Source organism: Solitalea koreensis (assembly GCF_900182575.1).
GTDB classification, from domain to species: Bacteria; Bacteroidota; Bacteroidia; order Sphingobacteriales; family Sphingobacteriaceae; genus Solitalea; species Solitalea koreensis.
Window position 1 is genome coordinate 115,344 of record NZ_FXSZ01000004.1, and the last position, 57,671, is coordinate 173,014.

General features: G+C 38.6%; 50 protein-coding genes (2 of these 50 cut by a window edge). 25 read left to right on the top strand and 25 right to left on the bottom strand.

Translation table 11 applies throughout. The features are described from left to right. From FN756_RS07800 to recJ, 3 genes are all read right to left on the bottom strand, one after another. A protein-coding gene (locus tag FN756_RS07800) for a GH3 auxin-responsive promoter family protein (RefSeq protein ID WP_142603029.1) crosses the window boundary here: on the bottom strand, positions 1-1,213 show its 5' portion. It extends 308 nt beyond the left edge of the window; the window shows 1,213 of its 1,521 coding nt (coding positions 1-1,213); the start codon lies at positions 1,211-1,213; the stop codon falls past the left edge of the window. A gap of 39 nt (positions 1,214-1,252) precedes the next feature. After that, complete coding sequence (gene lptB, locus FN756_RS07805) at positions 1,253-1,990, bottom strand: LPS export ABC transporter ATP-binding protein (protein ID WP_142603031.1); 738 nt, start codon at positions 1,988-1,990, stop codon at positions 1,253-1,255. Between the two features lie 124 nt (positions 1,991-2,114). Beyond that, complete coding sequence (gene recJ / locus FN756_RS07810; RefSeq protein ID WP_142603032.1) at positions 2,115-3,809, bottom strand: single-stranded-DNA-specific exonuclease RecJ; 1,695 nt, start codon at positions 3,807-3,809, stop codon at positions 2,115-2,117. Between the two features lie 141 nt (positions 3,810-3,950). Here recJ and pheS point away from each other — a divergent pair, with 141 nt between their 5' ends. Both pheS and FN756_RS07820 read left to right on the top strand, forming a co-directional pair. After that, positions 3,951-4,988, top strand: a complete 1,038-nt coding sequence (gene pheS / locus FN756_RS07815) for a phenylalanine--tRNA ligase subunit alpha (RefSeq protein WP_142603034.1) — start codon at positions 3,951-3,953, stop codon at positions 4,986-4,988. A gap of 6 nt (positions 4,989-4,994) precedes the next feature. Beyond that, entirely contained in the window at positions 4,995-5,585 is a 591-nt protein-coding gene (locus tag FN756_RS07820) for a TetR/AcrR family transcriptional regulator (RefSeq protein WP_142603036.1), read from the top strand. A gap of 582 nt (positions 5,586-6,167) precedes the next feature. Here the strand turns inward: FN756_RS07820 and FN756_RS07825 are convergent. The 3 genes from FN756_RS07825 to FN756_RS07835 all read right to left on the bottom strand — a co-directional run bounded on the left by FN756_RS07825 (position 6,168) and on the right by FN756_RS07835 (position 8,275). After that, positions 6,168-6,488, bottom strand: a complete 321-nt coding sequence (locus FN756_RS07825; RefSeq protein ID WP_142603038.1) for a DMT family transporter — start codon at positions 6,486-6,488, stop codon at positions 6,168-6,170. Between the two features lie 48 nt (positions 6,489-6,536). After that, positions 6,537-7,718: a BT_3928 family protein gene (locus FN756_RS07830; RefSeq protein WP_317131198.1), complete on the bottom strand. Its 1,182-nt coding sequence runs from the start codon at positions 7,716-7,718 to the stop codon at positions 6,537-6,539. Positions 7,719-7,786: 68 nt separating this feature from the next. Continuing rightward, positions 7,787-8,275 (bottom strand): DUF1599 domain-containing protein, encoded by a 489-nt coding sequence (locus tag FN756_RS07835; protein ID WP_142603039.1) that lies wholly within the window; start codon positions 8,273-8,275, stop codon positions 7,787-7,789. A gap of 155 nt (positions 8,276-8,430) precedes the next feature. Here FN756_RS07835 and folP point away from each other — a divergent pair, with 155 nt between their 5' ends. The 9 genes from folP (at position 8,431) to FN756_RS07875 (ending at position 17,173) form a co-directional block, all read left to right on the top strand. Continuing rightward, positions 8,431-9,282, top strand: a complete 852-nt coding sequence (folP, locus tag FN756_RS07840; RefSeq protein ID WP_142603041.1) for a dihydropteroate synthase — start codon at positions 8,431-8,433, stop codon at positions 9,280-9,282. Between the two features lie 131 nt (positions 9,283-9,413). Then, positions 9,414-10,208 (top strand): diadenylate cyclase CdaA, encoded by a 795-nt coding sequence (gene cdaA, locus FN756_RS07845; RefSeq protein ID WP_142603043.1) that lies wholly within the window; start codon positions 9,414-9,416, stop codon positions 10,206-10,208. A 202-nt stretch (positions 10,209-10,410) separates the two neighbouring features. Further along, on the top strand, positions 10,411-12,273 hold the full coding sequence (locus tag FN756_RS07850; protein ID WP_142603045.1) for a carbamoyltransferase family protein: 1,863 nt from the start codon (positions 10,411-10,413) through the stop codon (positions 12,271-12,273). Positions 12,274-12,290: 17 nt separating this feature from the next. Then, complete coding sequence (locus tag FN756_RS07855) at positions 12,291-13,421, top strand: hypothetical protein (RefSeq protein ID WP_142603046.1); 1,131 nt, start codon at positions 12,291-12,293, stop codon at positions 13,419-13,421. Positions 13,422-13,425: 4 nt separating this feature from the next. Continuing rightward, the gene (locus FN756_RS14465; protein ID WP_185955224.1) at positions 13,426-13,575 is read left to right on the top strand and encodes a DUF5989 family protein; all 150 of its coding nucleotides are present in this window, start codon (positions 13,426-13,428) and stop codon (positions 13,573-13,575) included. Positions 13,576-13,579: 4 nt separating this feature from the next. Next, on the top strand, positions 13,580-13,945 hold the full coding sequence (locus FN756_RS07860; RefSeq protein ID WP_142603048.1) for an SxtJ family membrane protein: 366 nt from the start codon (positions 13,580-13,582) through the stop codon (positions 13,943-13,945). Positions 13,946-14,167: 222 nt separating this feature from the next. Then, complete coding sequence (trhO, locus tag FN756_RS07865; protein WP_142603050.1) at positions 14,168-15,124, top strand: oxygen-dependent tRNA uridine(34) hydroxylase TrhO; 957 nt, start codon at positions 14,168-14,170, stop codon at positions 15,122-15,124. Between the two features lie 209 nt (positions 15,125-15,333). Then, complete coding sequence (locus FN756_RS07870; protein WP_142603052.1) at positions 15,334-16,260, top strand: alkaline phosphatase; 927 nt, start codon at positions 15,334-15,336, stop codon at positions 16,258-16,260. Then, a complete protein-coding gene (locus FN756_RS07875) occupies positions 16,238-17,173 on the top strand; it encodes a YihY/virulence factor BrkB family protein (protein WP_142603054.1) in 936 nt (311 codons plus the stop codon). Before FN756_RS07870 ends, FN756_RS07875 begins: the two co-directional genes overlap by 23 nt. Here FN756_RS07875 and FN756_RS07880 read toward each other — a convergent pair whose 3' ends face one another. Further along, positions 17,174-17,890: a pyridoxine 5'-phosphate synthase gene (locus FN756_RS07880; protein ID WP_142603056.1), complete on the bottom strand. Its 717-nt coding sequence runs from the start codon at positions 17,888-17,890 to the stop codon at positions 17,174-17,176. A 1-nt stretch (position 17,891) separates the two neighbouring features. Beyond that, positions 17,892-19,367 (bottom strand): helix-turn-helix domain-containing protein, encoded by a 1,476-nt coding sequence (locus tag FN756_RS07885; protein ID WP_142603058.1) that lies wholly within the window; start codon positions 19,365-19,367, stop codon positions 17,892-17,894. Positions 19,368-19,514: 147 nt separating this feature from the next. Here FN756_RS07885 and aceB point away from each other — a divergent pair, with 147 nt between their 5' ends. Together aceB and aceA are read left to right on the top strand one after the other, a co-directional pair. Beyond that, positions 19,515-21,128 (top strand): malate synthase A, encoded by a 1,614-nt coding sequence (gene aceB, locus FN756_RS07890; RefSeq protein ID WP_142603060.1) that lies wholly within the window; start codon positions 19,515-19,517, stop codon positions 21,126-21,128. A gap of 117 nt (positions 21,129-21,245) precedes the next feature. Continuing rightward, positions 21,246-22,529 (top strand): isocitrate lyase, encoded by a 1,284-nt coding sequence (gene aceA / locus FN756_RS07895; protein WP_142603062.1) that lies wholly within the window; start codon positions 21,246-21,248, stop codon positions 22,527-22,529. Between the two features lie 121 nt (positions 22,530-22,650). Here aceA and FN756_RS07900 read toward each other — a convergent pair whose 3' ends face one another. Together FN756_RS07900 and ahcY are read right to left on the bottom strand one after the other, a co-directional pair. Then, entirely contained in the window at positions 22,651-22,911 is a 261-nt protein-coding gene (locus tag FN756_RS07900) for a DUF1456 family protein (RefSeq protein ID WP_142603064.1), read from the bottom strand. Positions 22,912-23,095: 184 nt separating this feature from the next. Next, positions 23,096-24,403: an adenosylhomocysteinase gene (gene ahcY / locus FN756_RS07905; RefSeq protein ID WP_142603066.1), complete on the bottom strand. Its 1,308-nt coding sequence runs from the start codon at positions 24,401-24,403 to the stop codon at positions 23,096-23,098. A 251-nt stretch (positions 24,404-24,654) separates the two neighbouring features. Here ahcY and FN756_RS07910 point away from each other — a divergent pair, with 251 nt between their 5' ends. Beyond that, positions 24,655-25,065 carry a BrxA/BrxB family bacilliredoxin gene (locus FN756_RS07910; RefSeq protein WP_142603068.1) on the top strand — a complete coding sequence of 137 codons (411 nt, stop codon included), beginning with the start codon at positions 24,655-24,657 and terminating at the stop codon, positions 25,063-25,065. Positions 25,066-25,179: 114 nt separating this feature from the next. Here FN756_RS07910 and FN756_RS07915 read toward each other — a convergent pair whose 3' ends face one another. The 4 genes from FN756_RS07915 to FN756_RS07930 form a co-directional block, all read right to left on the bottom strand. Next, positions 25,180-25,776 (bottom strand): YceI family protein, encoded by a 597-nt coding sequence (locus FN756_RS07915; protein ID WP_142603070.1) that lies wholly within the window; start codon positions 25,774-25,776, stop codon positions 25,180-25,182. Between the two features lie 224 nt (positions 25,777-26,000). Further along, positions 26,001-26,615: a YceI family protein gene (locus tag FN756_RS07920; protein ID WP_142603072.1), complete on the bottom strand. Its 615-nt coding sequence runs from the start codon at positions 26,613-26,615 to the stop codon at positions 26,001-26,003. 393 nt (positions 26,616-27,008) lie between these two features. Further along, complete coding sequence (locus FN756_RS07925; RefSeq protein WP_142603074.1) at positions 27,009-27,974, bottom strand: NAD-dependent epimerase/dehydratase family protein; 966 nt, start codon at positions 27,972-27,974, stop codon at positions 27,009-27,011. Positions 27,975-28,154: 180 nt separating this feature from the next. Next, the gene (locus FN756_RS07930) at positions 28,155-30,479 is read right to left on the bottom strand and encodes a lamin tail domain-containing protein (RefSeq protein WP_142603076.1); all 2,325 of its coding nucleotides are present in this window, start codon (positions 30,477-30,479) and stop codon (positions 28,155-28,157) included. A gap of 57 nt (positions 30,480-30,536) precedes the next feature. Between FN756_RS07930 and FN756_RS07935 the strand changes: the two genes are divergently transcribed. Beyond that, positions 30,537-31,526, top strand: coding sequence for an aspartate-semialdehyde dehydrogenase (locus FN756_RS07935; RefSeq protein WP_142603077.1), 990 nt, complete (start codon positions 30,537-30,539; stop codon positions 31,524-31,526). 88 nt (positions 31,527-31,614) lie between these two features. Here FN756_RS07935 and FN756_RS07940 read toward each other — a convergent pair whose 3' ends face one another. The 5 genes from FN756_RS07940 to FN756_RS07960 form a co-directional block, all read right to left on the bottom strand. After that, positions 31,615-32,025, bottom strand: coding sequence for a hypothetical protein (locus FN756_RS07940; protein WP_142603079.1), 411 nt, complete (start codon positions 32,023-32,025; stop codon positions 31,615-31,617). A gap of 178 nt (positions 32,026-32,203) precedes the next feature. Further along, entirely contained in the window at positions 32,204-32,671 is a 468-nt protein-coding gene (locus tag FN756_RS07945; RefSeq protein WP_185955225.1) for a DinB family protein, read from the bottom strand. A 20-nt stretch (positions 32,672-32,691) separates the two neighbouring features. Beyond that, complete coding sequence (locus FN756_RS07950; protein ID WP_142603083.1) at positions 32,692-33,222, bottom strand: GNAT family N-acetyltransferase; 531 nt, start codon at positions 33,220-33,222, stop codon at positions 32,692-32,694. A gap of 21 nt (positions 33,223-33,243) precedes the next feature. Then, a complete protein-coding gene (locus FN756_RS07955; protein WP_142603085.1) occupies positions 33,244-34,362 on the bottom strand; it encodes a glycoside hydrolase family 18 protein in 1,119 nt (372 codons plus the stop codon). A 53-nt stretch (positions 34,363-34,415) separates the two neighbouring features. After that, on the bottom strand, positions 34,416-34,934 hold the full coding sequence (locus FN756_RS07960; RefSeq protein ID WP_142603087.1) for a GNAT family N-acetyltransferase: 519 nt from the start codon (positions 34,932-34,934) through the stop codon (positions 34,416-34,418). Between the two features lie 196 nt (positions 34,935-35,130). On the opposite strand from FN756_RS07960, the gene FN756_RS07965 reads away from it, so the two are divergent. The 5 genes from FN756_RS07965 (at position 35,131) to FN756_RS07985 (ending at position 43,836) form a co-directional block, all read left to right on the top strand. Next, a complete protein-coding gene (locus tag FN756_RS07965; RefSeq protein WP_142603089.1) occupies positions 35,131-36,078 on the top strand; it encodes a hypothetical protein in 948 nt (315 codons plus the stop codon). A 72-nt stretch (positions 36,079-36,150) separates the two neighbouring features. Beyond that, positions 36,151-38,067, top strand: coding sequence for a DNA primase (gene dnaG / locus FN756_RS07970; RefSeq protein WP_142603091.1), 1,917 nt, complete (start codon positions 36,151-36,153; stop codon positions 38,065-38,067). Positions 38,068-38,699: 632 nt separating this feature from the next. Continuing rightward, on the top strand, positions 38,700-41,993 hold the full coding sequence (gene secA, locus FN756_RS07975) for a preprotein translocase subunit SecA (RefSeq protein WP_142603093.1): 3,294 nt from the start codon (positions 38,700-38,702) through the stop codon (positions 41,991-41,993). Positions 41,994-42,029: 36 nt separating this feature from the next. Further along, positions 42,030-42,635 (top strand): SPOR domain-containing protein, encoded by a 606-nt coding sequence (locus FN756_RS07980; RefSeq protein WP_142603095.1) that lies wholly within the window; start codon positions 42,030-42,032, stop codon positions 42,633-42,635. Between the two features lie 16 nt (positions 42,636-42,651). Beyond that, a complete protein-coding gene (locus tag FN756_RS07985) occupies positions 42,652-43,836 on the top strand; it encodes a M20 metallopeptidase family protein (protein WP_142603097.1) in 1,185 nt (394 codons plus the stop codon). A 212-nt stretch (positions 43,837-44,048) separates the two neighbouring features. Here the strand turns inward: FN756_RS07985 and FN756_RS07990 are convergent, their stop codons facing one another. Both FN756_RS07990 and FN756_RS07995 read right to left on the bottom strand, forming a co-directional pair. Then, entirely contained in the window at positions 44,049-46,514 is a 2,466-nt protein-coding gene (locus FN756_RS07990) for a DUF5686 and carboxypeptidase regulatory-like domain-containing protein (protein ID WP_142603098.1), read from the bottom strand. A 46-nt stretch (positions 46,515-46,560) separates the two neighbouring features. Continuing rightward, entirely contained in the window at positions 46,561-47,076 is a 516-nt protein-coding gene (locus tag FN756_RS07995; protein ID WP_142603100.1) for a DUF4199 domain-containing protein, read from the bottom strand. A gap of 160 nt (positions 47,077-47,236) precedes the next feature. Between FN756_RS07995 and FN756_RS08000 the strand changes: the two genes are divergently transcribed. Beyond that, a complete protein-coding gene (locus tag FN756_RS08000) occupies positions 47,237-47,809 on the top strand; it encodes a YceI family protein (protein ID WP_142603102.1) in 573 nt (190 codons plus the stop codon). 188 nt (positions 47,810-47,997) lie between these two features. On the opposite strand, the gene FN756_RS08005 is transcribed toward FN756_RS08000, so the two are convergent. Continuing rightward, on the bottom strand, positions 47,998-48,831 hold the full coding sequence (locus FN756_RS08005) for a slipin family protein (RefSeq protein WP_142603104.1): 834 nt from the start codon (positions 48,829-48,831) through the stop codon (positions 47,998-48,000). A 13-nt stretch (positions 48,832-48,844) separates the two neighbouring features. After that, entirely contained in the window at positions 48,845-50,161 is a 1,317-nt protein-coding gene (locus tag FN756_RS08010; protein WP_142603106.1) for an NfeD family protein, read from the bottom strand. Between the two features lie 209 nt (positions 50,162-50,370). Here FN756_RS08010 and kbl point away from each other — a divergent pair, with 209 nt between their 5' ends. Together kbl and FN756_RS08020 are read left to right on the top strand one after the other, a co-directional pair. Next, positions 50,371-51,558, top strand: coding sequence for a glycine C-acetyltransferase (gene kbl / locus FN756_RS08015; protein ID WP_142603108.1), 1,188 nt, complete (start codon positions 50,371-50,373; stop codon positions 51,556-51,558). 111 nt (positions 51,559-51,669) lie between these two features. Then, positions 51,670-52,443, top strand: coding sequence for an MBL fold metallo-hydrolase (locus FN756_RS08020; RefSeq protein ID WP_142603110.1), 774 nt, complete (start codon positions 51,670-51,672; stop codon positions 52,441-52,443). A gap of 74 nt (positions 52,444-52,517) precedes the next feature. Here FN756_RS08020 and FN756_RS08025 read toward each other — a convergent pair whose 3' ends face one another. Continuing rightward, positions 52,518-53,216, bottom strand: coding sequence for a DUF4412 domain-containing protein (locus FN756_RS08025; RefSeq protein WP_142603112.1), 699 nt, complete (start codon positions 53,214-53,216; stop codon positions 52,518-52,520). Between the two features lie 289 nt (positions 53,217-53,505). Between FN756_RS08025 and gcvP the strand changes: the two genes are divergently transcribed. After that, a complete protein-coding gene (gene gcvP / locus FN756_RS08030) occupies positions 53,506-56,394 on the top strand; it encodes an aminomethyl-transferring glycine dehydrogenase (RefSeq protein WP_142603114.1) in 2,889 nt (962 codons plus the stop codon). A 151-nt stretch (positions 56,395-56,545) separates the two neighbouring features. On the opposite strand, the gene FN756_RS08035 is transcribed toward gcvP, so the two are convergent. Continuing rightward, positions 56,546-57,190, bottom strand: a complete 645-nt coding sequence (locus FN756_RS08035; RefSeq protein WP_142603116.1) for a 4'-phosphopantetheinyl transferase family protein — start codon at positions 57,188-57,190, stop codon at positions 56,546-56,548. Positions 57,191-57,429: 239 nt separating this feature from the next. Between FN756_RS08035 and dcd the strand changes: the two genes are divergently transcribed. Next, a protein-coding gene (gene dcd / locus FN756_RS08040) for a dCTP deaminase (protein WP_142603118.1) crosses the window boundary here: on the top strand, positions 57,430-57,671 show its 5' end (the start). Its footprint extends 295 nt past the window's final position; only the first 242 of its 537 coding nucleotides appear in the window; its start codon is at positions 57,430-57,432; the stop codon falls past the right edge of the window.

The window sequence follows — 57,671 nt, forward strand, 5'->3', positions numbered from 1 at the left end:
TTGGCGCTGCTGTGTATTCTTTAATAACCGCATTGGTATGGCGGCAAGCAGCCGAGAGCGCTTGTTCTGCATTTTCAATGATTAGCTCTTCGCCAAAGGCATTGATAAAATGCTTGGTTCTACCTGTAATTTGAATTCTGAATGGGTTCAAATTGGTAAATTTCACGGTATCGCCAATCATGTACCTCCATAAACCACCGTTGGTTGAAATAATGATCGCATAGTTTTTATTAAGTTCAACTTCCGAAAGATCAAGCGTACGCGCATAAGGGTTGCCATAATCTTCCATTGGTAAAAACTCATAGTAAATGCCGTAATCAAGCATCAACAGCATTTCATTTTTGTCGCTTTGATCTTGAATGCCGAAAAAACCTTCAGAAGCGTTGTAAGTCTCCAAATAATACATGTCATTTGAAGGGATGAGCTTTTTAAACTGTTCACGATATGGGTTGAAGTTGACAGCCCCGTGTATGTAGAGCTCAAGATTCGGCCAAACTTCTAACAGATGATCTTTACCTGTAATTTCCAAAATCCGTTTAGCCAGAATTAGCGTCCAGGTTGGAACGCCGGTAATATTGGTTACATCTTCAGCGATGGTGGCATGCGCCATCATTTCGATTTTAGCTTCCCATTCATCCATTAAAGCAATGGAAATATCAGGCGTACGATAAAATTCAGCCCAAAAGGGAAGGTTTTGTATAAGAACAGCCGAAAGGTCACCGTAATAAGATTCGTCATTCAATTGGTTTACCTGATGACTACCGCCCATTACAAGACTCTTACCCGTGAAAATTTTAGCATCAGGTTGGTTATTGCAGTAAATGGCCAGCATATCCTTGCCGCCTTTGAAATGACATTCTTCAAGTGATTCTTCACTTACCGGAATAAACTTGCTTTTATCGCTGGTCGTGCCACTTGATTTGGCAAACCAAGTTACATTACTCGGCCAAAGTATGTTCTTTTCGCCCATCATCATACGTTCAATATGCCCTTTGGTCGAATCGTAGTTTTGAATGGGAAATCGTTGTTTAAACGTAGCCGAATTCTCAATAGAGCGAAAGTTATTACGTTTGCCCCATTCGGTATCTTTGGCAGTAGTGACCAGATTCATCAACCATTCTTCTTGCACCTCAAAAGGATATTTCATGAAAAGTTCGATCTGATGGATACGTTTTTTCATGATCCAGGAGGCAATGTTGTTGATGATGGTCATATAATGGTTAGGTTAAGATGCTTTCAATTTAAGAAAAAATTACTTCAGGTTTCGTCTTAAAACAAAGTTTTTGCCTAGGTACACCCTGCGTACCTGCTCATCGGCAGCTAGCTCTTCGGCAGTGCCTGATTTTAAAATTGAACCTTCGAACAATAAATAAGCTCTGTCGGTAATGGAAAGGGTTTCCTGTACGTTGTGGTCGGTAATCAAAATACCGATATTTTTTGTTTTCAGTTTAGCCACGATGGTTTGAATCTCTTCTACCGCAATCGGGTCAACTCCGGCAAAAGGTTCGTCCAAGAGAATAAATTTAGGGTCCACGGCCAGACATCGCGCAATTTCGGTACGACGGCGTTCTCCCCCCGAAAGTAGGTCTCCACGGTTTTTACGTACTTTTTGTAAGCTAAACTCATTGATCAAACTTTCAAGCTTATCATGACGTTCCTCTTTACCAAGATCAGTCATTTCAAGAATAGAAAGTATATTGTCTTCTACGCTTAATTTGCGAAATACTGAAGCCTCCTGGGCAAGGTATCCAATGCCTTTCTGTGCACGCTTGTACATAGCATCATGAGTAATTTCTTGATCATTGAGATACACATGGCCATCAGTTGGTTTGATTAGACCTGTGATCATGTAGAATGATGTAGTTTTACCCGCCCCGTTGGGTCCGAGCAAACCAACAATTTCACCTTGTTTTAAATCGAATGAAACATGGTTTACTACTGTACGTTTTTTGTACGTTTTAACCAGATTTTCTGCACGTAGTTCTAACATAAGCCCCTTCCTACCTCCCGAAGGGGAGGAGATAAAATGTTTAAATTAATAATGTTGACCGTTTAATTCTCCTAAGGGAGACAATGCCTTTTCCTGCTCCCCGCCAGAGGAGGGGTTAGGTAGGCTACTTTATATCTTTAACACTTAATTGAATGGTTGTTTTTCCATTCCAGGTGTTTTCTTCAATTGTATAACACATATCAAACGGAATTCCTTTTCTTATACGTTGATAATGTTCTCCAAGACCAAAGCCAATGCATTCAAAAGTATGGCCATCTGATTGTTGTACTGAAAATTTTAAATGATTGTTGCCTACAATTTGAGGATCGTATTTGCACCACACATTTCTACTGGCAAAAACAGGCTTCATGTTTTGAGGTCCGAAAGGAGCAAACTGTTTGATGATACGAATGAGTTTCGGGCTGATATCGCTTAACTTAATGAATTCGTCAATTTCAATTTGCTGACTCAATGAGCAGTCCTCAATCGTTGATGAAACAACTTGTTCAAAACGTTCAATGAATGCGTCCACATTGTCCAAACTAATGGTTAATCCGGCTGCATACTTGTGTCCTCCGAATTGTTCGAGCAAATCACTGCATGAGCTGATAGCCTGGTGAATATCAAATCCATTTACCGAACGGGCTGAACCCGTGGCCATGCCGTTTGATTCGGTTAGAACAATAGTAGGCCGGTAGTATTTTTCAATCAGGCGAGAGGCCACAATTCCGATAACGCCTTTATGCCATTTAGGGCTGAATAAAACGGTTGAGCGGCGACTGGACATTTCAGGGATGTTCTCCATCATGGCCATCGCTTCAGTGGTAATTGTACTGTCCACCTCTTTGCGTTCGGTGTTTTTTGAATTAACAATAAGCCCTTGTTCGGTAGCCAGTTCATCGGTGCTCGAAATAAGTAGATGAACAGCATGTTTTGCATCGTCAATTCGGCCGGCTGCATTAATTCGTGGTCCGATCTGGAATACAATATCGGTTACAGTAATGTCTTCTCGTGATGAGGATAGATCAATGAGTGCTTTAATACCTGCACAAGGATTTTCATTCAAGCGCTTTAATCCGAAGAAAGCCAGCGTTCGGTTTTCTCCTGTTATAGGTACAATATCTGAAGAAATACTTACAACTGTTAAGTCGAGGTATTGCTCCAAATCCTCAAAAGGCATGTTGTTTTTTTGAGAGAAAGCCTGGGCTAACTTAAAACCAATGCCGCAGCCCGAAAGTTCTTTGTAAGGGTATTCGCAATCGACACGTTTGGGGTCAAGTACAGCTGCTGCACGAGGAATTTCATCGCCTGGTAAATGGTGATCGCAAATGATAAAGTCGATGTTTTTTTCAAGGGCATAATCAACCTTATCGACCGATTTAATCCCGCAATCAAGTGCGATAATTAAGCTGAAACCATGTTCAGCAGCCCAGTCGATTCCTTGGGTAGAAATACCGTACCCTTCTTTATAACGATCAGGTATATAATAGTCTATCAGCGAGTGAATCTTGCGGAAATAGCTGAATACCAATGAAACTGAAGTAGTGCCGTCAACATCGTAATCGCCGTAAATGAGAATTTTCTCACGATTACGAATAGCTTGTTCAATTCTATGAATGGCTTTCTCCATGTCCTTCATCAAAAAAGGATCATGCAAATGATCTATGCTCGGGCGGAAAAATTTCCTTGCCTCTTCAAAATCAAAAATTCCGCGTTTGTAAAGTAATTTTGAAATAACGGGAGAAACATTCAACTCAGTTTCAAGCTGCTCAACCACCTGCGGGTCATAATCCGAATGTTCAATCCATCTTTTTTCCATAGAACCGGTAAAAATAGTAAGATAAACCTAATTCGGCTTAGTTTAGATTTATATTCTGCAAAAATTAGACTATTTAATTTTTTAGTCTGTTTCTTATCATTACAGTCATAAGCACTAATTTTAAAATTCTATCTTTGCGCTATGCAGTCGAAAATTGAAGGTTATATAGCAGAGATCAAGGCCTTTGTGCCTACATCAGCAGACGAACTGGAGCAGTTCCGCATTAAGTTTTTGGGTAGAAAAGGAATCATCGGCGATTTGTTCGAAGAGTTTAAAACCGTTTCTCCCGAAGAAAAGCGATTATTGGGTAAAGTATTAAATGAATGTAAACAAGCTGCTGAAGCGAAGTTTAATGATTTTAAAGAAAGTTTTACGCAAGAAAGTGATATAGCTTCGGCAATCGATCTTACCTTACCGGGCATGCCGGTTGCGGTTGGTTCTCGTCATCCGCTTTCGTTAGTTCGTAAAGAAATTGTTGAGATCTTTTCTCGCATTGGTTTTACCGTTGCCGAGGGTCCTGAAATTGAAGACGACTGGCATAATTTCTCAGCCCTGAATTTTCCGGAAGAACACCCTGCCCGTGATATGCAGGATACCTTCTTCATCGAAAAAAATAGTGGATCAGAAAAAGGAGATGTCGCTTTGCGTACACATACTTCATCGGTTCAGGTACGTATGATGGAAGCCGGAAAACCTCCGTTTCGTTCTATCATGCCAGGCCGTGTATTTCGTAATGAAGCTATTTCTGCCCGTGCACATTGCATTTTTCATCAGGTGGAAGGATTGTATATCGATGAAAATGTTTCGTTCGCTGATCTTAAACAAACCTTATATTATTTCGTACAGGAACTTTTTGGTAAAGGTACCGAAGTTCGTTTCCGTCCTTCGTTTTTCCCGTTCACTGAGCCTTCGGCAGAAATGGATATTTCATGTAAAATTTGTGGAGGAGAAGGCTGTAACGTATGTAAATACAGCGGTTGGGTAGAGATTTTAGGTTGCGGTATGGTGGATCCGAATGTGCTTGAAAATTGTAACATCGACCCTGAAAAATATACTGGTTTTGCTTTTGGAATGGGTATAGAGCGTATCACTATGCTTAAATATCAAATTAAAGATCTTCGTTTATTCTTTGAGAATGATTTACGCTTCCTGAAACAATTCAAATCAGAAATTATCTAGTCATACATGGACGGAGATAAAATTTCAGTCAGTATTAAAGAAGCTGCGCAACAACTTTTTAGACGCTACGGATACCACAAAACAAGTGTAAATGAAATTGCTGCCAAGGCTAATTTGGCAAAAGCAACCATTTATAAATACTTTGAGAGCAAAGAGTTAATTCTCAATGTAATCATAATGGATTATCTGGAGAAGCATATCAAAGAGCTTGCGCAGAAATATTCTCCTGATGGACAGGATAAAGCAGAGGTAATAGCTGATAAGGTGCTTCGCGTTAGCCGGCTTACCTACATTGCCTGTAATGAGTTTATTGGTTGGGAGTTTATTCGCGAATCAGTCAATGCGCAGGCGTTTTTAAAGAAGCTTTCGGACGAAATTGAAGAACTCTTACTCGATACATTTGCCCAAGCTCGCACCACTCCGCCCGATGAAGGGGTTATAAAACGTATGCGTTTTTTAATTAATGCAAGTAAAAGCATTGTTTTTTCATTTGCATTCACTTCGGTGAGCGATGCGGATGTTAAAAAGAATTTTATCAAATTTCGCAATGATATTCTGCCTTATCTCATTAAGGGGGCGCTTTCTTCTGAAGATTAACAAAATTTCAAAACTAGATGAGTTTAACTGAAAAGTTACATTGTAAAATTAGTGTAACATTGCATGATTTTTTGGTGAACCGTTTGGGTATTTGGTATAAAAGCCTTTATATTTGTAGTGTCAACAAAGCGGATAAGGGAAATTAAAAAGTTTTTTTCTCTTTGATAAAACAAATATCAGACTGCTTCGTTATTTAATTCGAACTTTAAAATTGTAAAGTTTCATAGATAAATTGGTTTAGGTTGAGCCCCGTTCAGTAGAGATATTGACGGGGTTTTCTTTTTAGGAGCAACAATTGGAAAGCGTGTCCTAGGTAAGAGTCATGAAGATGTTTGTTCTGAATCTAACCGGTAAGATGATTTATTTGAAACGAAAAATCTTTTTGCAGCATATCCTCGAGTCGTAACACAACTGCAAAGCTTACTTGCCAATTGCATTGACAACGGCCGCAGTACAAACGGTACAGCACAACAAAATGAAGGTAAGATGATACCTGCTACTGTACAATGGATGGAAAAAAAACAGTAGTAAACAATGAATATTTCTTTGGTCGAAAGTTTATATCTAACCTACTATCTTAACTTAATGCACCGAAACCAATTTTAATCCCAAAATTGAACCGATCAATAAGAAGATGAAGAAAACCCTCCAGAAGTCAGAGGGTTCATTAAAAATAAAAATACCGATCAAAACTGTTCCTACGGCGCCGATGCCTGTCCAAACGGCATAGCCGGTTCCCATGGGGATGGTTTGTGCCGCTTTATTTAAAAGCAGAAAACTTAGCGTAATGCAAACAAAAAATCCAATGCTCCATTTAAGATTAGTGAAGTTATTCGAGAGCTTTAGACAGGTGGTAAAACCTACTTCAAATAAACCTGCTATTACCAAAATGATCCAAGCCATAGTGTTACTAGTTAATTGTTAATAGTGTTTAGTCTGACTATGTACTAACTACTTATTCAAATAATTCTTCCTTAATTCATCAACTGTAGGCAAGTTATTGTAATGCCATTTATTGATAACCACCCCGTTTTTAAGCAGTATTAGTCCCGGGTTTGCACGCACCATTGATTTTAACGGCACTGCATCAGCAAAGTAAAACTCATAATAAGCATTTACTTCATGACGAAACGTTTCGGCATCCAACGGAGAAGTCGAGGTAAGTCCAATCGTACGGATTTTATACTCTTCTCCCAATAATGTGATTTTATTCAGTTGCTCCTGAACTTTTTTGTTGGTTTTAGGCAGATCATTCTCAACAATCCAAAAACTGTAATCAGGGTTTTCAAGCAGCGTACTCGTTACATCGTTTCCATCACTATCGTTAATTTTTAAATCACGTATAGGAGGAGTATATCCTTTTTTTACCAACACGGGGTCAGATGCTTTTACGTATTCCCAATCAGGGTTTTCATAAATTTTGGTAGCGATATATGCTTTATCATCGATTTCTTTCAACTCGCCAGTTTTCTTGTTTTTAAGCGTGTAAACCACTTTGAACACGTCAGGCTGCGCTCCGGCAGGCACTTTCATCAATGAGGGAAGGTTATTGCCGATTTTATACGGAAGGAAATCAATGAAAGGTAGATTACGGTAAGCATAAATACCGGTTCCGAAACCAAGAAGGCAAGCTGCGATGATGACCACAATTGAACCTTTATCTCCGAAAACAGATTTGATTTTATCCTGATTAAAAAAGATAACCAAAATCAAAATCAACAAGATCAAATCTTTGCTGAAAGATTGCCATGGTGTAAGCGGAATTGCATCTCCAAAACATCCGCATGTTTTTACCACATCAAAGTAAGCCGAATAGAAGGTTAGGAAGCTGAAGAAAATGATCAGCAATAATAATCCCCATGAAACCAGTTTGGTTTTGGCTCCAAAAAGAATGGCGATACCTAAAATCACTTCCAGCGCGCATAAAATAATGGCGATAGCAACTGAAAATGAATTAAAGAAATTGATATGAAATACTTCAAAATACTCTTCGAGCTTGTAAGAAAAACCCAATGGGTCGTTTAGTTTAATTAATCCCGAAAAGATGAAAAGTAAACCGACTAAAATCCGGCAAATGGTAGTAATGTGTTTCATGTTTTTGTGGTAAAAAATTGCCCATAGTTTATAGGCCATGGTTCATAGATAAAATAGAGGTTAAATAATCTATGGACTATTGACCATCGACTACGGCCTTTTTTGATCTAACTATTAGCAATGCCTATTTTTATCATCGCGAAAACTGAATAATTGATAATATCCTGATAATTGGCTTTTACACCCTCAGAAACCAGCGTTTGGCCCTTATTGTCTTCAATTTGTTTAACACGGAGTAATTTCATCAGGATCAAATCAGTAAGAGAGCTTACTCGCATATCACGCCACGCTTCTCCGTAATCATGGTTTTTGTCTTCCATTAAGTTGCGGGTTTCGTTTATGTTCAGGTCATAAAGAGCACTCACCTTTTCTGCCTCGATTTCCATTTCGTCGGTATCGTTCATGTTCAGCTGAATCATCGCGATAACACAATAGTTAATAATACCGATGTACTCCGGAACAATACCTTCGTCTACTTTGCTCACTTTTTTTTCTTCAAGGGTACGAATGCGCTGAGCCTTGATGAAAATTTGGTCAGTTATTGATTCAGGGCGAAGAATGCGCCATGCGGTACCGTAGTCACGGGTTTTTTTCATGAACAATTCTTTGCAGGTTTTTATTACCGAATTGTATTGAGTAGCTGTAGTAGTTTGCAATTTCTTTGAAATAAATCGTTTTAAAGGTACAACAGAAACCGGTATCTTAAATTTTAGTAGTTTTAAAACCTTTAATACGTTGGGTTTTTATTGTGATGCACAAAAATACATTTTTTTCGAAGAGAGCAACTATAAACTGTGGAGGGCATTTGCTCGATTTGAGTACGCCAAAAATCATGGGCATTCTGAACATAACTCCCGATTCTTTCTTTGATGGAGGCCGTTATTTAGATGAACAGGCGATAGTTGAACAGAGTGGCAAAATGCTAGACGATGGGGCCTCTATCATTGATGTGGGCGCCTATTCTTCTCGCCCGAATGCCATTGATATTTCTGCTAAAGAAGAAATTGACCGTTTGCTGCCGGCTTTAACACTCATTAAGGAAAATTACCCTAACGCTATTATTTCAGTCGATACCTTTCGTTCGGAAGTAGCGGAAGCTGGAATTAAAGCCGGAGGGCATATTATTAACGATATTTCAGCAGGAGAACTGGACGGTAAAATGTTTGAAACTGTGTCTCGTTTGCAAGTGCCTTACATATTGATGCACATGCGTGGTACTCCGCAAACGATGCAGCAACTCACCGATTACAATGATTTAATGCGTGAGGTTGTAAAATACTTCGTGGATAAGGTAACCAGACTTAAAAAGCTTGGAGTGCATGATTTAATACTCGATCCGGGTTTTGGTTTCGCGAAAAACATCGATCAAAATTATGAGTTGTTAAAACACATGGATGAAGTCAAAATTTTTGATTTACCTCTTCTTGCCGGACTTTCGCGAAAGTCGATGATTTGGAAGTTGCTGGAAAGCAAACCAGAAGAAGCTCTTAACGGAACATCGGTACTTAATACTATTGCTTTGCAAAAGGGGGCTGCTATTCTTCGGGTTCATGATGTGAAAGAGGCTGCTGAAGTGTTGAAGATTTGGATGAAAGTAGGTTGAAAATGAGCTTATAGTCCATGGTAGACGGTCCATAGTTGTATAAATTAAGTGTTTCAATCAGTCATACTCTGTGAATCATGGACTATCTATGGTCAATTTTCTATCAGTTATAAAAAATATATATTAGTAGCATGGACTCATTCCAAGTACTTTTTTCAAATTTTGGCATTTTCGACGTAGTTGATATTATATTGGTTGCCATACTGATTTATCTTTTCTATAGTTTACTCAGAGGCACCATCGCCGTTAATATATTAATCGGTTATTTGTTTGTCTATCTTTTTTACCTGTTGGTAAAGTCATTACAGATGAAATTGTTAACTGCGTTTCTGAATGGTTTTTTCCAGGTAGGAGTTATTGCACTGGTAATCGTTTTTCAGCCTGAGATTCGTAAATTCTTACTGATGATTGGCAAGAATTTCAAACTCTATCGTAATCAATATTGGTTTAAATTTTTTGTTAGAAACGAAGCTCAAAAAGAGATTCGCTATTCCAAGCTACGACCGGTTTTAGATGCTTGTAAAAGCATGCAGGAAACCCGCACCGGTGCATTAATTATTTTCGCCAGAAGTTATGAAGATGAAAATTTTTATAAGAATGGCGAAGAGATGAGGGCTGTTATATCCAAACGCTTGTTAGAAACCATCTTTAGTAAAAACAGTCCTTTGCATGATGGGGCCGTAATTATAGCCGAAAATCGGGTCATGGCTGCTGGCTGTATTTTACCACTAGCCGAAAATCACGAACTGCCATTATACATGGGTTTGCGCCATCGGGCGGCAGTGGGTATCTCTGAAGTTGCTGATGTTGCAGCTCTTGTTGTTTCGGAAGAAACCGGAAATATTGCTTACGCGCGACAAGGAAAAATCAAGACGAATCTTGACATGTCTGAACTAGAAAAAAACCTGCGTAAAGATTGGATCTAAGGCGGAGTATAATTTGTACACATTCAGGTTGTTAGGTGTATGTTTTAAAAGAAAATGGTGTGCCATCGTCCTTTTCTTTTAAGATCTGGTCATTACTTTTTATTCTAATTCTTTATTCGTGGTTATATTTCTATACATTGCATTATAACATGGTTGATATTGGCATAATTTTCTCGATGCAGTAGGTCTAAGTCAGCTCTCTATGAAAATACTCGGAATATCTGCCTTCTATCATGATTCGGCAGCTGCAATTATCGATGATTCTGAAATTCTTGCAGTTGCTCAAGAAGAGCGCTTTACTCGTGTGAAACATGATCCTTCTTTCCCGCATAATGCTGTAAAATACTGCCTTGACTATGCAGGTGTTTCTATCGATGATCTTGACGCGGTTGTATTTTACGATAAACCCTTATTGAAGTTTGAGCGATTGCTCGAAACCTATTATGGGAATTCTCCAAAGGGATTGCTATCATTTTTAGCCGCAATGCCTGTTTGGATTAAGGAGAAGATGTTTCTTAAAAAATTAATCAGGGATGAACTAAAAAGAGTTGGATCTTATGATAAAAAGAAACTAAAACTTCTTTTTCCGGAGCATCATCTTTCACATGCCGCTAGTGCTTTTTATCCTACCAATTTTAGCAAAGCTGCGATTTTAACAATAGATGGAGTTGGCGAATGGGCAACGGCTTCTATTTGCTACGGAGAAGAAAATCAAATCTCTATACTTAAAGAATTACATTTTCCGCACTCATTAGGCTTGTTGTATTCAGCGGTTACCTATTTTACGGGTTTTAAAGTGAATTCAGGGGAATATAAACTGATGGGTCTTGCTCCGTATGGTAATCCTGATTCAATTGACTTGGTGCGATATATCGATATTATTAAAACAAAGCTTGTCGATATTAAAGAAGACGGCTCTATTCTGCTAAATCAGGAGTATTTTAATTATGCCACCGAACTTACCATGGTTAATGAACATAAATGGGAAGCACTTTTTGGATTTCCGAGGCGCAAGTCAGAGAGTTTGCTTGAACAGCATCACTGTGATTTAGCGTTAGCCATACAGCAGGTAACCGAAGAAGTTGTGATAAGTATGGCCAAAGAAGCAAAACGACTTACAGGAGCAAGTAATTTATGTTTAGCCGGAGGAGTGGCTTTGAACTGTGTAGCCAATGGTAAACTACAAAACGCTAATATTTTCGATAATATCTATATACAACCGGCCGCGGGAGATGCCGGCGGAGCATTAGGAGCTGCCTTGGCCGCGCGTCATATTTCCTTTGACCAGCCTCGGAATTATACCACCGATTACGATCATATGCAAGGCGCTTATCTTGGTCCGGAGTTTTCAATGTTGGATATTGAAAAAATGGCGCGTAAATACCAGGCAAATTTTCAATGTTGTGAGAACTTTGAGCAAGTTGCGGAGCAAACCGCTGAACTGCTTGCTACAGGCAATGTAATCGGATGGTTTCAGGGGCGCATGGAGTTTGGTCCGCGCGCATTAGGCAATCGTAGTATCATTGCAGATGCCCGAAATCCTGAAATGCAGAAAAAACTCAATTTAAAGATTAAATACCGTGAAGGGTTCAGGCCTTTTGCCCCTTCTGTGCTAATGGAAGATGCAGCTAAGTTTTTCGATCTGGAAAGTGAATCACCATATATGCTATTAGTACAACCCGTGCGTAAAGAACGGCAAAATCAACTGCCTGATGATTACAATGAGCTTTCTCTGCTTGATAAATTGTACTTTTTGCGAAGTGATATACCATCGATAACTCATATCGATTATTCAGCCCGCATTCAAACAGTTCATAAAGAAACTAATCCGAGATACTGGTCATTGATCAATGAATTCAAAGCCTTAACAGGTTATGGAGTAATTGTTAATACCAGTTTTAATGTTCGGGGAGAACCTATTGTTTGTACACCTGAAGATGCTTACAAATGTCTTATGCGTACCGAAATGGATTATCTGGTTATTGGGCATTATATTTTCAATAAAATGGAACAGCCCCAGTGGAAGGAAACGCTCGACTGGAAAAAAGAATTTGTGCTCGATTAATAAAACACTCATTGCCAATGAAAAATTTATTTAAGTGGAAAACGATCCGCGATACTCTTATTATAGGGTTAATTACGTATGCGCTTATTGAGTTGGTTTGCTTTATTTTTATTGAAATAAAATACGTTCCCGCAGAAAAACCATCATTCACCTATATCTTTTATGGGAAGAATTGGAAACCAATTTTTGCAGATATTAATCCGATTTGGGGGGCTTGGCATGAACCAGGGAATATAGTTTCCACCAAAGATTGCTTTAATGTTAGCTACAGAATTAATTCATATGGTGCCAGAGATAAAGAGAGGATTAAAGAAAATGGTGCCAATAGGGTGATTGTTTTAGGAGATTCTTTTATGGAAGGTTATGGAGTGGAAGAAAATGAACGCGTTTCCAATCTACTTGAAAAAGAGCTTAAGGTTGAGTTCTTGAACTTTGCCACCACCAGTATGGGGCCTACTCAAGAGTATCTTCTTTATAAAGATCTTGCGAAAAACTTCAGTCATGATAAGGTATTGATAGGAATATTGCCTTTTAATGACTTTCAGGATGATGATAGGGATTTTAGCCTGAAAATTGATCCTAAGTTATACAAACCATTTTGGGTAGGTTCCTATCCTGATTACAAACTCACGTATTCTCCTCTTAAACTTGAAGATAGTGAAAGTTTAGACTATAAAATCAAATTGGCTACCTCATTTCGTGGCAATCTAACTGAATTTCTAAAATCTTATACGTACTGGTTTAACATCTATTTCTATTTGAAACATGTTAAGCCTATCGTTTATTTAGCTAAGAGTAATTTGCCTTATTCGGGTTATTATGATTACACTCTAAAGGAGTTTAATAAAATGAAATTCTCCATTGAAAACATTAAAAGGGAAGCTCAAGGCAAGGAGATTTACATTTTTACGATTCCTGTACAGTCAGACTTGTCTAGATATGCAATTGAGAATAAAGTAAGCAAACTAGGAAATGAGCTAGGGGCTTTTTGCAAAAACAGCGGAATTCATTACCTCGATTTACTGCCTGAGACTTATAATGATTATGGTAAGGATGCTAGTAAGTTATACTTATCATGCGATGGTCATTGGAACGCGACAGGTAATAAATACACTGAAAAACTTTTGGTTAAATTTTTAAAAAAATAAGCATATGGACTTCTTAATCGATCTGGCAAAGTTCCTTCGTGAACGTAAAAAATTCTGGCTCATTCCGGTAATAGTAATGTTACTGCTTATCGGGGTTCTTGTAGTTTTAGGTGGAGGATCGGCCATTGCTCCATTCATTTACACTTTATTTTAAACATATGAAAAAGGAACAAATTTCCGAATCCTTATTGGTGCTCACAACAGCAATGATCGCAGCCGGTTTAATATTTAATATTCATGGCTTTTATACTGCTGCATTGTTGATGGGGCTTTGTGGAGTGTTTTTTTTAGGCTCTTTAGGTCTTTGGATTACGAAAGGCTGGTTAAAGTTTTCTGAGGTGCTCGGTTATATAAACGGTAGGGTTTTGTTAACACTCATTTTTTTTCTGGTGTTAACCCCGGTCGCTTATTTGAAGCGTTTATTTAAAGGTTCCGCAAATTTTGTCTATCGTAAGGAAATGAATTCGTATTATTTTGTTCGCAATAAAATGTATCAGGCTGATGATCTTGAAAATACATGGTAATAAATAATTAGGTCAATTTATGAGAAGCTCTGTGGTAAATACCATGGAGCTTTTGCAATTATTTACGCTACTGACGAGGTGTTAAAAAACAGGGTTTTGATAACGAACAGGCAATAAACTTACTGAAGTAAGAGCTTGAGGTAATCAATCCTTCTCAGATTAGTTAAAATTCTTATTTTTGCAAAATCATTATACGCCGTATGCAGCGGTATCAATGTAATTATGAAAAAATTCCAGACCCTACTTTATTACTGCTATTCGGCTATAGCAGAAGCGGAGCAGTTTGCTGCTCAACATCTAAAATTTTGCAAATCGTTAAATCTTGTCGGACGTATTATTGTTGCGGATGAAGGCTTAAATGGAACTATTTCGGGTACTCCTGAAGCTTGCAAAGCGTATATGGATGCCATTCATGCTGACGAGCGTTTTGCTAAAACCGAATTTAAAATTGATAATGTTGATGAACTTTCTTTCCTTAAAATGCATGTGCGTTATAAGTCTGAAATTGTTCATTCGGGTCTGCGCGATCCTAGAATTATCAACCCTGAAGTGAAAACAGGTAAACACTTAGAGCCGACAGAATTTATGGTGATGAAAGATCGTGATGACGTTGTGGTTCTTGATGTTCGCTCTAATTATGAACATCATCTAGGAAGGTTTAAAAATGCAGTCACGCTTGATATTGAAAACTTCCGTGATTTTCCTTCAAAAATAAATGAACTGGCCCAGTATAAGGATAAGAAGATTCTTACCTATTGCACAGGTGGTATCAAATGCGAAAAGGCAAGTGCGCTATTATTGCACGAAGGTTTTACAGATGTGTATCAATTGCACGGTGGAATCATTAAGTATGGTAAAGAAGCTGGTGGGAAAGATTTTGAAGGCAAATGTTATGTGTTTGATAATCGTGTAGCGGTTGATGTAAATGCAGTAAATCCAACGGTTGTTTCTACCTGTAAACATTGTGGACAAACATCTCCTAAAATGGTAAACTGTGCCAACCCTGAATGTAATGAGCAATTTACCTTATGTGAAGATTGTGGATGGGAAATGATGGGTTGTTGTAGTAATGAATGCATTGATCACCCTCGCCGTCGTGTTTATGATGGTAGCGGTTATTATATAAAACTTTCTCAAGAATACGTTAAGGTTCCAAGAATTGGAGAGCCGGTTGAATAATAAATTACGAAAAACGAGGAAAACACTTCCTCGTTTTTTTATTTATACCTATTGAGCAATGAAAGTAGGGGAGTAATAATGTTGCCTAAGGGTTAATCGTCCCGGCTGTTTTCTTTGCCTTTAAAAAATGGTAAATTTAGGTATTAGGTAAAGTATCAGGTTTTAAATGCCGGTACTTGAAAGAAGCCCCAACTTTTTATTTCAAGCCTATGTTACCATATGTTAAAAAGATACTCACCTTAATAATTCTTCTATCGCCCGGTTGTGTTTATGGGCTGCCCACTCAAATTAAACATGTTATTTTAATTGGTGTTGATGGATTTGGAGCGTACTGTTTTCCTACTGCCAATATGCCTAATATAAAAAAAATGATGGCGCAAGGAAGTTATACCCTTCATGCTCGTTGTGTATTGCCATCATCGAGCGCGGTAAATTGGGCTTCTATGACGATGGGCTCCACTCCCGAACTGCACGGTTATACTGAACGTCGAAGCAAAGCGCCTGAATTGCCTCCCAAGGCCATTGATTCATTTAACAGATTTCCCTCTATTTTTTCGATTTTACGTGAACAGCGGCCCGATGCGGAAATCGGTGCATTTTATACTTGGGGCGGAATTTATCATTTGATTCCTGTACAAGCTTTAAGTCATAATGAACATTCTGATAGTGATATTAATACCATAAACGAAGCAATTAACTATCTGAAAGAAAAAAAACCTGATTTACTTTTCATCCAGTTAGATGAAGTGGATCAAGTAGGGCATAGGAATGGCCATAATACGCCAAAATATTATAAACAGGTTACTAAAACCGATGAAAATTTAGGTAAACTATGGGATGCGGTTAATGAAACAGGAATGGGTGAAAATACCATCATTATACTCACTGCTGATCATGGAGGATTGGGCCATGGGCATGGTGGGGTAACAATGCAAGAAATGGAAATTCCATGGGTGATTTTAGGCCCGAACGTGAAAAAAAATCATGAAATTACGGAGAGTATCATGACCTATGATACAGCGGCCACAATAGCATACATTTTGCATCTAAATATTCCACAGGTATGGGTTGGACGGCCGGTTAAAAGTGTTATGGATATGGAAGATAAAAAACATGAAAAGCAATTATCTAACTAATATTTGGCGTTTATTAAAACAAACAGGAATTGAATTTATAGATGATAAGGTGATGAAACTTAGTGCTTCATTAGCGTATTATACCATATTTTCACTGCCCCCTATGCTGGTTATAATTATTTCTCTGTGTGATATTTTTTATGGGAAAGCCGCTCTAGAAGGTTCTATATATCATCAAATTCGGGAGTTTGTTGGTGATAAAGCTGCCTTAACAATTCAAGATATCATTCGCAACGTTTCCCTTTCTCACAGTAGTTCTAAGGCAACCATTGTTGGAGTAATTACATTATTCATAGGGGCAACAGGAGCTTTTGGAGAGATACAGGATTCTATTAATCAAATTTGGGGACTAAAAGCAAAGTCCAATAAAGGCAAACGAGGTTGGCTGAAGGTTCTTATTAATAGAGCAGTTTCCTTTTCAATGGTAATTAGTTTAGGTTTTATTCTTCTGGTATCCCTTTTACTCAATGGTTTTATTGACGCTTTTTTGACTCGCCTTAACAGCTATTTCCCTTACATGGAAATTTACATAGTTTATATGGTTAACCTAGCTTTAACCTTTTCCATCACCTCCGTTTTGTTTGCTATCATTTTTAAAGTTCTTCCAGACGCTCGAATTAAATGGAAAGATGTAATAGTTGGAGCAATAGTTACGGCGGTGTTGTTTATGGCAGGGAAGTTTGCTATTAGTTATTACATTAGTTCAAGTGCAATATCAACGGCTTATGGGGCGGCAGGATCGGCTATTGTTATTTTGCTATGGGTTTATTATTCATCGGTAATTCTCTACTTGGGGGCCGAGTTTACGCAGGTATATGCACAAATATTTGGCTCCGATTTGGAACCAAATGAGTATGCTGTTTGGATAGTTCATCGTGATGTTGAAACACCTCACAAAAAATTTGCCGAGTAATTATCTCAGCTGCCTCAAATACTGCTGAATAGTGTTTTCTAAGCCGAGGTATAATGCATCACAAACAAGAGCATGGCCAATTGAAACTTCTGCTAGTTCGGGCATGCTGTCTTTCAAATATTTCAAATTGTCCAAGTCAAGATCATGGCCGGCATTAACTCCCAGACCTAATGAATGAGCTAGTTTTGCAGCTTCTAAATAAGGTTGAATGGCTTCTTCTCGTTTTTTGTGATAACCTGATGCATATGCTTCGGTATATAATTCAATGCGATCGGTGCCAATTGCTGCCGCGCCTTCAATCATTGCCAGGTCAGGGTCTACGAAAATTGAGCTTCGAATCCCTGCTTTTCTCAATTCGGCAATTATGTTTTGCAGAAACTCTTTGTTTTTGATTGTATCCCAGCCGGCGTTTGAAGTAATAGCCTGAGGAGCATCAGGAACCAATGTGCATTGGGCAGGTTTTATCTTCAATACCATTTCCATAAAACGATAATCCGGTCGGCCTTCAATGTTAAATTCTGTAGTTAAGATTGGTTTTAAATCAAGCGTATCTTGGTAACGGATATGCCGCTCATCCGGACGAGGATGGACGGTAATTCCCTGAGCTCCGAAACGCTCACAATCCAAGGCTACTTTCAAAATATCAGGATTATTGCCTCCTCGGGCATTACGTATGGTGGCGAACTTGTTTATGTTGACACTAAGTTTTACAGACATATTATTCGTTTAAGAAGTTTTCAATTGCATTAATCAGGCGTTCTTGTGCCTGTTTCTTTATAAATTTTATAGGAGCTGCGGCTCTTTCAGCACAATCCGTTAGCTCACATCGTTCACAGGTAATATTCACCAAGCGCGATATGATTTTTTCGTCATTTAAAAACTGCACCTTTTGCGCCAACACCGGATTGATCAATAAACCGATTGTAAGACTATTGCTCTTTTCTTTATTCGGATGCTCCGGCCGCGCAATACTGATTACCAAATATTCATTGCTGGAATTCACATAAGAAGAGCGCTGAATTCCGATCTTCATTTCATTTGAACCTTTAGTCATCTTGTTTTCCAATAATGAAATGGAAATCCATCTACGGCAATAATGTTCATTTAGAAAACTAGCATGAGGATTGTGTAATCCGGCAAGATGAAGCTCTTTCGCCAATACCGTTTCTCCCGACTGAATATCGTGGTCAAATTTAAGGAAGAAAAGCTGATGCAACCCAAAAAATTTAGGAAGAATGCTCGTTAATCGGTACATAAATACCTCAGAAGTCGCAGGGTAAGAATTGATAATGGTAGCCAATTTTTCACTGTCCCAGGTAGTTGAGCTGAATACTTGTTGCATATCTTCTACCAGCTGATCACAAGAAATAAGTAAAGCTCCGGCAAAATACGACGCCTTAAAATTATTCAATACCGCTTCAAATGATTCGGATTTCGCCCAAGCGGAAGTGTTGGGCCTGTCATGTAGTTCTTGAAATTGAAAGCCTATTTCTTTTGCCAGTATAAATGCTTTCTGATTTGTACTTAACAGTCCGTTTATGAGTAATTGTTGCTTTTTGGAATGGTATAAAGAACGGAGTTGTGCTAAGCCTGTTTGTTTTTGCAGTTGATAAGAAACTGTTATGCCGAATTTTTCTTTAAGAATAAGTTCAAGTTTGGGCGTTAAGTTTACATCATTTTGTTCTAACGAATATAGCTCAGCAAGTTGCTGTGCTGATGCTTCTATTTCTCCAAAATAATTTTCATGCATCTCTTGAAATGACCGAAGGGCATCAAAATAAAATTGATCCACACTTATATCATGACTTCGTGCAATCTCAATTAATGTGTTTATAAAAGCTCCAAATCGGGCTGGGGCAGTAGTAAAGGCATCAATTAATGTGGAATTGTCTAATCCGAAATGCTCGAGAGGCAATTCTTTCATGAATTCTGAACTTAAGAGCCGTGCAACCGTTAGCTGTTTTTTATCCATCTCGAGCGATACAAGCTGATCATAACTCACATCCAGAGCATCGGCAATCAACGCAATTTTACTTGGTTTCGGATGTTTTTTACTTTTCTCGATTTCATTGAGATAAGAAACAGAAACTCCTGTTTTTAAAGCCAGTTCGGTTAAGGAGATTCCTTTTTCTGACCTTAGGGTTCTGATTTTCAGTCCAAGAATAAGGCGGATAGTGTCTTCGTTAAGTATCAAATTTTCTGTGATTGACTTTTAAATCAAATTAACTCAATATTTTTTATTCAAACAAATTTCACTAAAAGCGTAAAAATAAAATTAGCGAATTTTCGCTTTTAAAATATTTTTGCTATATTAGTTTAACAATCAATAACATAAGATGCTATGGAAAACACAATCTCTCAGCCGTTGGTAGCTATTCGGAACGGGTACGACGGCCAACACAGTCAATTGCTCACTCCTGCTGCCATTGAATTCATGGTGGCATTACATCGTAATTTCGAAGAAACACGTCGTGATCTGCTTTGTAACCGGATGGAGCGTCAACGTGATATTAATAACGGACAAATGCCTGATTTTTTACCTGAAACAGAATGGATACGTTCTGCTGACTGGAAGGTGGCGTCAACCCCTGCTGATCTGCAAAATCGCAAAGTGGAAATTACCGGTCCTGTTGATCGCAAAATGATCATCAATGGATTGAATTCAGGAGCTAACGTGTACATGGCCGATTTTGAAGATGCCACTTCTCCAACTTGGGAAAATGTGATCGAGGGGCAACAAAACTTGTATCATGCTATCCGTCGCAAAATAGATTTTGAAACCCCGGAAGGTAAAAGTTATAAACTGAATGATAAAACTGCAGTTTTAATGGTTCGTCCACGTGGCTGGCATTTGGATGAAAATCACTTTCAGGTAGATGGCCGGTCAATTTCGGCCTCTTTATTTGATTTTGGTTTATACTTCTTCCACAATGCACATGAGTTAATCCGTCGTGGAACTGCACCCTATTTTTACTTGCCGAAATTGGAAAGTCATTTGGAAGCAAGATTATGGAATCAGGTGTTTGAGTTCGCTCAAGAAAAACTCGGCATTCCTCACGGAATGGTAAAGTGTACCGTGCTTATTGAAACTATTTTAGCCGCATTTGAAATGGATGAAATTTTGTTTGAATTACGTGATCATATTACCGGTTTAAATGCCGGTCGTTGGGATTATATATTCAGCATTATTAAAAAATTTCGTTTAAACTCCCGTTTTATTCTTCCTGATCGAAGCCAGGTAACCATGCGCGTTCCTTTTATGCACGCTTATACACAATTATTGGTACAAACCTGCCATAAGCGTGGTGCGCATGCAATGGGAGGAATGGCGGCTTTTATTCCAAGTCGCAAAGATGAAGATGTGAATTTGATGACCTTTGAAAAGGTGAAAGAGGATAAGGATTTTGAAGTTGCTAATGGCTTTGATGGAACATGGGTGGCTCACCCTGATTTAATTGCAGTCGCCCGAGCTTCATTTGATAAGGCATTGGGAGATAAACCACATCAGAAATATAACCTGCTTGAAGATATTGATATAAAGGCATGTGATCTGCTAAATATTCCTTCTGCGCAAAATCACATTACCGAGCAAGGTATCCGCTTGAATATTAATGTAGGCATACGATACATTGCTTCATGGCTCAATGGAGTAGGAGCTGCTGCAATTAATAATTTGATGGAAGATGCCGCTACTGCTGAAATTTCACGTGCACAAGTTTGGCAGTGGATTCGTCATGGAAGTATTATGGCAAACTGGAAACTTATCGACCGCGCTTATGTAAGCACCATTATTGAAGAAGAAAAAGAAAAACTGCGTGCTGAAGTTGGGGAAGAGGGATTTCATAAAGAAAAATTTCTTTTGGCTTCCTGCTTATTTTCTGAACTGATTTTTGCTAAACAGTTTCCAGAATTTTTGACCCTGTTGGCCTACCCTTACATTCAATACAATGACTGATTATTAAGATTTTCACACTGATCGAGTGGAATGTTACAGCTAAAAACGCTTCAACTCCGCTCAGCGTGACATTTGTATGTTTCAAAACGTATTACTTACTACTTAGAACTTGAAAATATGTCACTTGAACAGAAAGCTGAGTTATTGGCCACCGAGTGGGCTACTCATTCCCGTTGGAAAGACGTTTCTCGTACTTATAAACCTGAGCAGGTACTTCGATTGACCGGGTCAGTCAGAATTGAACATACATTAGCTCGTTTAGGAGCAAATCGTTTGTGGGATTTACTCCAAGCTGAAGATTATGTTGCAGCACTCGGTGCTCTTACGGGAAACCAGGCGGTGCAGCAAGTGCAAGCCGGTTTAAAAGCCATTTATTTAAGCGGTTGGCAGGTTGCTGCCGATGCTAATATTGCTGGAGAAATGTATCCGGATCAAAGTTTATACCCTGCGAATAGTGTTCCGTTGGTGGTGAAACGGATTAACAATGCATTAATGCGTGCCGATCAGATTCAAACCTTAGAAGGCAAAGGTGATGTGCATTGGTTTGCGCCAATAGTTGCCGATGCGGAAGCTGGTTTTGGAGGTAATTTAAATGCTTTTGAGCTGATGAAAGCCATGATCGAGGCCGGAGCAGCCGGGGTTCATTTTGAAGATCAGCTTGCTTCTGCCAAGAAATGCGGACATATGGGTGGTAAAGTATTGGTCCCAACGGGAGAGTTTATCGCCAAGTTAAACGCAGCTCGCTTAGCATCGGATGTAATGGGAGTTTCAACACTCATTATTGCCCGTACTGATGCTGATGCCGCAACCTTAATAACCAGCGATTGTGATGAACGTGATCAATCATTTATAACTTCTGCAGAGCGTACCAGTGAAGGATTTTATCATGTTAAGGCGGGGTTGGAGCAAGCAATTAATCGCGGTTTGAGTTATGCTCCTTATGCCGATTTAGTTTGGTGTGAAACATCAAAACCTGATTTGGGGCAAGCTCGTGAATTTGCTCAAGCCATTCATACTCAGTTTCCTGATCAAATGTTGGCTTATAACTGCTCGCCTTCGTTCAATTGGAAGAAGAATTTGGATGAACACACCATGCTTCATTTCCGCGAAGAATTGGCAGCGATGGGTTATAACTTCCAATTCATTACCCTGGCCGGTTTCCATGTCTTAAATACGGCCATGTTTGAACTGGCGATGACTTACGGCGAATTGGGGATGCTAGGATTTTCCCGCTTACAAGAACGCGAGTTTGTATTGCAGCAAGAACATGGTTTCCGTGCGATAAAACATCAAGCGTTTGTAGGGACCGGTTATTTTGATGAAGTGCAAAATATCATTATGGAAGGTATGGCCTCTACTACAGCTCTAAAAGGTTCAACCGAAGAAGAACAGTTTCGCTAGAGGGTGAAGATTAGAATTATTCAATGATAGAATTATAGAATGAGTGCAGGAATAGTGTAAGTTTGATTGAATGAGGGATGATTTTTATTCTCGCCTTCTCTCAACTCAATCATTCTCTAATTCAGTCATTTTTTTTAGGAATGGGAGCAGTTTTAGGAGTGGCGTCTTTAACTCCACGTAAGTGAATGATCAATCCGTTCAAGAAGTTGCGTAAAATCTGATCGCCCATTGGTTTAAAATTAGGATGATCGTCTGCACGGAAAAAAGCAGAAAGTTCAGTGGTGGTAATTCGAAAATCCACTAAACCTAATATCTTGACGATATCATCGTCGCGTAGCTTTAAGGCTACTCTTAATTTCTTTATAACGTCGTTGTTGCTCATGTTTTAAGATTGAAGAATCAGGAAAAAAGACTTCTGCAAAAGTACGGAATTGAGATAAGGTTTTAGGTGAAAGGATTAAGGTTTTCATTGCCTGGGTTATATTTCATAAAAAATCCCCGAATCATGAATGATCGGGGATTTTTTATCTGAGAATGATTCTATAAATCAATCATTCGTTTAATAATTAGTAGCGATAAGCTTCAGGTTTAAACGGACCTTGAACGTCAACGCCGATATAATCAGCTTGTTCTTTAGTCAGCTCATCTAATTCAACACCAATTTTAGCAAGGTGTAAGCGAGCAACTTTTTCATCCAGGTGCTTAGGTAAGGTGTAAACTTCGTTTTTGTAAGCAGCTCTGTTGGTCCATAACTCTAATTGCGCCAAGGTTTGGTTCGTGAACGAGTTCGACATTACAAACGATGGGTGACCAGTAGCACAGCCTAAGTTTACCAAGCGACCTTCCGCCAAAATGATTATATCTTTACCGTCGAGGGTGTATTTGTCAACCTGCGGTTTGATTTCAATTTTAGATGCACCGTGGTTTTCGTTTAACCAAGCCATGTCAATTTCATTGTCGAAGTGGCCAATGTTACAAACAATAGCTTTATCTTTCATTGAGCGGAAATGTTCGCCGGTTACAATGTTGTAATTACCAGTTGCAGTAACAATGATATCAGCTTCTTTAACCGCATCTTTCATTTTCTTCACCTCGAAACCTTCCATTGCGGCTTGAAGTGCACAGATAGGGTCGATTTCGGTAACGATTACACGAACACCTGCATTGCGCAATGAATCAGCAGAACCTTTACCAACATCACCGTAACCTGCAACAACAGCCACTTTACCAGCCATCATAACATCAGTAGCACGACGAATAGCATCAACTAATGATTCACGGCAACCGTATTTATTATCGAATTTCGATTTAGTAACCGAGTCGTTTACGTTGATTGCAGGTAAATACAAGGTGCCGTTTTTCATACGCTCGTATAAGCGATGAACACCAGTAGTGGTTTCTTCTGAAAGACCGCGGATGCCATCAATTAACTGAGGGTATTTATCAAAAACCATATTGGTTAAATCTCCACCATCATCAAGGATCATATTCAATGGTTTACGCTCTTCTCCAAAGAATAAGGTTTGCTCAATACACCAGTCAAATTCTTCAGCATTCATGCCTTTCCACGCATAAACAGAGATACCTGCTGCCGCGATAGCTGCTGCTGCATGATCTTGTGTAGAGAAAATATTGCATGACGACCAGGTAACCTCAGCGCCTAATTCAATTAATGTTTCGATCAGAACCGCTGTTTGGATAGTCATGTGCAAGCAACCTGCAATGCGAGCACCTTTTAAAGGTTTTGATGCACCGAACTCTTTGCGAAGTGACATTAAACCAGGCATTTCTGCTTCAGCAAGTTCAATTTCTTTACGACCCCATTCTGCAAGTGAAATGTCTTTCACTTTATATTTTACATACGTTTCTACCATGATATTTTGTATTCTTTTTTTAAGAGAACGCAAAGGTAAGGCATAAGTTTGTGAATCGCAATGAATATGCTGTTATGGTATTGTAAATTAAGCAGTTAATTAGTTTGTTTATTTGTTGGCTGACAACCTGAGATTAATCAATCAAAAACAAATGAACCAATGAGCAATGGACAATCAGGATTTGACAAAACAAATTCAGGTAATTGAAGGTTAAACAATTACTTTTGTAGAAATAAAATACTATTAAGCGTATGTACCCAGAATACATGGTAGCGCCTATGCGCGAAGATTTAACGACTGCTGGTTTTGAGCAGTTAATGACTGCTGAACAAGTTGAAAATGCAATGACAGGAGCAGGAACCGTATTGGTTATGGTGAATTCAGTTTGCGGTTGTGCGGCTGCAAATGCACGTCCTGCAGCTAAAATTGCAGCCAAAAATGCTAAACGTCCTGATAAATTGGTAACCGTTTTTGCAGGTATGGAAAAAGAGGCTGTTGATAAAGCTCGTGGTTATATGTTGCCTTATCCTCCTTCTTCGCCTTCAATTGCTTTGTTTAAAGATGGCAAATTGGTTCATATGATTGAGCGTCATCATATCGAAGGCCGCCCGGCTCAAATGATTGCAGAAAATCTGATCGGCGCATTTGAACAATATTGCTAAAATTTAGTTAATGGTTAACAGTTGTCAGTTATTGGTATTTTGATAACTTGATTATACAAAAAAGCTCAGTATAGTTGCTGAGCTTTTTTTGTCTTTAGTCTATGTTTTTAATCCTTACTTGCTTGCAACAAGGCTGATTTTCAATGTAAAATCGTTAGCAATTGCTTTGTCGCCTACATTGAAGAAGCTAGCCGATCCGTAACGGATATCAAAAGCAGTACGGTCAATTGTTAGGTTAGCAGTAGCAACAAGATTATTGCCTGCTTTTTTAACAGTTGCAGGGAACGTTTGCGGTTTGGTTATCCCTTTGATGGTAAGATTACCAGAAATTTCGTAGCTATCAGCACCAGTACTTTTTACTTCAGTGATGTCAAATTTTGCCGTAGGGAATTTCTCTGTACTGAAGAAGTCATCGTTTTTTAAGTGGCCGATTAATTTGCCGTTGTAGTTTGCGTCAGTAATATCTGAGCAAGAAATGGAGTTCATGTCAATCGTGAATGTACCACCTTTGATTGTTTTGCCATCATAAGTTAAGCTACCGGTTGCTAGTTTAATAGCCCCACTGTGTTCGCCGGTTACTTTTTTAGCGTTCCATTCAACGGTGCTTTTAGTCGCATCTACTTTAAACGTTTCAGCTTTTTTACCTGGTGTTGTAAATGACATTAACGCAGTTGCTGCAACCATTGTTAATGCTGTGAAAAATTTATTCATACTTATTTTTTATTGCATATTGTTTACGGCTGCAAATATATGTTTAAACATCTAGTTTTGCAAGCGCAAATATGGTATTAAATAAAACAGCCGAAATAACTCCTATTTCGGCTGTTTATTAATTGATTATATCCGATGTTCGATTTGACTTAAGAATGTCACACTGAGCGGAGTCGAATCAGTATTTTAATAAGGCACAACGCGTTTAATAATGTTAAAATGTTTTATTTTCTGGCAACTAATTGGGTGATTTCAAGTTCGAAATCATCGCTTATTGCTTTATCTGCAATGTTAGGGAAGAAAGTAGCCGAGTTATACTTTATACCAAATTGTGTACGTTCAATTTTAAATTTAGGAGAAACCACAGCCAGTGCGTTTCCATTATCGGTTACAGAAACAAATACAGGAAAACTGACAGGTTTGGTAATGCCTTTAATAGTGAGGTCGCCGGTTACAACAAAATGACTTTTATCGATTTTTTTGGTCTTAGTTATTATAAACGTAGCAGTCGGAAATTTCTCCACGCCAAAAAAATTATCTGATTTAAGATCTTTGATTAACTTTTCTTTGTAGTTAGGGTCTTTAATATCTGATACGGCGATTGATTTCATATCGAACTCAAAAGTGCCTCCTGCTAATTTATCGCCTTTCATTGTAATGTAACCCTCTGAAAGTTGAATAGTGCCTGAATGCCCGCCGCCGACCTTTTTAGCAAACCAAACTATATTAGATTCAGATGGAACTACTTTATACGTTTCTTCACCTTTAAGTACAGGTTTTATAAAGCCAAGATTGATGTAAGCAAATGCAATTATGAACGAGAATATTAATTTTTTCATGATTTAAAATTGTTGTGTTGATGTGTTAATATTTGAAATGTGAATATGGGGTTGGTTTATCTTTGTAACAGAAATTCTCTTCTCAATTTATTGAACCAAAATTTCTTGCTGTGATCGAAACTTTTTTCGCCCATTAATTCAAAATGAGTTTTAAACTCATCAAAAAGTTCGGGCTGAACTTTTTTTAAGGCTTGGAGATTTATTTTCTTCTTGGCGAAAAACTCTTCAAAGGTCATGTTGAAATGATTTGATTGACAAAGAAAGCAAAAAAAGCGAATGATAAGAATTCAGAAATGAACATGAGATCGAAAAGAGGTTTTGATGGCCTTTAAATACGAAAAAAGGTTGCTTGCATAATACAAACAACCTTGATTCAACGTATTAACCTAATTATTACTTGCTTAGTTCAGTCGGAGTTTTAAGATTTAAGATCATGTCCTCAGTCATTTTTTTCATATTGAAGTCATGTTTCCATCCCCAATCCTGTCTGGCGCGGCTGTCGTCAATGCTTTTTGGCCATGAATCAGCAATGGCTTGGCGAGGATCGTTATCTTTATAAGAGATGGTAAAGTCAGGTATATATTTTTTAATCTCAGTTGTTAACTCCGTTGGAGTGAAACTTACGGCTGAAACATTGTAACTCGAGCGTATTTTAACTTTTTCGGCTTCAGCATCCATCAAACCAATAGTAGCCTTGATTGCGTCATTCATGTACATCATCGGCAACTCGGTGTTTGCTGAGAGGAATGATTCATAAGATCCATTTTTTAAGGCTTCGTGGAAAATATGAACAGCATAATCGGTTGTTCCACCACCCGGTTGTGATTTCCAACTAATAAGGCCCGGATAGCGTAAGCTCCGCACATCCAAACCATGTTTCAAGAAATAATACTCACACCAACGCTCCCCGGCTAATTTACTTATGCCATAAACCGTGTTCGGGTCCATGGCGCAATATTGTGGAGTTTGTTCTTTGGGTGAATTAGGCCCAAAAACGGCGATGGAACTTGGCCAGTATATTTTTGAGATTTTTTGTTCAACTGCGAAATCAAGCACATTGATTAAGCCATTCATGTTGAGATCCCAGGCAAGTTTTGGGTTTTGTTCACCAGTTGCTGAAAGTAATGCGGCTAGTAAATAAATTTGAGTTGGCTTGTACTTATTAATTACTCCTGCCAGATTCTCTTTATTGAGTACATTGACAAATTCAAATGGGCCTGCGTTTTTTGTTTCGTAATCGGGCTCTCTGATATCGCTGGCAATCACGTTGCTGCCTCCATAAACAGATCGTAAATCGGCTACCAGTTCGGTTCCAATTTGGCCATTTGACCCGATAACAATAATTGTTTCCTTTTTCATTAAATTGGATTGGGGTGCTGCAAAGTTATGATATCATTAGTTAGATATGAAGGAGATGTTAATGATTTTGCATGAGGCTATTATGTCAAAATAAACTTTTGATAAATAAATATTTCTTATTCTTTTATATGGCAATATTGAGCTGAGTTAATAGGTGTAAATTCAATTGGTTCATATTTCTTAATTTAATTTACCGGCAACGAGACATACTTTTCGGAATTTTGAAACATTTCCATCGGTTTTGAAAACTTCTATGTTGATCATATGAGGTCCGATTGTAATGGGCTGCTGTTTATCATTTAATCCATCCCAAATGATACTGCCTTCAGTACCTAGCAACTCGTTATTGGAGAGCTTTCGAACCAACCGACCTTTCGCGTCATAAATGGTAATGTTTGCCATGGTGCCAGGTTTATCAAAATGGTAATTCAGCGTTATGAAATCGTCAATTCCGTCGTTGTCAGGCGATATAATTGATTGAGCAAGCGTAATTTCTTGTGAAGTTTCATCAATGTCATTCATTGATTGGGAGTTTTTATAGCCTGGTGTTGCATATCCAACCGCAGAAGAGGCTGAATGGAAATTGCCATTGTCATTCGCCGGTCGATTAAAACTTACACGTTCCAGGGAAACGCCTTCAGGATTGTGAATCAGCGCAAAATGCATTTTTTCATTATAATCAAATCGATCAATGATTTGTCCTTGGCTTTTTAAAAATACAACTCCTTTGTCGTCATTATATGTAGGCATTGAAGCTGGTTTTATAATAGGGTCAGGATTTTTTGGTTGATACTCCGTTTTAATATTCTCGGGATCAAGAGTAATTGCCAAGTATTCTCCGGGTTTAAAAAGTATACTGCTGGAACAAATTGGTTTGCTGTACAAAGAATCTTTAGAATTTATTGAGCCTAATTCAAGTTGAGCCAAGTCAAAAGTTTTGAATGAGTTATTATAGATTTCTACAAAGTCGGCTCCATTTGGCCTGGGATTAAATAAAATCTCGTTAATCAAGATCTCATTCGGTTGTATGGAGTAAGGAATAAAAAAGGATAATTTTTGGAATGGGATTGTTTGATTCTTGCAAGCTGCTATAGTATTGATGCTTAACTCATAATTTTTACCGGCTTCAAATGGCTTAGCAAAAGTTAACACCACTTCGTCGAAAAGCGAGGTTGTGGGTATAAGTGTAATTGGACGAACGAGTTCAGTAAGTTGATAATTCTGTGAATTAACCAGTGAACTACTATCGGTGGGAAGGCTAAAATGTAGATTTATGCTCACATTGTCAATCCGGGTAAATTTATCTATTCGGAATTGAATGGTATCAAGAGATTGACTGGCTGAATTTATTTTTCCCGGCGTTCCTCCGCTGATGTCATTACTTGCGATCCAGTTTCGAGCTCCGGTGCAGGGACTTTTTGAATCGATCAGTTCTAGAGTATAGCCGCCCGCTTTTTTATTCACATCTCGATACCAGCTGTCGGTATAATTTACCCGATCTATGATTGTTCCATCTTTTCTTTTCAAGGTAAGCAAATCTCCGGCGTTATTCAATGAGGGCCATGGACTTAATCCAATTGTTTTTCCGAAGCGTTTAAATTCAGCAGTGTCGGCTCTAGCACAAAGAATGACGTATTCTTTCGGACGAATACTGTCGGCAGGAAAATTAGCAATGCTACTTGCATCGGAAAGTTGCCAGCCGTCAAAAAATAATAAAGAATCACTAGTGTTGTACAGTTCAATAAATTCAGTTGTTGGAAGGTCGATTTGAGGTGAAGGATCCGGAAATAGTTCATTAAACACAACATCTCCAAATTTAGCCTGATAGATGGGTTTGGGAGGAGGAATGTTTTTTAACATCGATATTTGAAGGTCATCAAAATAGAATTTATCACTTCTAGTAGCTGTATATGTTAAATTTATTCCAAAATAAGTACTACTCGTGAATGTTTGATCGATTACAGAGCCTTCAGTTTTGAAACCGGTGCCGTCAAGTTGATCAGTTTCCAACGTCCATTTTCCGGTATTGTCGCAACTTATACGAATGTTTGCTTTCAGTTCAGATGCCAGCGCCCGCAATTTTGGCGGGCCATCTATAATTTTGGTAATGGAACTTCCATTTTGTCGATACAAATCGTATGAATCTGAGGCGCCATTTTCACCGATCTGAATAAAATAACCATTTAATGGTGCTTTCAAATCAACCTTGTTGGAGACCAGATAAATACGCATTTGATTGCTCGTGGATGGATCAAAGTCCATTTGAACATAAAATTGCCACATCGTGTTGAGACAAAAGGTGTTTCCGGTTGCAAGGGAAACAGTTTGGGTTGAGGTTGCTGTTTTGCTTTGCAATTGCAAGGCTGTATTCACTTTAAAAAAAGCCGTATCGCCTTCCCATTTTGGTGATGAATTGAAATTTCCATCACTAAAATTGTCAACAATCTGCGCATTAGCTGTTAAAAAATGAAAAAATAGCAACAAAATCGGTAGAATATTTTTCATATTTGCTATTATTGCAGAATAATACTAATAGTTTTTTAAAATTAAAAATTTTATCCAATGAGAGTCGCAGTAGTTGGTGCTACCGGTTTGGTGGGTACCAAAATGTTACAGGTTCTGGCGGAAAGAAACTTTCCGGTTACAGAATTGATCCCAGTTGCTTCAGAAAAGAGTGTAGGTAAAGAAATTGAGTATAAGGGAAAGAAGTATAAGGTGGTTTCAATGAATACTGCTATTGCGATGAAGCCTGAAATTGCATTGTTTTCGGCCGGCGGAAGTACTTCAACCGAACAAGCTCCTCGTTTTGCCGCTGTAGGTACGACAGTTATTGATAACTCATCTGCCTGGAGGATGGATCCTACTAAAAAATTAGTGGTTCCGGAGGTGAATGCAAATGTATTGACCAAAGAGGATAAAATTATTGCCAACCCTAACTGTTCAACTATTCAAATGGTTGTGGCGTTAAAGCCTCTGCACGATAAATATAAAATCAAGCGTGTAGTGGTTTCCACATATCAGTCGGTTACCGGAACAGGTGTTAAAGCTGTTGAGCAATTAATGAATGAGCGTAAAGGAATTGATGGTCCTAAAGCATACGCTTATGAAATTGATTTGAACGTAATTCCTCATATTGATGTGTTTTCTGATGGTGGTTATACCAAAGAAGAAATCAAAATGATTAAGGAAACTTGCAAAATCATGGGCGATGACAGCATTAAGGTAACGGCAACGACAGTTCGTATACCGGTAATGGGTGGTCATTCAGAAAGTGTGAATATCGAGTTTGAAAATGAGTTTGATTTAGATGAAGTTAAAAACTTACTTGCGTCAGCTCCAGGTTTGATTTTAGTTGATGATGTTCAGAATTTGAAATATCCAATGCCGAAGGATGCACATGAAAAGGATGAGGTATTTGTAGGTCGTTTACGTCGTGACGATACTCAAGCTAAAACGCTTAACATGTGGATTGTGGCAGATAACTTACGTAAAGGCGCTGCTACGAATGCAGTTCAAATTGCGGAATACTTAATCGAAAATAGTCTGGTTTAATTTACTGGTCGTACAAGATAGAAGCGTCGCCTGTCGGTTTTTCCGCCAGGCGATTTTTTTGATTTAACAATTTTGGAGTTAGGTTCGATTAGGCTTTATAATAGTTTTTAACCCAAGCTACAAGTTGATTATCAGTCATACTGTCAGCCGTTTCAATAGGATGAATTTTGGTAGGATTATTTTTAGAGTTAAACGCATAATCGCCTTGCATGTATTTATCTAATTCTTTTTTCATTAAAGAAGGTCCAAAAATAACAAGTTCATCCACGCCTTTAACTTCGTTCACTATATCATTAAAATACTCATGCGATTGCTCTTTAATTCTCGCTTCCTTTTTGCTTTCCTGATCAAAGAATCGTCCAAATTCATTGTTTTCGCCCGGAATCCTTATTCTGCCTTCAATGGAAGAGTTAACCGTTTTTACGCCTTGCCCATTTTCATTCAACGAAATAATAACAGCTCTAGCTGAATCAATCCAAATTCCAACTTGATTTTTCATGTTATAGAGTTTTTAATGACAAACAACAAATTTGAAACTAGGTGTATATGAGCGCGTTATAAATTTATTAAAATATTTTCATTTTCATACGATGAAAGTTGGTCACTTAAGCATTCTTCCACCATGTTTAATCTATTATAAAGGCCAGAGACAGAAAGTTGTAGCGTTAACTAAATAATCAACTCAGCTTTCTGTACTTAGTGCCAATATAATCCACAAAATCAGGTTCTAATCCTTGCTGACGTATCAGTGTTTGGATTTGAGCCCTGTGATGAATAGAGTGATAATTAAGTTGCAATGCAATGTCTTTAGCGGTTGCCGCCCATTTGTCTCCATCAAATCCAATAAAGGTGAGTTCTTCAACTAGTTCTTCTTCTGTTTTACTTTCAAGATAATCCAGCCAGATTTGTAAACTGCTGCTCCATTCTTTTTCAAGATCGTTTAAATCATAAACCGGATCCCACCAACTCATTGTTGGGGCTTCAGGATTATTCAAGATTCGCTGCATCCATTTATTTTGAGAGTTGATAAGATGACTGAAAAATTTAATGCTAGCTGTTTTATCAGGCAATTCTTTTATCTTCTTCAATACCATATTGTTTGCATGATCATTGAAGCGGAAGGTGTCAATTAAATAGTTTTTCATTTCCATAAAATGGCAAGTTGCTATGTTTCTGTTGGATGTTCTGGCGTGTCTAAAATTAATTGCAAGAAAACAAGATCCAGCCATTTGCCAAACTTATAACCCACCTGTTTAAAACGCCCTACTTCTGAAAATCCAAAATTTTGGTGAAGTTTAATGCTGGCAATATTTGAGGCGTCGATTCCGGCAACTATTGTATGTAATTGTTTATGTCGAGCCTCAGCAATCAAAGGCGGAATAAGCAATTTTCCAATGCCTTGTCCGCGATGTTCAGGACTAATGTAAACGGAGCTTTCGATGGAGTATTTATAGGCAGCCCAGGCCCTGAATGGTCCGTAAGTGCTAAATCCGATTACTTCATGAGTGCATTCTGCCACAAACACAGGTAATCTGTCAATCATTTTTTGTTCAAACCATTCTTTACGCATGGCCAATGTATGGGGTGTGTAATTATAAACAGCAGTAGTATTTATAATGGCATCATTGTAAATGGCTAGTATTTCAGGAAGGTCGTTTTCTGTTGCGGGCCTGATTAGGATATCAGAATTGATCATTTTTAATTCTTATTGTTGGTTTTATTTAGCAGATGAATGTTTTACACTATCAATTACGTCGAGCAGGCCATCCGTTAATGTATCTTCCGATAATTCCCAAAACATAATGCCATTCAAGTGTTTATTGATAACATATTGAGTTTTGAGCTTTATAGAGCGCTTGTCATCATAGGTGACAAAAAGCTTTTGTTCAGCATTGTACAGATAAGGAGCTTTGGCTATATCATCCCAGTAATGGTTGAAACCATTTTTCTCTGAAAGTAATGCGTCATAATTCTTGAAGTTTATGCTGTTTTTGAACCTGCCGGGTTGGTAAAGTCCGTTATTGGTGTCTGGAACATTTTCCCAAATTCTTGAATAGAAGGCGGCTCCAATAGCAAGCTTATTGGCGGGTATTCCTAGTTTTAGCAGATATTGAACGGCATTGTCGACTGATTCATTTTGTTGTGGAGTGGAATATAAGCCAGTATGATGACCGGTAATAGTTGAGTATCCATTTACAAAATCATAAGTCATTATATTAACCCGATCAACCTGTTTCATTACTTGCTTCCAATCAACCGCTTCCCTCAGGTATTTATCAAAACCTCCTGCAGCAAAACTGATTTCCTTTTTCTTTCCTAAGGTTTTACGAAGCTTGGTTACGAGTTCGGTAAAGTTGGCTTTGTCTTCAGGTTTATAAGCATGCCCCGGGAATCCTTCAATGGTAGGGTACTCCCAGTCTAAGTCAATGCCGTCTGTATGAAAATATTCGCTGAGTTCTTTAACTGATTCAGCAAATTCAGCACGGCCTTCTTTAGTTGAAAAAACATCAGAACAGGTTTCACAACCTCCCCATCCTCCTAATGAAAGCAATATTTTTAAATGAGGGTTGCGGCCTTTTAAGGCTACCAACTGTTCAATTGTAGTACTGTCTTTGGCATTTTTAACAGATAGTTTATTACCCTTTAGGTGACAAAAGCTGAAAATAATATGTGTAAGCTTTTCGGCCGGTAAGCTATCGGCTTTGGTGGAGTTGCCAGCACAATAGGCAATGACCGCAATGTCTTTTTTTGATTGAGCATTGGTATTTAACGCAGTTATTGATACTAGCAGCGTAATTAATAGCAGCTTCGTTAATGCTGTATATCTGATTTTCATTCTTTTATTACTGGGTTTGATGTTAACTAAAAGTATCATTTTTTAGACAGTTTTTATGGTTTTTGTAAGAGCCAGCACCAAGCCGGGCCGTCATCAGTGTCATTAATAGTGCCTTTAAATGTAAATCCACATTTTTTAAGAACTTTAGATGAAGGGCTTTCTAGATGCAAGGTATGAGCCTTTATGCTTTGAGCATTGTTAGTAAAAGCAATTTCAATCAATGCCTGGACTGCTTGTGTTACAAATCCTTTATTCCGATACAATGGATTGATTTCATAACCAATTTCTACCTGATTATCATTGTCGGGCTTACCTTTAAAACCGCCGGTACCAATTAATGTGCGTTCATTTCTAAGGATAATAAAATAACTTCCCCAAATTCTTTCATCGCCCAATGATTTAAACGTTTGGTATAAAAAATGAACGGCTTCTTTCGCTTCTGCAAATGTTGTCCAGTTGTTTGGCGTTTCAACTTTTAAAAGTTCCCCAAGCCTTATGTTATCGTTGCTGAAAATAGCTTCAAAATGAGGCTCTGAAAAAGGAACGATATCAAGGTGCGGGGTTTCAGTCATGAGGCTTAATAAGATTGGATGTTAAATTTAAGTTTAATTCTATTGATTTTCAGTAATTTATGTTTTGAGAAGGGGTGTTTTGAATGTTAAAATGCCTGTGCTTATTAGTTAGGCCGTAACCCCAAATGCAACCCTTAATTCCCAAATTGTGATTGCAACGTTTATACTATCTTTGCGAGCTAGAAAAAAATCCTGTATGCGATCATTCCTTTTGCTTTTTGTAATCGTTTGTTGTGCAGCCAATGCTTTGGCGCAAGTGCCAAAGGCTCCACCACGTTCTATTAAGGATTTAAATCCTGATACGGTTCTTAATTTCAAAATGGATTCAGATGTTGTTGTTTTAGGTAAAGCCGGCCTGAGTGAACAAGATTTTATTGATGAGATTTTGAATGATTCTGTTTTCTATCAAGGTTTTAAAAATATAAAGCATTATAGCTTTACTGCTGAAAATGATGTAATCACCTATGATAAAAAGTGGAAGCGTGAGGCTCATATCTACAAAAAACTTTATCATGACAATAGTGGGCCCTCTTATCGCCGCAAAGTAATTGACGAACTCGATAGCGGAAATGTATTTAAAAGGAATGGTAAGTATCAGTTGTACACGGTGCAAATGTTCAGTTATATTTTCGAGAACATGAGCAGCTCGGAGTTTACCAATGAAGATCCGGCAAAAGGTCAAAAAGATGAAGAAGGCTATAAAGAAAAATTGAAAACACTCATTTTTAGCCCTGGTAAACCTATTTCAGGAGTTCCTTTTATAAGTCATAAAACGGCCATTTTTGAACCGGAAATGCGTAAATATTATGATTATCATTTTTTCAGTGGGACCTATATGGGCGATATTCCTGTTTACCGTTTTAAATGTACAGCCAAACCAGAATACATAAATTCTGATAAGGTGATGATTAAGGAATTAACCACCATTTTCGATAAGCGAAATTTTCAAATTTTAGGTCGTTATATTGATATGAAGTACGACAACTTTGCCTTTAGCTTTGATGTACGTATGAATATCGAAATGAATTATTTTGACTATGGCCTTTTGCCGGTACGCATAACTTATAAAGGCAATTGGGATATTCCTTTCAAAAAGGCCGAATTCGCATCCTTTGTTATTAATCATTTGGGATATAAAAAGTAATGCTTAAGAAATAAGACCATTGTTTTTTCGTCTCATTATTGATATTACCTTTGCAGCACTAAAAATTTAAGCTTGATTACCAAAGAAACCATAGACCGTATCATGGATGCCGCCGACATTGTTGAGGTGATTGGCGAGTTTGTGAATTTGAAGAAGCGTGGTGCAAACTACGTTGGCCTGAGTCCATTTGCGAACGAAAAAAGTCCTTCGTTTACGGTTTCTCCTGTCAAGCAAATTTTTAAAGATTTTAGTACAGGAAAAGGAGGAAGTGTCGTCACTTTCTTAATGGAGCTCGAGAAATATTCCTATCCGGAGGCTCTGAAGTTTCTGGCTGCAAAATACAGCATTGAAGTAGAAGAAAGTGGTCCCAGAGAACAGGATGGCCTAAAAGATGACCGGGAGAGCTTATTTATTGTAAATGAATTCGCTCGCAATTATTTTGCAGCTACTCTTTTTGAACAACAAGAAGGCATTAATGTTGGTCAGAGCTATTTCAAAGAACGTGGTTTTCGTGAAGAAACCATGCAGAAGTTTCAATTAGGCTACTGTTTGGATCAATGGGATGCGTTTACAAAAGCGGCATTGCAGGCGGGTTATCAAATGGAGTATTTGGAACAGAGCGGTCTGACAATAAAAAAAGAAGAAGGAAAAGCATTTGACCGCTATAAAGGTCGGGTGATATTTCCCATTCATAACCTTACCGGGCGTGTAATTGGCTTTGGCGGGCGTGTGCTTAAAACAGATGTTAAAGCCGCTAAATATGTGAACTCTCCTGAATCGCTTATTTATCACAAAAGTGAAACGCTCTACGGTATTTACTTCGCCAAAAGTAAGATTCGTGATGAAGACAATTGCTTTTTGGCCGAAGGTTATACCGACGTAATATCTTTGCATCAGTCGGGTATTGAAAACGTAGTAGCATCGTCTGGAACCTCATTAACCACTGAGCAAATTCGGTTGATTAGCCGCTTTACGAAGAATATTACGGTGTTGTATGATGGTGATGCAGCGGGGATTAAAGCTTCTCTTCGCGGAATTGATATGATTTTAGAAGAAGGGCTCAATGTTAAAATTGTGCTTTTTCCGGATGGGAACGACCCTGACTCATACGTTCGCTCAGTTGGAGGGACCGCTTTTAAGGAATATGTTCAGCAAAACCAAAAGGATTTTATTCTCTTCAAAACCTCTATTCTACTTCAGGATGCACAAAATGATCCTTTAAAACGTGCTGAAGTAATCCGTGATATTGTGGCCAGCATTGCGAAAATTCCGGACAGTATTAAGGCTTCGGTCTTTATTTCTGAAACGAGTCGCTTGCTGCAAATGGATGAGCGCGTACTGAATGCCGAACTGAATAAGATTAAGCGTAAATCGCTTAAATCAAAAGACGGCAAGGATGAATATGTTCCTGAATTAAAAGAGGAAACTGATTATGAACATATTCAAGAAAGCAAGTCGCCGGAGAACGAGGAGACTCAAGAACTGGAAATTATTCGCTTAATGATTCATTATGGAAATGAATTATGGGAAGAAGAAGTTACAGTAAATCAATTTCTGGTCCATGTACTTCAAGAACAGGATGAAATCAAGTTTGACAATGATTTGTATAATGCTGTTTTCGAAGAGATTAAGTTTAAGCTAAAAGAAGGCGAACCGTTGACTGATCGTTTCTTTATCAATCACCCGAATGAAAAAATTAGTCAGCTTACGGCTACCTTATTTTCAAGTAAGCATAGCTTAAGTGAGAACTGGGTTAAGATGCATGAAATCGATGTGCCTGAAGAAAAGGACTTGTTGAATAATGCCGTATTAAGTGCTGTTTATCACATTAAAATGCGAAAAGTAATGCGCTTGATCAGAGAGAATCAGGAAAAACTTCGCACAGCCACTACCGATGATGAAATTATCGAAATTCAAACAATGCACATTCAACTTAATCAAGTAAAACAATTGATTTCTGCTGAATTGGGTGCTGTGATCTTAAAGTAATTATACCTCCTTTACATGTTGTTGTTTTATTGCTGCGTTACTTCTTAGTAATCAGTTTATTATTTAAAAAAAATCGCAAAGATTCTTAAATTACTATAGTGGATTTTTCGCATCATCTTTCTCAATAAAAACTTTATGGCAGCAAGCATAGCTTGTGGGCCTTAATGTGTTTAGAGCTACTTTACGTGATATCGTAGAGGTGGGAGGGGAAGCGGAAAAAATGAAGTCCGTAGGTTTTCGAAGTAACCTCTATTGACAATGAATTTAAGCAAAATGGCCTTGTGATTCCTTTTCCTCAGCACGATCTTCACATCGGTAAAGGTTAAATAGTATAGAAGAACCTGCCAGTCTGAACGGGTTAGGGGAAGAATATAAATTATTGATGGTCAAAATGTCAACCCGAAAAAAATATTCAATTGAAAGGCAATGCTAAGTTTTTAAAAAAAATCTTCATTAGCCAAAGCTTTCTTTTTCAACCTGCAACCTGATGCCGAATCGTAAATTTCCTGAAAATCATCGTTCTTGAATTCGTTTAAAACACTAACTTTACCCCGTCATACTGTGTCATATTGTCTAGATAGACTTGATTGGCTCAAAACTTGACAAACATTTGAAGTAAATTTAGAAACAGAATGCTAAACTTTTTAACCAAATTATTCGGCAGTAAGTCGGAGAGAGATATCAAAGCTATTTTACCAGTAGTTGAGCAGATAAAATCAGAATATTCAAAACTCCAGTCAATCAGCAACGATGAACTCCGAGGAAAAACGGTTGATTTCAAAAAAAGGATTCAGCGTTTTCTGGAACAAATTGATGTGAATATCAATGAGCTTCAACAACAAGCAGATGCAATTGTTGATATACACGATAAAGTAGCGCTTTACGATTCAATTGATAAATTGAAAAAAGAGCGTGATGTACAATTGGAAGTTGTACTTAAAGAAATTCTCCCTGAAGCTTTCGCGGTAGTAAAAGAAACGGCTCGTCGTTTTTCTGAGAATGCTGAATTAGTGGTTACCGCCACTCAAGCCGATCGCGAACTTGCAGCCTTTAAAGGCAATGTAATTATCGAGGGAGATAAGGCAATCCATAAAAATACCTGGTTGGCAGCCGGCAACGAAATGACCTGGAACATGGTGCATTACGATGTACAGCTGATTGGTGGTATGGTATTGCATGATGGTAAAATCTCTGAAATGGGTACTGGTGAGGGTAAAACCTTGGTAGCTACTCTTCCTGCATATTTAAATGCATTGTCGGGTTGTGGTGTACACATCGTAACCGTGAATGATTACCTGGCACGTCGTGACAGTGAGTGGATGGGGCCTCTGTATGAATTCCACGGATTAACAGTTGATTGTATTGATAAGCATCAACCTAACTCTGACGAACGTCGTAAAGCATACTTAGCCGATATTACTTTCGGTACCAATAACGAATTTGGTTTTGATTACCTACGTGACAACATGGCACGTAGTACAGAAGAACTGGTACAGCGTAAATTGCATTTTGCAATGGTCGATGAGGTTGACTCGGTATTGATCGATGATGCGCGTACTCCTCTTATCATTTCCGGCCCGATTCCTCGTGGTGATGAGCATGAATTCCATGAGCTAAAGCCAAGAATCGAACGTTTGGTAAATGCACAGAAAAACTATTTAAATGGAACTCTTGCTGAAGCTAAAAAGCTATTGGCCGCTAATAATACGGATGAAGGCGGATTAGCATTGTTGCGCGCTTACAGAGGTTTACCTAAAAATAAAGCCCTCATTAAGTTCCTCAGTGAGCAAGGAATGCGTCAGGCTCTCCAAAAAACGGAGAACTTCTACATGCAAGACCAAAGCAAGGAAATGCACAAGGTTGATGCTGAACTGTTTTTTGTAATCGATGAGAAAAATAATTCAATTGAGCTTACTGAAAAAGGTATTGAACTAATCACCGCCACAGGTGAGGATACTAGTTTCTTCATTCTTCCGGATGTAGGTCTGGAAATCGCTGAAATTGAAAAGTCAAATCGTTCGGATGATGAAAAGGTAGAATTGAAAGATGCATTGATGCGTGATTATTCAATCAAATCAGAGCGTATTCACTCCATTAATCAACTTTTAAAAGCGTATACTTTATTCGAGAAAGATGTAGAATACATCGTTGATGAAGGCAAGATCAAAATCGTAGATGAGCAAACAGGCCGTATTATGGAAGGCCGTCGTTATTCTGACGGTTTACACCAGGCAATTGAAGCGAAGGAAAATGTGAAAGTAGAAGATGCTACTCAAACATTTGCAACCATTACGCTCCAAAATTACTTCCGTATGTATCACAAATTATGTGGTATGACGGGTACGGCAACAACGGAAGCGGGTGAGTTTTGGCAAATCTATAAGTTGGATGTTGTTGAAATTCCTACAAACCGCCCAATTGCACGTAAAGATCAAGAAGACCTTGTTTATAAAACTCAACGTGAGAAATATAATGCTGCTGTAGAGGAGATTATTAAACTTACTCAAGCCGGTCGTCCGGTGTTGGTGGGTACTACTTCAGTAGAAATTTCGGAATTGTTGAGTCGTATGCTGAAACTGAGAGGGATTAAACATAACGTACTGAATGCTAAATTGCACCAACGTGAGGCTGAAATTGTGGCTGAAGCTGGTCAGGCAGGAACAGTAACCATTGCAACCAACATGGCAGGCCGTGGTACCGACATTAAGTTAGGGCCAGGTGTTAAAGAAGCAGGAGGTTTGGCCATCATTGGTACCGAGCGTCATGAGTCGCGCCGCGTCGATCGTCAGTTACGTGGCCGTTCAGGTCGTCAGGGCGATCCGGGTTCATCGCAATTCTTTGTTTCATTACAAGATGATTTAATGCGTTTGTTCGGTTCAGAGCGTATCGCATCTTTAATGGATCGTATGGGAATTGAAGAAGGTGAAGTGATTCAGCATTCTATGATTACCAAATCGATTGAGCGTGCACAACGTAAAGTAGAAGAAAATAACTTCGGAACTCGTAAACGTTTGCTTGAGTATGATGATGTAATGAATTCACAGCGTTCAGTGATTTACTCACGTCGTCACAATGCTTTATTCGGCGAACGTTTGGACGTTGATATCGATAACATGGTATTTGATACCTGTTCTGAATTAGTTCATCAGTATCGTGATGAGCGTAATTTTGAAGGATTTAAATTAGAAATTCTCCGTTTGTTTGCTTACCATACCGACATGGATCCTAAGGATTTCCTGGATATGGCCAGCCAAACAGTAATTGATACGATATATGAAGATGTCACTACATTCTACTCTCGTAAATCCGATCACATTGCAGCTACCGCATTCCCTGTTATTAAGGATGTGTATGAAACAAGAGGAGACGTAATTGAAAACATTGTGGTTCCGTTTACCGATGGTGTTCGAGGTGTTCAAATTCCTGTAAACCTTAAGAAGGCATACGAAACTCAAGGCAAGGAAGTTATAAAAAGTTTTGAACGTGCTGTGATGTTGTTTACCATTGATGATGCATGGCGTGAGCACTTACGTGAGATGGATGAGTTGAAGCAATCGGTTCAAAATGCCGTTTACGAGCAAAAAGATCCATTGTTGATCTACAAATTTGAATCGTTTGAATTGTTCAAACAACGCTTATCAAGTATCAACAGAGATGTAATCGATTTCTTGTATAAAGGAGGCATTCCTTCACAAGAACCTGAAGAGGTTCGTGAAGCCCGTCCGGAGCCTCGTCAGCCAATGAATCAGTTGCGAACCAGTCATCCGGAATTTGAACCCAATGGATCAGGTTTGCCGCCTGAACTGGTAGCTGATGCTCAGCGTATGCAGCCGGTTCGTGTGGAACAAAAAATTGGAAGAAATGACCCTTGCCCTTGTGGTAGCGGTAAAAAGTATAAAAATTGTCATGGAACGGGGCTTGCATAAGCACCCGTTTTATTTCATTATAACCCATTGCTTTATATGATGTCGAAAAACCTGGTAGTTGTATTCATTTTTCTTTTCTGTTTACCCATCTTAGGGTTGGCACAAACGGTTCCTTCAAAAAAAGTTAAGCCTGCAGACACCACAAAGAAAACCACTGCACCTACAAAATCGACGGCACCAAAGACAACAACGACCACGCCAAATAGTAAACAACCTGCTAAAACGGTGGCTCCGGTTGAAGAAGAAACCGGCAGTTCAGGGAAGGCTCAAATAATTCCAGATACGGTGAACCATAATGTTGAAATTGTAGCGGACCCTGCAATTCAGCAGCTGATCACAAAACGTATAGAAATCAACAGGCGTCCACCTGAAGTCGGATTTAGACTTCAGATATATTCGGGCCCTAAGCGTAATGAAGCCTATAGTTTGCAGGTGAAGTTTGCTTTAAAATATCCTGAACTTGGAAGTTATCTTTCTTATCAGGCTCCAAACTATAAATTGAGAGTTGGTGATTTCGTATCCAGAGCTGATGCCGAGAAGATCCGTAAATTGTTGCTTCAAGAATTTGATGTTGCATTTATTGTGAGCGATCGACTCAATCAAAAAAAGCTTTATAAGGAAGGCGAAACCGAACTCCCCTAATTAATCACTAAATTTTATGATTCAAGAGAAGATTAAGACACTTGCCGGAGAAATCCATCAAGAAATAATCGACTATCGCCGTCACATCCATTCCAATCCTGAACTTTCATTTCAGGAGTTCAATACATCAGCTTTCATCGTTTCCAAACTAGAAGAGTGGGGGGTTCCGTATGAAAAAATGGCAAATACGGGTGTGGTTGCTTTGATTAAAGGATCGAAGCCTTCAGAAAAGGTAATTGCCCTTCGCGGCGATATGGATGCCTTACCGATTACGGAGGCCAATAACGTCGACTATAAATCTAAAAATCAAGGTGTGATGCATGCTTGTGGCCATGATGTGCATACTTCTTCGTTGCTTGGTACGGCCAAAATATTGAGTACGCTAAAAGATGAATTTGCCGGGACCGTAAAACTTATTTTTCAGCCTGGTGAAGAATTGCTTCCTGGTGGTGCCAGTATCATGATCAAAGAAGGCGTGCTTGAAAATCCTAAGCCTGCAGGGATTCTGGGTCAGCATGTCATGCCTTTGATTGAGGTTGGAAAAGTAGGGTTCCGTTCAGGGAAATACATGGCTTCAACCGATGAGCTGTATGTTACTGTAAAAGGTAAAGGCGGACATGGCGCAATGCCTAACTTCAATATTGATCCGGTGTTGATTACCGCTCACATTATTGTGGCTTTACAGCAGGTGGTAAGTCGTGTAGCTGATCCTAAATTGCCTACCGTTCTTTCATTTGGTAAAGTAATAGCAAACGGAGCGACCAATGTTATTCCTAATGAAGTGAAATTGGAAGGAACCTTCCGTACGTTAGATGAAAACTGGAGAGCAGAAGCGCACATTGCCATGAAAAAAATGGCTGAAGGCATTGCCGAAAGTATGGGCGGAAGTTGCGAATTCACCATCGCTCACGGTTATCCGTTTTTGGTAAATGAAGAAAAACTGACTGCTTCAGCTCGTCAGTCTGCTGAAGAATATTTAGGGAAAGAAAACGTAGTGGATCTGGACATCTGGATGGCAGCAGAAGATTTCGCTTATTATTCACAGGTAACAGATGCTTGTTTTTACCGCTTAGGAACAAGAAATGAAGAACGAGGAATCACTTCATCAGTACATACACCTACATTTGATATTGACGAAAAAGCCCTTGGAATAAGCACCGGTTTAATGGCTTATTTGGCCTTGAAAGAACTTGGAAACTAGGTTTAAGATTTAGTTTTTTTAATACTAGTGGTGGCATGATGAGGAATTGTGCCACCATTTTTTTGTTATTTTTTTCTCCCTAAAACCGGGTTGTTTGATAAAAGCCTTCTAAAAAAACGCTGGACTTGAATTTCAGCATAGCGTAGAGAGTCCTTCTCTATAAATTCAGCAATGTGTTCAATGTCATTGATTTACTGGATTGTCCAATTTATTTAAAACGAAGTCGAAAGTCTAAAACCTACTTCCTGTTTTTCTCCATCTTGCCAGGCCCAGCCAACTTCAGCACGGAACATTAACCGCTGAATACCTATATAGCATTCATTATAGTTTTTAATCTTATCAGAACTGAGGTAATTCGCCCCGGCAATTTCTTCCAATCGGAGTTTACGCAATAAAGGAATCTTGTTCATGAAAAATCCGGAGAAGTTATGCTCAAAATGTCCTTCTAAGAATTGGTTGGAAGTGCTGTAGGCATAATAATCAAGAAAACGGAATATATTAGTACTGCTGCCTGCATACACTCCCATTCGGTTTCCCTTAAAGTGTTGGTAATCCATGTAGTATAAATGCTTCGCTGAAAGAAATTTACCTGCAGATATACTAAAGGCTGAATTTCCCCATAATCCTAATCGTAATCCGCTGTCGTAAATACGGGCACTCATAAAATTGTAATTCACATCCGATCCTAATAGCTGTATGCCCTTTCTGTACAACAGGTTCAATTTTGGCCATTTGGAACCCATATAGAATTTGCCTCCAGGACGAGTGATGTATTCGGAGCCAAATGAAAAGGTAGAGGAGAAAGTAAAAGTTAATGCCTGATTTTTTTCAAATGCAGGCTCGTTGTCATAGCCATAATACGGATTATTAGCCGTAAACAGTTTAATAGAGTCAGAACTGAATGAATAGAAGTTAGTATTAATAAGAGGTAGTCGATTTACGTAAGCCAATGAGCCACTTAACTGAATGCCGTTTGCAACTTCTTGCGTTAACGTAAAATCGGCAAATTGCTTTTCATACAATTTCAAATAATTGGTTTGATTCACAAGTGTTGCATAGGAATTAACGAGTGGAGCTAATGAGCCTTTATCGTTAAAGTCAACCACATCTGTTCCGATACTTAAATTCATGCTTCCAATTTTTGAAGGATCATAATGGTAGAAGAAAGAAATGTTCCCATTTAGATGATGATTGCTAAATCCATAACGAAGTTCAGGAGTGATGTTGAAGTTTTTTCTATTTTCCAATACTTTTCGATAAGATGCCTGCAGTGTTAAATTTACTCCTTCAACGGTGTTAAACTGCAAGTTGCTCGGTAAAATGGAGGAGAAAATGATGGATGTTTTATTAAAGCTATTTTGATAAGTATATCCTCCTAGAAATAGCTTGCCTGGTGTGAATTTGTTTCTTTTATGGTCGATAGAATCAAGATAGGGTTCAGATTTTCTGAGCACCTCAATACTGTCTTTTTTTGCATAATCGTGCTGCTCCTCGCTGGTAAGCGGTATCGGTCTATTTTGTGCCCAATAGTTTTGGTCTCTCTTGTTGGATTCTTTGCTAACATTCAGCACTTCTCCCGTAAAAAAACCTTTTTCAAACTTAGGCTCAAGGATGTAATTCTTATAAACACCTATGTAATTCCCAGCGAACTTAAAGCCTAATAGGCCACCGTTGAACATCAGTTTTTGCGAAGCAGGCATCCATACTTCACCTTTAACCGGGAAAAACTGCTGCTGAATTGTTAACGAGTCAAGAAGTTGGATTTGAGCATCGTGAGTTAATAAAAGATCGGTGCTATGCAAGCGCCAGCTATCTTCCATAATGTAAATGTAACCGCGAAAAACAGGGTCGTTTTTTCTACGCGGAATTACCTGTATTTTATTGATTAACTGATTGTTTTCGTACGAGCAGCCAATGAGTTTATAGGTGTAGTAAAATAAAGCATTGTCGGCCAGTGGCGACACCAAGCCGCGCGGACTTATGCCAGCGAGTTCAATAGCGTTGTCATAAAAATTAATAAGTATATCTGATGCTTGATTAAAGCTGAATCCATTACTACGACCACTGACCTTTGAGGAGATCATTTCTTCATGAATTTTATTCGGTCGCTGAAAATTGAATTTTGATTCAGATTCAGAGAGATAGATAATTCCACGACGATTCGAATCCAATCCAAACCGTTGACCTATATCATCGATATTAGTGCCTAAGAATTTTTTAGGAGCATCTTTTAAGCGCTGTAATGCTTTAATATAAACCTCACATGAATAAGCACTCACCTGGTTGAGGTAATGTTTACGTTTCTTAATGGCATTGCGCATTATCTCAAATGCAGGATCTTCAGCACCTGCACTCACACTTACTTCTTTCAATTCATAGATCTCAGGTTCAAGCGTAACGTCAATTTGTTGAGGTGTAATATTCACTTCTACCGATTTAATTACCTGTTTATACCCAATGGTTTTGTAGATCAATTCATAATGCCCTGGTGATAGCGTAATGGAATAATTTCCATCCAGATTGGATGTGGTGCCAATACTCGTTCCTTTAATAAAAACATTGGCAAAAGGAATCGGCTTGCCTTGCGGATCGATGATTTTACCCGAAATATCGGCTGCAGATAATTTTGAGGCAATAATAAAAAGAAAGAGGATTAACGATAAATGTTTGAAACGCATGAATAGTATTTAAGGTAGCTGAGTATCAACTAAAACGCAAAGCTAATTATATTATTTTTCTTTTCTTGCGAAGTAACCATGTGGCAATGAGGGCGATCAAACAGCCGAACAGGGTCATGAATAAAAACAAAAAGAAATAAGAGAGGAAAGAGCCGCCTGTTGACAGTTCTACGTCTTTCATTCTTTCTGCAATTTCTGCCGCTGTGGCATTGGCTGCCCTAAGTTTATTTAATTCATAGGCTTTAAGTGTAGAAGCATATTCAGGATTAATTACCTCGGCATAAAGTGCAAACCAACAAAGCGATAAAGAGCCATAGATTACAGAAATAAGAGCTCCGGTTTTAAGCCCTCCGGCCCATGAAAGATTATTGTGGTTTTGGTGATTTTTAAAGGACAGGATTCCCAGTACTACACAAGCATAAAAAACAAAGGGAGTTACCAACCGGGTATGCTGTCCAATTTCGTGCTTAGTTGTGTTAAAACCCAAAAAGTGCTCTGTTAATGTCCAAATAATGGTTGTTGCTAAGGCAATGAGAGCAAATTTTATCGCTGTATTTTTCATGCCTCATTTTTTGGTTGAAGATAAAAGTTCATATCCTTAGAAAGATAATAAAACTCAATTGATTGGAGCAAACAAGTTAAAGGTTAATGGGTTTAATTTGGAGTGAAAGCCATGTTTTAGTTGGGTAAGAATTTAAAAACGAACCTCAAAACTAAAAAAAATGAAAAAGTTCATTTTGATTGCTTTAATGGTTATTGCTTCAGTAAGCGCATTAGCTCAAAGCTGGAGTGTAGATAAGGCGCATGCCAAACTCGGTTTTTCCGTAAAACACTTGATGATTTCTGATGTAGATGGTTTTTTTAAAAATTTCGACGCAAAAGTCACCTCCGCTAAAGATGATTTTACCGATGCTGTAATTGAACTCAGCGCCGATATCAACAGCATTAACACCAACAATGAAAAACGGGATAAAGACTTGAGAAGTCCTCAATATTTTGATGCTGAGAAATATCCAAAACTTACTTTCAAAAGTAAATCCTTGAATAAAGCAGATGAAAGAAATTACATATTAATTGGTGATTTAACCATGCATGGCGTAACTAAACAGATTCAGCTGGATGTAATTTATAACGGGTCGATTTTAAATCCCGGCAGCAAAAAAATGGTAGCCGGTTTTAAGGTAACAGGTAAAATAAATCGCAAAGATTTTAATATTGCTAATTCTGTACCTGGGGCTATGATTGGCGAGGAAGTAACCATAAATACGAATGCTGAGTTTATAAAAGATGAGTAATTAATTTAGGTAACTGCCCATCTTTTAAAATCAGTAAAGGTATAGTGGCCGAGACTTCGAGGCTGTTTCAAAAGCACTTTCTCTTGTCACCCTGAGCGGAGCGAAGGATCAGTAACATCATGGAACAGATGTTATGACTCTGCTAAACATGACAAAAATAGGAGAGTTCGGTTTTTGAGACAATTTTGTTATAGTACTACATCGGTTGTGAATGTAGGTGTGTTACTACTATTTGGGCCTTTTTTCTCTTGATCTGAAATTTTATCATGACCTAAAAATGGTTTCAAGAAATCAATAGGTATCGGGAAAATAGTGGTTGAATTGTTTTCCGTGGCGATTTCGCGCAATGTTTGTAAATAGCGTAAGGTGAGAGCGCTTGGCTGTTCGCTTAATATTTGTGCTGCATCGGATAAACGTTGAGAGGCTTGAAATTCTCCTTCGGCCGCAATCACTTTTGAACGACGTTCCCGTTCTGCTTCGGCTTGTTTAGCCATAGCGCGCTGCATTTCCTGCGGCAAATCAATTTGTTTTACTTCCACATTCGATACTTTGATGCCCCAGGGTTCGGTACGGGCATCTATAATTTGTTGTAATTTTTGGTTGATTTTATCACGCTGTGAAAGCAGGTCGTCAAGGTGCGATTGACCCAATACGCTCCGTAACGTTGTTTGTGAAAGCTGTGATGTAGCAAAAAGGTAGTTTTCTACTTCCACAATAGCTTTTTGGGCCTCCAATACCCTGAAATAGACCACTGCATTCACCTTTATAGAAACATTGTCTTCTGTAATGATATCTTGAGTAGGAACATCCATTACTACTGTTCGCAAACTCACTTTAACCATTTTGTCAATTACCGGAATTAGGAAGATAAGACCGGGGCCTTTGATTCCGCCTGAAATTAAGCGGCCAAGCCTGAAAACAACACCACGTTCGTATTCACGCAAAATTCGGATGGCATTGGCTAGAATAATGAGTCCAAAAAGGACAAGGATGGCAAAAAGAACTGGAAAGGTTTGTATCATTTTTATATTGGTTTTAAGTTGTACTTCTGATATACAATTTAAGGTTTTTCATTTCTACTACAAGAATTTTCTCGCCTTGGTTAATTCTACCCGAAATGGATTCAGCATTCCACACTTCTCCATGTACCCGAACAGTTCCGTTCGGATTTAAGGTTTCAAGTGCTTCTCCTAGCTCTCCTACTAATCCATCTACTCCGGTTACCGGTTTTAAACGTTGAGCCCGTAGTCCGATGCCAATTATCGAAAGAAAAAAGAAGGCGGTTGTAACTACAGAAGAGATGATTATAGTCTTTGAAATCGAAACATACTCTAAACTTGAGTCTGAACGAATCAGCATTAAAGAACCAAAAAAAAGGGAAACGACACCGCCAATGGCAAGTAATCCGTGGCTTACAACTTTTATTTCAAGTAGAAATAGAATAATGGCAAAAATAATCAAGGCCAAGCCCACGTAATTGATTGGCAATGTATTCATCGAGTAAAGAGCAAGTAGAAGTGCAATCACTCCCACTATGCCCGGTAAGATAGCCCCGGGATTATAGAGTTCAAAAAGTATTCCGTACAGGCCCAGAAGAAATAGGAGGTAAGCAATATTGGGATCGCTTAGTAAACTTAAAATTCTTTCGGGTGCTCCCATTTCTACTGATTTAACTTCAGCATTTTTGGTGTTTAAAATTTTTGTCCCTGTGGTTAATTCAATGCTTCTTCCATTAATTTGATTGAGTAGTTCCTGATCATTTTTAGCAATGAGGTCTATTACATTTTTACTCAATGCTTCATTTTCTGTGATTGCTAAACTTTTGCGTACTGCTTCTTCAGCCCATTGTAAATTGCGTTTCCGTTTTTCAGCAATAGTTCGAATGAATGCAGCTGCATCATTGGTGGCTTTGTCGTTCATAATTGTATCCCGCTGGCCCTGCATATCAACAGGATGGGCAGCACCGATATTGGTGCCAGGAGCCATCGCCGCCACATTTGCGGCAAGTGTTATAAAAACTCCGGCAGAACCCGCGTGGGCCCCTCCAGGTGAAACATAAACAACCACCGGCACAGGCGATTCAAGTATGTCACTAACTATTTTTCGAGTTGATGCTAACAAGCCGCCTGGAGTATTAAGGTGAATAAGCAGGCATTCTGCTTTTTCGATTTTTGCTTGTTCAATGCCCCTATGAATGTAGGCTGCCGATGATGGATTAATAGTACCGTCGACAGTTATTGAAATCCCTTTTTGAGCTGAAAGCTCAAATGGGATAAGGATGAGTAATGTGACTACAGCTAACCGGAGTGATGGATTAAAATTAAATAAGGATGATTTGAGTTTAAGTTTCATCTGAATGATGACCAATAAATAGGTTTGTCAATGTAATTTACTTAAAACCAAAGGGAATATCAATTTTTGCGGAAAGATCAATTATTTCTTCACTAAGCAGGCGTATAGGTTAGAAGAATGGTTATTGTGAAACTCCAAATGTAACGGAATGAATGAGCGCACTTAATTTTTTTAGTAGTTTTGTGCACTTCAATAAAATCTACAAAATTATGTACGAAACTCTTAAACCGATTCTTGAAACCGAGCTTAAAAACATAGAAGAAGCCGGTCTTTTTAAAAAAGAACGCATTATTACAACTCCGCAAGGTGCTGATATTCAGGTGAGTGGTGGTAAGGATGTGGTCAATTTTTGCGCAAACAATTATTTAGGTTTGTCATCACATCCCAGAGTTATTGAAGCTGCTAAAAAAGCAATTGATAGTCATGGATTTGGTATGTCCAGTGTTCGTTTTATTTGCGGGACTCAGGATATTCATAAAGAACTAGAAGCCAAAATTTCTAAATTCTTAGGTACAGAAGATACTATTTTATATGCTGCTGCTTTTGATGCTAACGGCGGTGTGTTTGAACCATTATTTAATGAGCAGGATGTAATTATTTCTGATGAATTAAATCACGCTTCTATTATTGATGGTGTTCGTTTATGTAAAGCGGCTCGTTTGCGTTACAAACATAACGATATGGCTGATCTTGAAGCGCAGCTAAAAGCTTCACAGGATAAACGTCATCGTATTATAGTTACTGACGGTTCGTTCTCTATGGACGGAACAATTGCCCAATTGGATAAAATCAGCGATCTGGCGGATAAATACAAGGCGCTGATAATGATTGACGAATGCCATTCTTCGGGCTTTTTAGGAAAAACAGGCCGTGGTACACATGAGCACTGTGGTGTTATGGGACGAATCGATATTATTACCGGTACCTTGGGTAAAGCCTTAGGCGGAGCATCAGGTGGTTTTACTTCGGGTAGAAAAGAAATTATTGACATGTTGCGTCAACGCTCGCGTCCGTATTTGTTTTCAAACACATTGGCTCCAAGTATTGTGGGCGCATCAATTGCTGTGTTTGATATGTTGAGCGAAACCACTGAATTGCGTGATAAGCTCGAGCGTAACACGAAATACTTCCGCGAAAAAATGACTGAAGCTGGCTTCGACATTAAGCCTGGTATTCATCCTATCGTTCCGGTGATGTTATACGATGCAAAACTTTCTCAGGATTTTGCAGCCCGTATGCTGGAAGAAGGGATTTATGTAATCGGATTTTACTATCCGGTAGTGGCGCAAGGGAAAGCCCGTATTCGTGTTCAAATTTCTGCAGGACATGAGATGCATCACCTTGATAAAGCCATCGCAGCGTTTACCAAAGTTGGTAAAGAGCTGGGAGTAATATAGCATGATTGACTATAGAATGAGAGAATAATAAAACTGTAATTCTCTCATTCTTAATCTTATTATCATTTATACATTCGCTACTCAAGCATTCTCTCATTCAATTATTTTTAAATGAAAGCCACCGCCCTTTACGAAGGTTCTTTTTCTGTTGATGTTTCTAAAAAGTTCATTCCATTCAATCCTGAACTGCATAATCCTAAAGATCGTCCGGCTTCTTTGTTCATTTATGTGCAGCCTTTTCTCGTTGAAACTTCAGTCGGTTTATGTCTAATTGACACTGGATTAGGAATTAGAGAATCAAACGGCGAGCTGCAATTACACAATAATATTCGTAATGCTGGTTATAGTCCTGCTGATGTGACTATGGTTTTGATGAGCCATTTGCACTATGATCATTCCGGTGGATTAATGTATGAGGAAGAAGGTAACTGGAAACTGGCTTTCCCTCATGCCGATTATTACGTTCAACGAGGCGAGTTGGAAACAGCACTGACAAAGCAATCAAAATCGTATCGTCGACCGCAATTGGAGGCTTTATGGCGTACACCTAACCTTCATTTTATGGAAGGTTCCGGACGCTTAAACAATGAAATTACGTATGAACTTACGGGAGGCCATTGTGAGTTTCACCAGGTGTTTTTATTTGATATAAAAGGGGAGAAGTATTTCTTTGGAGGTGACATAGTGCCGGAACCTGAACAATTGCTCAGGAAGTTTATGGCTAAATACGATATGGATCCTCGGAAAACGATGGAGCTCCGACAAGAGTACGGAATCCGGGCTGCTGCAGAAGACTGGGCCTGTATGTTTTATCATGCAAAGAGCCGTGCTATAGGGAAGGTTCGCTATGAAGATGAAACTTTTTCGATTATTGATGCAGAGTAACTAATCTGTCACCTTGAGCGGAGTTGAAAGGCAATGTTTCGATTCCGCTCAGCATGACATTGGTATATCTCTGTTTATTCTTTCTTGCCGATTTCCGGCATATCCATCATTTGGTAACCTGCTGTATCAAACATCGCGGCATCAATATTTCCTTTTTGAATATCTTTAATTTGCATCGTGGTTTTGTCTCCAGTTTTCTTATGAGTAATGATGCTTTCTAATGATGGGCCCTTTAAGAACGCTGAATATTTAGCAAAGTCGCCGGCAGGAGAGCGCGCTCCACCCATTGGCCCTTTGGCGGAGCGCATGCTCGCCAGTATTTTCCATAAATTCAGATCCATATCTTGTGCTACCCACATATCAATAGTTGAATCTTCTGTTTCAGCGATTATTTTTTTGCAGGGATGACCATCAATTGTTTTAGTCTCGTTTGTCTCCGTTATTTTCACATCGGTTTTCATACCTGATTGTTCTGCCATTTCAGCAATATCCTTCATTTTAGACTTCATCCCCATTTTCTTGCCGTTCATGTCCATCAGCATGAGAATGTCGCTAGTTGCAGGATCTATAATCATGCGCATTTGTCCGCCTTTATCCGGGTTGTTAATAACCGAACATATTTTTTGGTCTTTGATATAGTACATGATTTCAGCGGGGTGTTTAAGCTTCTCGCCGGAGATAATCATCTTAAAGCTACCTTCGAAATTGCTTTGTGCTTTAGCCGCATTAGAAATGAGCAGTGTGGTCAGGAGAAATAAGAGCGGTCTTTTCATAGTATTAGGTTTTGATACTTATGAATTTACGAAATAATGTTAAAATGATAAGGCGGTCATTATAAGAGTATTTGGGGTAACAGTTTTTAGGCATTTTTTTTAGTTTGAATATTGGGGCTTTTTCAAAATTAAAAGTAAACTAAGTGGCAGTTTGGAAAAAGTTGTTCTGCGAGTTTTGTTTTTCTCCAAATCAATCTAATTTATGAAGCTTTTCTTCATGAACCAATCCGATTGAAACATTGTTAAAAGAGTGTTAATTAGCTATTTTTGCAGCTCTAATAAAACACGTATGAAGTTAGATATCAATTATAAAGAAGCTTTTGAAGGTCGTCACATTGCTCCGGATGAGCAAGAAGCTACCCAGATGTTAAATACTATCGGAGTGAACTCACTCGATCAGTTGATCGAGCAAACAGTTCCTGCTGCTATTCGTCTGAAAAAGCCTCTTAACTTGCCGGCTGCTAAAACTGAGTTTGAATACCTGAAAGCGATTAAGCAAGTTTCAAGTCAGAACAAGGTATTTAAATCATTTATTGGCCGTGGTTACTATGATACATTTACACCAAATGTAATTCTGCGTAATATCATGGAAAACCCGGGATGGTACACTCAATATACTCCTTACCAGGCTGAGATTGCTCAGGGTCGTTTACAGGCATTGTTGAATTATCAAACTACTGTATTGGATCTTACCGGAATGCAGATTGCGAATGCTTCATTGCTTGATGAAGGTACGGCTGCTGCAGAGGCGATGTTCATGCAATTCTCTTTACGCAAAAATAATGACGCGAATATCTTCTTCGTGTCTGAAGAAGTACTTCCTCAAACTATTGATATTTTAAAAACTCGTTCAATGCCATTAGGTATTGAATTGGTTATTGGTGATCACAATACCGTGGAGTTAACCGAGAACATGTTCGGTGCAATTGTTCAATATCCTGCGGCTAATGGCGAGGTGTTCGACTATACCGAGTTCTCTAATAATTGCCATGCGAAAGGTATTAAATTAACCGTTGCTGCTGATTTATTGAGTTTGGTGTTGTTAACCCCTCCATCTGAATTTGGTGCCGATATCGTAATCGGTTCATCACAACGTTTTGGAGTGCCTATGGGTTATGGTGGTCCTCATGCTGCATTTTTCGCAACCAAAGAAGAATACAAACGTTCAATGCCAGGTCGTATCATTGGTGTATCTATCGATGCCCAAGGTAATCCGGCATTGCGTATGGCTTTGCAAACACGTGAGCAACATATCCGTCGTGATAAAGCAACTTCAAATATTTGTACCGCTCAGGCGCTTCTTGCTATTATGGCGAGTATGTACGCTGTTTACCATGGCCCTAAAGGTTTGAAACAAATTGCTGGTCGTACCCACGGATTAACAATTTTGTTAAACGATGCACTTAAAGGTCTTGGCTTTAGTGTGTTGAATAAATCGTTTTTTGATACGATTACTGTTGATGCTGGTGAACTGGTAGAGTCGATTCATAAAATTGCTGTTGATGAAGAAATGAACTTCTTCTACAATGGTTCTAAAATTGGTATCGCTTTAGATGAAACTACTTCAGTGGAAGATGTTAAGCAGATCGTTAAGATTTTTGCAAGAGTAATTGGTAAGAAATTGGAAGATGTAAACTTTGAAGCTATCGAGGCTTCGCTTGCATCATCAGTTGTTAGCAATTTAGTCCGTCAGTCGGATTTCTTAACCCATCCATTATTTAACACGCATCATTCTGAGCATGAGATGTTACGTTACATCAAAAGCTTAGAGAATAAAGACCTTTCCTTAACGCACTCAATGATTGCCTTAGGTTCATGTACCATGAAGTTGAATGCAACTGCCGAAATGATTCCGGTAACCTGGGCTGAGTTTGGTAAATTGCATCCTTTTGCACCAATTGATCAGGTTGGCGGTTACATGCAAATGATTACTGAGTTGGAGAATGCTTTATGCGAGGTAACTGGCTTTGCTGGTGCCAGCTTGCAGCCTAACTCGGGTGCGCAAGGTGAATACGCAGGTTTGATGGTTATTCGTCAATACCACAAAGACCGTGGTGAAGGCGCAAGAAATGTTGTTTTGATCCCTTCTTCTGCTCACGGTACTAATCCTGCAAGTGCAGCACTGGCTGGTTTCAAAATTGTTGTAACCAAGTGTGATGTTAATGGTAACATTGATGTTGAGGATTTACGTGCAAAAGCTATTGAACATAAAGATGACCTTGCTGCTTTGATGGTTACTTACCCATCAACTCACGGGGTGTTCGAAGAAGCAATTATCGAAATCTGCCAAATTATCCACGATAACGGCGGACAAGTATATATGGACGGTGCAAATATGAATGCACAGGTTGGCTTAACCAGTCCTGCTAACATTGGCGCTGATGTTTGTCACTTGAACTTACATAAAACCTTCTGCATTCCTCACGGTGGTGGTGGTCCTGGAGTAGGTCCAATTTGCGTAGCTAAACACTTAGTTCCATTCTTACCTGGTCATCCGGTGGTTAAAACAGGTGGTGAAAAATCGATCCATGCAGTGTCATCTGCTCCTTGGGGTAGTGCAAGCATTTTGTTAATTTCTCATGCTTACATCTCAATGATGGGTGGCAATGGATTAACGAATGCTACCAAGCACGCAATTCTAAATGCTAACTATATTAAAGCTCGTTTAGAAGAACATTATCCGGTTCTGTATACAGGATCACAAGGTCGTTGTGCTCACGAAATGATTTTGGATTGCCGTTCATTTAAAAACTTCGGTATTGAAGTAGCTGATATCGCGAAACGTTTGATGGATTATGGTTTCCATGCTCCTACAGTATCGTTCCCGGTGCCAGGAACAGTAATGATTGAACCTACTGAATCAGAGCCTAAAGCTGAATTGGATCGTTTCTGCGACGCGATGATTGCTATTCGTCATGAAATTGCGGAAATTGAAGCTGGTAAAGCGGATAAAGTAGATAACGTTTTGAAAAATGCTCCTCACACAGCTAATGTAATTACAGCTAATGAGTGGAATCACGCTTATTCTCGTCAAAAAGCAGCTTATCCATTACATTGGGTGAAAGACAATAAATTCTGGCCTTCAGTAGCTCGATTGAACGAAACACATGGTGACAGAACCCTGATTTGTTCTTGTCCTCCAATTGAAAGCTATGCTGAAGAAGCAGTAGAAGCATAAGTTTGGGCTTTAGGGTTAAGGTTTTTAGTTCTAAAGATTTAATAGATAAAAGCGTCCTTGATTAAACAAACAAGGACGCTTTTTTATTTATTTAATCTGACAAGCTAAGCCTCTGTATTATTTTTCATTTTCTGCTTTTCACTTTAGCTTTTCAGTCTTCTTTTACGTAAGCAACCATATAGTCTTCAAATTCAAAATAATTCACAGTTAAGGGTTCGGGTGTATCGGGCATAAGAATTCGGGCAGAAATTACACCTCCATCCATGGAGTATGGGAATGAATCCAAGATAATTCCTTCAATAAAGTTCAACCCTTTTTTGCCGTACATTTTATAGAGAGCCTCTTTAGCCGCCCAGCAGGCATAAAGGTGATGGATGCGGTGAGATGGATCAATAAATGCCTGTTCTTTTTCTGATAGAAATTTGTTTACCACGCGTTCAATCTTCTCCTTGATTTCTTCAATATCAATTCCAACCCTATTGGTCTGGCTAATCATTACCGCTGCATAATCAAAAGAATGGCTGAGTGAAAAATAATGAGGGAAATTGACTAAAAATGGTTTGTTGTGTTCGTCAATACCCGTTTTTATATAGTCTTGCGTATTAATAAGGGTACGTAATAACACACGGCTACCTAGCCAATGCAATTCTCGTTTGCCCTTACTCAAACTTTGGTATACGCTTTTTTCCCCTTCGTCAAGTTGAAGTTTGCTATAGAGCAGGTGAGCGGGTTCTTCTATTTTCCAAACAGCAAATTCTGTTGCTGCGTCAATTATTTTATGTAAAACGATAGGCATAATGATAGTCAAGAGTTTACAGTTGAAAGTTCAACATCTGGGATTCTGGGTCAATATAGCTGCGTTCTGGGCTTTAGATCCAGAACTTCAGACTATTGTCTATGAACCATCAACTTAAAGTATTATTTTTGGCCAAATTACAAAAAAAACCCGCCTGATACGGAATTTACCAATTGGAGTGAATGTTGGATGCGGGTTCTTGATGTCCATAAAAAATAAACACTTCAGAAAAAAATAATATGATCTTATCCGACAAGCGCATCCTGGAAGAAATTGAAAATGGAACTATTGTGATTGAGCCTTATGACAGGAAGTTTCTTGGCACCAATTCATACGATGTACATTTAGGAAAACATTTGGCTGTATATGTGAATCGTGAACTCGATGCCCGTAAACATAATGCGATTGAACATTTTGAGATTCCTGAAGAAGGATTTGTGCTGCAGCCGAACACACTATACTTGGGAGTAACGGAAGAATA

Coding starts and splice junctions, on each gene's coding strand:
- lptB (WP_142603031.1), bottom strand. CDS start 1,990: ATGTTAGAACTACGTGCAGAAAATCTGGTTAAAACGTACAAAAAACGT.
- recJ (WP_142603032.1), bottom strand. CDS start 3,809: ATGGAAAAAAGATGGATTGAACATTCGGATTATGACCCGCAGGTGGTT.
- pheS (WP_142603034.1), top strand. CDS start 3,951: ATGCAGTCGAAAATTGAAGGTTATATAGCAGAGATCAAGGCCTTTGTG.
- FN756_RS07820 (WP_142603036.1), top strand. CDS start 4,995: ATGGACGGAGATAAAATTTCAGTCAGTATTAAAGAAGCTGCGCAACAA.
- FN756_RS07825 (WP_142603038.1), bottom strand. CDS start 6,488: ATGGCTTGGATCATTTTGGTAATAGCAGGTTTATTTGAAGTAGGTTTT.
- FN756_RS07830 (WP_317131198.1), bottom strand. CDS start 7,718: ATGGCCTATAAACTATGGGCAATTTTTTACCACAAAAACATGAAACAC.
- FN756_RS07835 (WP_142603039.1), bottom strand. CDS start 8,275: ATGAAAAAAACCCGTGACTACGGTACCGCATGGCGCATTCTTCGCCCT.
- folP (WP_142603041.1), top strand. CDS start 8,431: ATGCACAAAAATACATTTTTTTCGAAGAGAGCAACTATAAACTGTGGA.
- cdaA (WP_142603043.1), top strand. CDS start 9,414: ATGGACTCATTCCAAGTACTTTTTTCAAATTTTGGCATTTTCGACGTA.
- FN756_RS07850 (WP_142603045.1), top strand. CDS start 10,411: ATGAAAATACTCGGAATATCTGCCTTCTATCATGATTCGGCAGCTGCA.
- FN756_RS07855 (WP_142603046.1), top strand. CDS start 12,291: ATGAAAAATTTATTTAAGTGGAAAACGATCCGCGATACTCTTATTATA.
- FN756_RS14465 (WP_185955224.1), top strand. CDS start 13,426: ATGGACTTCTTAATCGATCTGGCAAAGTTCCTTCGTGAACGTAAAAAA.
- FN756_RS07860 (WP_142603048.1), top strand. CDS start 13,580: ATGAAAAAGGAACAAATTTCCGAATCCTTATTGGTGCTCACAACAGCA.
- trhO (WP_142603050.1), top strand. CDS start 14,168: ATGAAAAAATTCCAGACCCTACTTTATTACTGCTATTCGGCTATAGCA.
- FN756_RS07870 (WP_142603052.1), top strand. CDS start 15,334: ATGTTACCATATGTTAAAAAGATACTCACCTTAATAATTCTTCTATCG.
- FN756_RS07875 (WP_142603054.1), top strand. CDS start 16,238: ATGAAAAGCAATTATCTAACTAATATTTGGCGTTTATTAAAACAAACA.
- FN756_RS07880 (WP_142603056.1), bottom strand. CDS start 17,890: ATGTCTGTAAAACTTAGTGTCAACATAAACAAGTTCGCCACCATACGT.
- aceB (WP_142603060.1), top strand. CDS start 19,515: ATGGAAAACACAATCTCTCAGCCGTTGGTAGCTATTCGGAACGGGTAC.
- aceA (WP_142603062.1), top strand. CDS start 21,246: ATGTCACTTGAACAGAAAGCTGAGTTATTGGCCACCGAGTGGGCTACT.
- FN756_RS07900 (WP_142603064.1), bottom strand. CDS start 22,911: ATGAGCAACAACGACGTTATAAAGAAATTAAGAGTAGCCTTAAAGCTA.
- ahcY (WP_142603066.1), bottom strand. CDS start 24,403: ATGGTAGAAACGTATGTAAAATATAAAGTGAAAGACATTTCACTTGCA.
- FN756_RS07910 (WP_142603068.1), top strand. CDS start 24,655: ATGTACCCAGAATACATGGTAGCGCCTATGCGCGAAGATTTAACGACT.
- FN756_RS07915 (WP_142603070.1), bottom strand. CDS start 25,776: ATGAATAAATTTTTCACAGCATTAACAATGGTTGCAGCAACTGCGTTA.
- FN756_RS07920 (WP_142603072.1), bottom strand. CDS start 26,615: ATGAAAAAATTAATATTCTCGTTCATAATTGCATTTGCTTACATCAAT.
- FN756_RS07925 (WP_142603074.1), bottom strand. CDS start 27,974: ATGAAAAAGGAAACAATTATTGTTATCGGGTCAAATGGCCAAATTGGA.
- FN756_RS07930 (WP_142603076.1), bottom strand. CDS start 30,479: ATGAAAAATATTCTACCGATTTTGTTGCTATTTTTTCATTTTTTAACA.
- FN756_RS07935 (WP_142603077.1), top strand. CDS start 30,537: ATGAGAGTCGCAGTAGTTGGTGCTACCGGTTTGGTGGGTACCAAAATG.
- FN756_RS07940 (WP_142603079.1), bottom strand. CDS start 32,025: ATGAAAAATCAAGTTGGAATTTGGATTGATTCAGCTAGAGCTGTTATT.
- FN756_RS07945 (WP_185955225.1), bottom strand. CDS start 32,671: ATGAAAAACTATTTAATTGACACCTTCCGCTTCAATGATCATGCAAAC.
- FN756_RS07950 (WP_142603083.1), bottom strand. CDS start 33,222: ATGATCAATTCTGATATCCTAATCAGGCCCGCAACAGAAAACGACCTT.
- FN756_RS07955 (WP_142603085.1), bottom strand. CDS start 34,362: ATGAAAATCAGATATACAGCATTAACGAAGCTGCTATTAATTACGCTG.
- FN756_RS07960 (WP_142603087.1), bottom strand. CDS start 34,934: ATGACTGAAACCCCGCACCTTGATATCGTTCCTTTTTCAGAGCCTCAT.
- FN756_RS07965 (WP_142603089.1), top strand. CDS start 35,131: ATGCGATCATTCCTTTTGCTTTTTGTAATCGTTTGTTGTGCAGCCAAT.
- secA (WP_142603093.1), top strand. CDS start 38,700: ATGCTAAACTTTTTAACCAAATTATTCGGCAGTAAGTCGGAGAGAGAT.
- FN756_RS07980 (WP_142603095.1), top strand. CDS start 42,030: ATGATGTCGAAAAACCTGGTAGTTGTATTCATTTTTCTTTTCTGTTTA.
- FN756_RS07985 (WP_142603097.1), top strand. CDS start 42,652: ATGATTCAAGAGAAGATTAAGACACTTGCCGGAGAAATCCATCAAGAA.
- FN756_RS07990 (WP_142603098.1), bottom strand. CDS start 46,514: ATGCGTTTCAAACATTTATCGTTAATCCTCTTTCTTTTTATTATTGCC.
- FN756_RS07995 (WP_142603100.1), bottom strand. CDS start 47,076: ATGAAAAATACAGCGATAAAATTTGCTCTCATTGCCTTAGCAACAACC.
- FN756_RS08000 (WP_142603102.1), top strand. CDS start 47,237: ATGAAAAAGTTCATTTTGATTGCTTTAATGGTTATTGCTTCAGTAAGC.
- FN756_RS08005 (WP_142603104.1), bottom strand. CDS start 48,831: ATGATACAAACCTTTCCAGTTCTTTTTGCCATCCTTGTCCTTTTTGGA.
- FN756_RS08010 (WP_142603106.1), bottom strand. CDS start 50,161: ATGAAACTTAAACTCAAATCATCCTTATTTAATTTTAATCCATCACTC.
- kbl (WP_142603108.1), top strand. CDS start 50,371: ATGTACGAAACTCTTAAACCGATTCTTGAAACCGAGCTTAAAAACATA.
- FN756_RS08020 (WP_142603110.1), top strand. CDS start 51,670: ATGAAAGCCACCGCCCTTTACGAAGGTTCTTTTTCTGTTGATGTTTCT.
- FN756_RS08025 (WP_142603112.1), bottom strand. CDS start 53,216: ATGAAAAGACCGCTCTTATTTCTCCTGACCACACTGCTCATTTCTAAT.
- gcvP (WP_142603114.1), top strand. CDS start 53,506: ATGAAGTTAGATATCAATTATAAAGAAGCTTTTGAAGGTCGTCACATT.
- FN756_RS08035 (WP_142603116.1), bottom strand. CDS start 57,190: ATGCCTATCGTTTTACATAAAATAATTGACGCAGCAACAGAATTTGCT.